The organism is Actinomadura sp. NBRC 104412 (assembly GCF_030269515.1).
Lineage (GTDB): Bacteria > Actinomycetota > Actinomycetes > Streptosporangiales > Streptosporangiaceae > Spirillospora.
In genome coordinates, this window is the sequence record NZ_BSTM01000004.1 from 173,014 (window position 1) to 230,684 (window position 57,671).

Annotated in this window: 49 protein-coding genes (2 of these 49 only partly in view); 19 read left to right on the plus strand and 30 right to left on the minus strand. The window is 71.8% G+C overall.

Translation table 11 applies throughout. The features are described 5' to 3' along the window. Together QSK21_RS06985 and QSK21_RS06990 are read right to left on the minus strand one after the other, a co-directional pair. A protein-coding gene (locus QSK21_RS06985) for an N-acetylmuramoyl-L-alanine amidase (RefSeq protein ID WP_285694475.1) crosses the window boundary here: on the minus strand, positions 1-816 show its start. It extends 975 nt beyond the left edge of the window; the window shows 816 of its 1,791 coding nt (coding positions 1-816); its start codon is at positions 814-816; the stop codon falls past the left edge of the window. Between the two features lie 238 nt (positions 817-1,054). Next, positions 1,055-2,224: an acyl-CoA dehydrogenase gene (locus tag QSK21_RS06990; RefSeq protein WP_285694477.1), complete on the minus strand. Its 1,170-nt coding sequence runs from the start codon at positions 2,222-2,224 to the stop codon at positions 1,055-1,057. Between the two features lie 199 nt (positions 2,225-2,423). Here QSK21_RS06990 and QSK21_RS06995 point away from each other — a divergent pair, with 199 nt between their 5' ends. After that, positions 2,424-3,758, plus strand: a complete 1,335-nt coding sequence (locus QSK21_RS06995; protein WP_285694478.1) for a UDP-glucose dehydrogenase family protein — start codon at positions 2,424-2,426, stop codon at positions 3,756-3,758. Between the two features lie 47 nt (positions 3,759-3,805). Continuing rightward, positions 3,806-4,228, plus strand: coding sequence for a CoA-binding protein (locus QSK21_RS07000; protein WP_285694479.1), 423 nt, complete (start codon positions 3,806-3,808; stop codon positions 4,226-4,228). Here QSK21_RS07000 and purE read toward each other — a convergent pair. Then, positions 4,225-4,716 (minus strand): 5-(carboxyamino)imidazole ribonucleotide mutase, encoded by a 492-nt coding sequence (purE, locus tag QSK21_RS07005; protein ID WP_285694480.1) that lies wholly within the window; start codon positions 4,714-4,716, stop codon positions 4,225-4,227. The two genes, QSK21_RS07000 and purE, sit on opposite strands and share 4 nt — an antisense overlap. Next, on the minus strand, positions 4,713-5,876 hold the full coding sequence (locus QSK21_RS07010) for a 5-(carboxyamino)imidazole ribonucleotide synthase (protein ID WP_285694695.1): 1,164 nt from the start codon (positions 5,874-5,876) through the stop codon (positions 4,713-4,715). Before QSK21_RS07010 ends, purE begins: the two co-directional genes overlap by 4 nt. A gap of 349 nt (positions 5,877-6,225) precedes the next feature. Here QSK21_RS07010 and QSK21_RS07015 point away from each other — a divergent pair, with 349 nt between their 5' ends. Next, positions 6,226-6,813 (plus strand): GtrA family protein, encoded by a 588-nt coding sequence (locus QSK21_RS07015; protein WP_285694481.1) that lies wholly within the window; start codon positions 6,226-6,228, stop codon positions 6,811-6,813. Between the two features lie 286 nt (positions 6,814-7,099). Here the strand turns inward: QSK21_RS07015 and QSK21_RS07020 are convergent, their stop codons facing one another. The 5 genes from QSK21_RS07020 to QSK21_RS07040 all read right to left on the minus strand — a co-directional run bounded on the left by QSK21_RS07020 (position 7,100) and on the right by QSK21_RS07040 (position 14,258). Next, the gene (locus tag QSK21_RS07020; RefSeq protein WP_285694482.1) at positions 7,100-8,377 is read right to left on the minus strand and encodes a sensor histidine kinase; all 1,278 of its coding nucleotides are present in this window, start codon (positions 8,375-8,377) and stop codon (positions 7,100-7,102) included. Between the two features lie 157 nt (positions 8,378-8,534). Beyond that, the gene (locus QSK21_RS07025; protein ID WP_285694483.1) at positions 8,535-9,206 is read right to left on the minus strand and encodes a response regulator transcription factor; all 672 of its coding nucleotides are present in this window, start codon (positions 9,204-9,206) and stop codon (positions 8,535-8,537) included. A gap of 321 nt (positions 9,207-9,527) precedes the next feature. Then, positions 9,528-11,324 carry a malto-oligosyltrehalose trehalohydrolase gene (gene treZ / locus QSK21_RS07030; protein WP_285694484.1) on the minus strand — a complete coding sequence of 599 codons (1,797 nt, stop codon included), beginning with the start codon at positions 11,322-11,324 and terminating at the stop codon, positions 9,528-9,530. After that, positions 11,321-13,609 (minus strand): malto-oligosyltrehalose synthase, encoded by a 2,289-nt coding sequence (treY, locus tag QSK21_RS07035; RefSeq protein ID WP_285694485.1) that lies wholly within the window; start codon positions 13,607-13,609, stop codon positions 11,321-11,323. Before treY ends, treZ begins: the two co-directional genes overlap by 4 nt. Next, entirely contained in the window at positions 13,602-14,258 is a 657-nt protein-coding gene (locus QSK21_RS07040) for a GlgX family protein (protein WP_285694486.1), read from the minus strand. Before QSK21_RS07040 ends, treY begins: the two co-directional genes overlap by 8 nt. A 207-nt stretch (positions 14,259-14,465) precedes the next feature. Between QSK21_RS07040 and QSK21_RS07045 the strand changes: the two genes are divergently transcribed. Both QSK21_RS07045 and bfr read left to right on the plus strand, forming a co-directional pair. After that, complete coding sequence (locus tag QSK21_RS07045) at positions 14,466-14,789, plus strand: (2Fe-2S)-binding protein (RefSeq protein ID WP_285694487.1); 324 nt, start codon at positions 14,466-14,468, stop codon at positions 14,787-14,789. Between the two features lie 87 nt (positions 14,790-14,876). Next, a complete protein-coding gene (gene bfr, locus QSK21_RS07050) occupies positions 14,877-15,389 on the plus strand; it encodes a bacterioferritin (protein ID WP_502871521.1) in 513 nt (170 codons plus the stop codon). Positions 15,390-15,399: 10 nt separating this feature from the next. On the opposite strand, the gene QSK21_RS07055 is transcribed toward bfr, so the two are convergent. Together QSK21_RS07055 and QSK21_RS07060 are read right to left on the minus strand one after the other, a co-directional pair. Next, the gene (locus QSK21_RS07055) at positions 15,400-16,461 is read right to left on the minus strand and encodes an adenylate/guanylate cyclase domain-containing protein (RefSeq protein ID WP_285694488.1); all 1,062 of its coding nucleotides are present in this window, start codon (positions 16,459-16,461) and stop codon (positions 15,400-15,402) included. Between the two features lie 482 nt (positions 16,462-16,943). After that, positions 16,944-17,822 carry a biotin--[acetyl-CoA-carboxylase] ligase gene (locus tag QSK21_RS07060; protein WP_285694489.1) on the minus strand — a complete coding sequence of 293 codons (879 nt, stop codon included), beginning with the start codon at positions 17,820-17,822 and terminating at the stop codon, positions 16,944-16,946. A 102-nt stretch (positions 17,823-17,924) separates the two neighbouring features. On the opposite strand from QSK21_RS07060, the gene QSK21_RS07065 reads away from it, so the two are divergent. Next, positions 17,925-18,710 (plus strand): enoyl-CoA hydratase/isomerase family protein, encoded by a 786-nt coding sequence (locus QSK21_RS07065; RefSeq protein WP_285694490.1) that lies wholly within the window; start codon positions 17,925-17,927, stop codon positions 18,708-18,710. A gap of 7 nt (positions 18,711-18,717) precedes the next feature. On the opposite strand, the gene QSK21_RS07070 is transcribed toward QSK21_RS07065, so the two are convergent. Beyond that, positions 18,718-21,387, minus strand: coding sequence for a phosphoenolpyruvate carboxylase (locus tag QSK21_RS07070; protein ID WP_502871526.1), 2,670 nt, complete (start codon positions 21,385-21,387; stop codon positions 18,718-18,720). Positions 21,388-21,412: 25 nt separating this feature from the next. Here QSK21_RS07070 and QSK21_RS07075 point away from each other — a divergent pair, with 25 nt between their 5' ends. After that, entirely contained in the window at positions 21,413-23,005 is a 1,593-nt protein-coding gene (locus tag QSK21_RS07075; protein ID WP_285694492.1) for an acyl-CoA carboxylase subunit beta, read from the plus strand. A gap of 21 nt (positions 23,006-23,026) precedes the next feature. On the opposite strand, the gene QSK21_RS07080 is transcribed toward QSK21_RS07075, so the two are convergent. Together QSK21_RS07080 and QSK21_RS07085 are read right to left on the minus strand one after the other, a co-directional pair. Continuing rightward, positions 23,027-23,230, minus strand: a complete 204-nt coding sequence (locus QSK21_RS07080; protein WP_285694493.1) for a DUF397 domain-containing protein — start codon at positions 23,228-23,230, stop codon at positions 23,027-23,029. A 23-nt stretch (positions 23,231-23,253) separates the two neighbouring features. After that, on the minus strand, positions 23,254-24,123 hold the full coding sequence (locus QSK21_RS07085) for a helix-turn-helix domain-containing protein (RefSeq protein ID WP_285694495.1): 870 nt from the start codon (positions 24,121-24,123) through the stop codon (positions 23,254-23,256). 266 nt (positions 24,124-24,389) lie between these two features. Here QSK21_RS07085 and QSK21_RS36070 point away from each other — a divergent pair, with 266 nt between their 5' ends. From QSK21_RS36070 to QSK21_RS07100, 4 genes are all read left to right on the plus strand, one after another. Further along, positions 24,390-24,803 carry an ATP-binding protein gene (locus QSK21_RS36070; protein WP_352231256.1) on the plus strand — a complete coding sequence of 138 codons (414 nt, stop codon included), beginning with the start codon at positions 24,390-24,392 and terminating at the stop codon, positions 24,801-24,803. 140 nt (positions 24,804-24,943) lie between these two features. Further along, positions 24,944-25,183: an acyl-CoA carboxylase epsilon subunit gene (locus tag QSK21_RS07090; protein ID WP_285694497.1), complete on the plus strand. Its 240-nt coding sequence runs from the start codon at positions 24,944-24,946 to the stop codon at positions 25,181-25,183. 149 nt (positions 25,184-25,332) lie between these two features. Continuing rightward, on the plus strand, positions 25,333-26,388 hold the full coding sequence (locus tag QSK21_RS07095; RefSeq protein ID WP_285694498.1) for an NYN domain-containing protein: 1,056 nt from the start codon (positions 25,333-25,335) through the stop codon (positions 26,386-26,388). 122 nt (positions 26,389-26,510) lie between these two features. After that, complete coding sequence (locus QSK21_RS07100; protein ID WP_285694499.1) at positions 26,511-27,671, plus strand: YncE family protein; 1,161 nt, start codon at positions 26,511-26,513, stop codon at positions 27,669-27,671. Here the strand turns inward: QSK21_RS07100 and QSK21_RS36075 are convergent. Further along, a complete protein-coding gene (locus tag QSK21_RS36075) occupies positions 27,662-29,425 on the minus strand; it encodes an AfsR/SARP family transcriptional regulator (RefSeq protein ID WP_352231260.1) in 1,764 nt (587 codons plus the stop codon). The two genes, QSK21_RS07100 and QSK21_RS36075, sit on opposite strands and share 10 nt — an antisense overlap. A 157-nt stretch (positions 29,426-29,582) precedes the next feature. Between QSK21_RS36075 and QSK21_RS36080 the strand changes: the two genes are divergently transcribed. Next, positions 29,583-30,026: a pentapeptide repeat-containing protein gene (locus tag QSK21_RS36080; protein WP_352231261.1), complete on the plus strand. Its 444-nt coding sequence runs from the start codon at positions 29,583-29,585 to the stop codon at positions 30,024-30,026. Positions 30,027-30,930: 904 nt separating this feature from the next. Here the strand turns inward: QSK21_RS36080 and QSK21_RS07110 are convergent. The 9 genes from QSK21_RS07110 to QSK21_RS07150 form a co-directional block, all read right to left on the minus strand. Beyond that, positions 30,931-31,359: a TadE/TadG family type IV pilus assembly protein gene (locus tag QSK21_RS07110; protein ID WP_285694501.1), complete on the minus strand. Its 429-nt coding sequence runs from the start codon at positions 31,357-31,359 to the stop codon at positions 30,931-30,933. Then, positions 31,359-31,799: a TadE/TadG family type IV pilus assembly protein gene (locus tag QSK21_RS07115; RefSeq protein ID WP_285694502.1), complete on the minus strand. Its 441-nt coding sequence runs from the start codon at positions 31,797-31,799 to the stop codon at positions 31,359-31,361. The genes QSK21_RS07110 and QSK21_RS07115 overlap by 1 nt, the downstream gene beginning before the upstream one ends. Continuing rightward, a complete protein-coding gene (locus QSK21_RS07120; RefSeq protein WP_285694503.1) occupies positions 31,796-32,215 on the minus strand; it encodes a TadE family protein in 420 nt (139 codons plus the stop codon). Before QSK21_RS07120 ends, QSK21_RS07115 begins: the two co-directional genes overlap by 4 nt. A gap of 23 nt (positions 32,216-32,238) precedes the next feature. Further along, on the minus strand, positions 32,239-32,460 hold the full coding sequence (locus QSK21_RS07125; protein ID WP_285694504.1) for a hypothetical protein: 222 nt from the start codon (positions 32,458-32,460) through the stop codon (positions 32,239-32,241). 336 nt (positions 32,461-32,796) lie between these two features. Next, entirely contained in the window at positions 32,797-33,714 is a 918-nt protein-coding gene (locus tag QSK21_RS07130) for a type II secretion system F family protein (RefSeq protein WP_285694505.1), read from the minus strand. Then, a complete protein-coding gene (locus QSK21_RS07135) occupies positions 33,711-34,673 on the minus strand; it encodes a type II secretion system F family protein (RefSeq protein WP_285694506.1) in 963 nt (320 codons plus the stop codon). The genes QSK21_RS07130 and QSK21_RS07135 overlap by 4 nt, the downstream gene beginning before the upstream one ends. A gap of 22 nt (positions 34,674-34,695) precedes the next feature. Further along, positions 34,696-35,994: a TadA family conjugal transfer-associated ATPase gene (locus QSK21_RS07140; protein WP_285694507.1), complete on the minus strand. Its 1,299-nt coding sequence runs from the start codon at positions 35,992-35,994 to the stop codon at positions 34,696-34,698. Then, a complete protein-coding gene (locus QSK21_RS07145; RefSeq protein WP_285694508.1) occupies positions 35,995-37,083 on the minus strand; it encodes a CpaE/TadZ family protein in 1,089 nt (362 codons plus the stop codon). It abuts the gene before it with no gap. Positions 37,084-37,085: 2 nt separating this feature from the next. Beyond that, on the minus strand, positions 37,086-38,036 hold the full coding sequence (locus QSK21_RS07150) for a hypothetical protein (RefSeq protein WP_285694509.1): 951 nt from the start codon (positions 38,034-38,036) through the stop codon (positions 37,086-37,088). Between the two features lie 378 nt (positions 38,037-38,414). Here QSK21_RS07150 and QSK21_RS07155 point away from each other — a divergent pair, with 378 nt between their 5' ends. Beyond that, entirely contained in the window at positions 38,415-42,956 is a 4,542-nt protein-coding gene (locus QSK21_RS07155; RefSeq protein WP_285694511.1) for an FtsK/SpoIIIE domain-containing protein, read from the plus strand. A gap of 429 nt (positions 42,957-43,385) precedes the next feature. Here QSK21_RS07155 and QSK21_RS07160 read toward each other — a convergent pair whose 3' ends face one another. From QSK21_RS07160 to QSK21_RS07175, 4 genes are all read right to left on the minus strand, one after another. Then, positions 43,386-43,946 (minus strand): exonuclease, encoded by a 561-nt coding sequence (locus QSK21_RS07160; RefSeq protein WP_285694512.1) that lies wholly within the window; start codon positions 43,944-43,946, stop codon positions 43,386-43,388. A 41-nt stretch (positions 43,947-43,987) separates the two neighbouring features. Beyond that, positions 43,988-47,512: a WD40 repeat domain-containing protein gene (locus QSK21_RS07165; protein WP_285694513.1), complete on the minus strand. Its 3,525-nt coding sequence runs from the start codon at positions 47,510-47,512 to the stop codon at positions 43,988-43,990. A 132-nt stretch (positions 47,513-47,644) separates the two neighbouring features. Further along, positions 47,645-47,863, minus strand: coding sequence for a WXG100 family type VII secretion target (locus QSK21_RS07170; protein WP_285694514.1), 219 nt, complete (start codon positions 47,861-47,863; stop codon positions 47,645-47,647). Positions 47,864-48,234: 371 nt separating this feature from the next. Further along, a complete protein-coding gene (locus QSK21_RS07175; protein WP_285694515.1) occupies positions 48,235-48,783 on the minus strand; it encodes a hypothetical protein in 549 nt (182 codons plus the stop codon). A 105-nt stretch (positions 48,784-48,888) separates the two neighbouring features. On the opposite strand from QSK21_RS07175, the gene QSK21_RS07180 reads away from it, so the two are divergent. The 3 genes from QSK21_RS07180 (at position 48,889) to QSK21_RS07190 (ending at position 52,482) form a co-directional block, all read left to right on the plus strand. Continuing rightward, positions 48,889-49,131 carry a type B 50S ribosomal protein L31 gene (locus QSK21_RS07180; RefSeq protein ID WP_285694516.1) on the plus strand — a complete coding sequence of 81 codons (243 nt, stop codon included), beginning with the start codon at positions 48,889-48,891 and terminating at the stop codon, positions 49,129-49,131. A 179-nt stretch (positions 49,132-49,310) separates the two neighbouring features. Next, the gene (locus QSK21_RS07185) at positions 49,311-51,074 is read left to right on the plus strand and encodes an acetyl/propionyl/methylcrotonyl-CoA carboxylase subunit alpha (protein WP_285694517.1); all 1,764 of its coding nucleotides are present in this window, start codon (positions 49,311-49,313) and stop codon (positions 51,072-51,074) included. A gap of 115 nt (positions 51,075-51,189) precedes the next feature. Next, positions 51,190-52,482 carry a hypothetical protein gene (locus QSK21_RS07190; protein WP_285694518.1) on the plus strand — a complete coding sequence of 431 codons (1,293 nt, stop codon included), beginning with the start codon at positions 51,190-51,192 and terminating at the stop codon, positions 52,480-52,482. Positions 52,483-53,232: 750 nt separating this feature from the next. On the opposite strand, the gene QSK21_RS07195 is transcribed toward QSK21_RS07190, so the two are convergent. After that, positions 53,233-54,618 (minus strand): NAD(P)H-quinone dehydrogenase, encoded by a 1,386-nt coding sequence (locus QSK21_RS07195; protein ID WP_285694519.1) that lies wholly within the window; start codon positions 54,616-54,618, stop codon positions 53,233-53,235. 76 nt (positions 54,619-54,694) lie between these two features. Here QSK21_RS07195 and QSK21_RS07200 point away from each other — a divergent pair, with 76 nt between their 5' ends. The 3 genes from QSK21_RS07200 to QSK21_RS07210 are packed head-to-tail and all read left to right on the plus strand — an operon-like array spanning position 54,695 to position 57,605. Further along, complete coding sequence (locus QSK21_RS07200) at positions 54,695-55,147, plus strand: gamma-glutamylcyclotransferase family protein (RefSeq protein WP_285694520.1); 453 nt, start codon at positions 54,695-54,697, stop codon at positions 55,145-55,147. Positions 55,148-55,171: 24 nt separating this feature from the next. Further along, positions 55,172-55,972, plus strand: a complete 801-nt coding sequence (locus QSK21_RS07205) for a purine-nucleoside phosphorylase (RefSeq protein ID WP_285694521.1) — start codon at positions 55,172-55,174, stop codon at positions 55,970-55,972. Positions 55,973-55,976: 4 nt separating this feature from the next. Then, positions 55,977-57,605 (plus strand): phospho-sugar mutase, encoded by a 1,629-nt coding sequence (locus QSK21_RS07210; protein WP_285694522.1) that lies wholly within the window; start codon positions 55,977-55,979, stop codon positions 57,603-57,605. Here QSK21_RS07210 and QSK21_RS07215 read toward each other — a convergent pair. Then, positions 57,602-57,671, minus strand: the 3' portion of a protein-coding gene (locus QSK21_RS07215) for a PH domain-containing protein (protein ID WP_285694523.1). It continues 554 nt past the right edge of the window; 70 of the gene's 624 nt are visible here — the last part of the coding sequence; its start codon lies beyond the right edge, outside the window — the gene reads right to left on this strand; its stop codon occupies positions 57,602-57,604. The genes QSK21_RS07210 and QSK21_RS07215 overlap by 4 nt on opposite strands.

The window sequence follows — 57,671 nt, forward strand, 5'->3', positions numbered from 1 at the left end:
ACCGTCGCCGGCGCTGAGCGTCTCACGCCATCGCGGGACGCCGTCCGTCCGACTGCCTGTGCGGGGGAACCGGTCCACGGGCGGCCCGAAGACGCCGGTGAGCGCAGCCCTGATGCGCGCCGCGTTCCGGCCCTCGTTCCGGTACAGGACGACGCCCGTGCTGGACAGGCCACTTCCGGACTGGGGCTTGATATGGCCTTCGGTCCAGAACCACGCGATCGTCTCGACCAGCGCGTCCGACCACTTCGGCTCGGAGGGGAGGTCCGCGCACTCGGCCGCGATGGGGATCCGATCCCAGTAGCCGATCGTCTCGCTGGTCACCCATCGGCGCTCGTGGCCCTGCTCCGTCCGTCGCCGTCCGTTCCTGTCCGGGCCACCCCGCCTGGAGAACCTCTCGACCGCCCACCGGTGCCCTGGCGTTGTGAGCGACGAGTGGCCACGTCCCTCCATGCGGATCATCTCGCGCGGCCGGGCGGGGAAGATGTAGACGTCGTCGAGCGGCTGCCACTCCGACATGCCCGTCTCGTGGTTCAGGGTCAGGACGACGTCTCCCGGCCGGACCTCACGGAACGTCTTCCATCCGCTCGCGGTCAGGATCTCGGTCTCTTCGTCCACGCAGTACCCGATGTCCGCCCAGCCCCGGGTGTTCATGTGGAAGCGGCGGGTGTTCCTCCAGTAGGTGCGGCACGCCTCGTGTGACTTCCCGGCCAGGCCCTGGTCGCTGCCGTCGTAGTGGATGACCAGGCCGTTCTTGCAGGCGGCGAACCCGGCGGCGGTCGGGCCCCAGCCGAAGGACGAGCGCCTTTCCAGCTTCATGAGCCGGCCCCCTCGGTGTAGGTGTCCTCGGGGTCGATGAAGCCCTCGTCCGGCTCGTCCGGCTCGGGGAGGTAAGGGACGTCGATCTCCTCGACGTCCCGCTCGGGTTCGGCCATGGCAGCCTCCGGGATGATCCTCGATGTGGTCGGCCGGCCCTGCGTCACAAGGCCAGCAGAATAGCCACTCGATCACCGCCGACAGGCGACTTCGTCCCCATACCGTGGGGAACGGGAGGTGCCTACTTCAGGAGCTGGCGGGCCATCACCATCCGCTGGATCTGGTTGGTGCCCTCGTAGATCTGGGTGATCTTGGCGTCGCGCATCATGCGCTCGACCGGGAACTCGCGGGTGTAGCCGTAGCCGCCGAGAAGCTGGACGGCGTCGGTGGTCACGTCCATCGCGACGTCGGAGGCCAGCGTCTTGCAGGCCGAGGAGACGAAGGTCAGGTCGGGCACCTTCGCGCCGCGCATCGCGCGCTCGGACTTGATCGCGGCGTGGTAGGTGAGCTGCCGGGCGCCCTCCAGCCGCATCGCCATGTCGGCCAGCATGAACTGGACGCCCTGGAAGTCGGCGATGGCCTTGCCGAACTGCCTGCGCTCCTTGACATAGCCGAGGGCGTGGTCGAGGGCGCCCTGGGCGATGCCGAGGGCCTGGGCGGCGATGGTGATGCGGGTGTGGTCGAGCGTGGCCAGGGCGGTCTTGAACCCGGTGCCCTCGGCGCCGATCATCCGCTCGGCCGGGATCCGCACGTCCTCCAGGATGACCTGGCGGGTCGGCGAGCCCTTGATCCCCAGCTTGCGCTCCTTGGGGCCGAACGACACGCCCGCGTCGGACTTCTCCACCACGAACGCCGAGATGCCGCGGGCGCCCGCCGACGGGTCGGTGACGGCCATCACGGTGTAGTACTCCGAGACGCCGGCATTTGTGATCCACATCTTGGCGCCGTTGAGCACCCAGTGGTCGCCGTCGCGCACCGCGCGGGTCTTCATGGACGCCGCGTCCGAGCCGGCCTCGGCCTCGGACAGGGCGTAGGAGAACATGGCCTCGCCCCGCGCCACCGGCGTCAGATACCGTTTCCTGAGCTCCTCGGAGCCCGCCAGCAACACCGGTACCGTGCCCAGCTTGTTGACCGCCGGGATCAGCGAGGAGGAGGCGCACGCGCGGGCGACCTCCTCGATCACGATCACGGTGGCCAGCGCGTCGGCCCCGGCGCCCCCGTACTCCTCGGGGATGTGCACCGCGTGCAGTTCGTTCTGCACCAGCGCGTCGAGGGCCTCCTGCGGAAAGCGCGACTCCTCGTCCACCGCGGACGCATAGGGCGCGATCTTGGCGTCGGCGAGCTCGCGGACCGTCGCCCGGAGCAGCTCGTGCTCCTCCGACGGGGCGTAACCGGGAAAGTCGGGGCTCATAGCGCGCAGACTACCCGCCGGTACACTGCGCCGGACGCGCGGGGGGCTCGCCACGGCGGATCCACCCGGCGTTCGCGGGAAGACCCGTCGATCCCTCGGGGCGGCAGGATGGGAATGACCGGCACGGCGGGGTAATACGTCCATCACCGGACGTGAACGGCCGACGGATCGGAATACGGATCGGGATGGAGGAACCGCCTTGACGCACCGGCTGACGGTGATCGGCACCGGCTACCTCGGCGCGACCCACGCCGCCTGCATGGCGGACCTGGGCTTCCAGGTCCTGGGGCTGGACGTCGACAAGACGAAGATCGCCAGACTGGCGGCCGGTGACCTGCCGTTCTACGAGCCGGGGCTGGAGGAGATCCTGGAGCGCAACCTGGCGAACGGGCGGCTGCGCTTCACCACCTCCTACGAGGAGGCCGCCGGGTTCGGCGACGTCCACTTCATCTGCGTGGGCACACCGCAGAAGGCGGGCGAGTACGCCGCCGACCTGACCTACGTGGAGGACGCGGTGTCCTCGCTGGCGCCGCTGCTGCACCGGTCCTGCCTGGTGGTGGGCAAGTCCACGGTGCCGGTCGGCACCGCGGAGCGGCTCGCCGAGCGGATCGCGCTGCTGGCCCCCGCGGACGGGGACGCGGTGCTGGCCTGGAACCCGGAGTTCCTCCGCGAGGGCTTCGCCGTCCAGGACACCCTGAAGCCGGACCGCATCGTCGCCGGAGTGCCCGCCGACCAGGGCGCGGCGGAGCGCGCGGAGAAGATCCTGCGCGAGATCTACGCCTCGATGCTGGCCGAGGGGACGCCGTTCGTCGTCGCCGACTACCCCACCTCCGAGCTGGTCAAGGTGGCGGCCAACGCGTTCCTCGCCACCAAGATCTCGTTCATCAACGCGATGGCGGAGGTGTGCGAGGCGGCGCACGCCGATGTCACCAAGCTGTCGGAGGCGCTCTCCTACGACGACCGCATCGGCGGCCGGTTCCTGGGCCCCGGCCTCGGGTTCGGCGGCGGCTGCCTGCCCAAGGACATCCGCGCGTTCATGGCCAGGGCCGGTGAGCTGGGCGTGGACCAGGCGCTGACGTTCCTGCGCGAGGTGGACGAGATCAACATCCGCCGCCGGATCCGGATGGTGGACCTGGCCAGGGCGCAGCTCGGCGGCTCGTTCGTCGGGCGCACGGTCGGCGTGCTGGGCGCCGCGTTCAAGCCCAACTCCGACGACGTCCGCGACTCTCCGGCGCTGGACGTGGCCGCCACGATCCGCGCGCAGGGCGGCAAGGTCACCGTGTACGACCCGCAGGCCATGGGCAACGCGCGCCGCGTCCATCCCACCCTCGACTTCGCCGACTCGGTCCTGGACGCCGTACGCGACGCCCATGCGGTGCTCCTCCTCACCGAATGGCAGGAGTTCAAGGACCTGGATCCCCACCACCTGGCCGACGCCGTGGCCGAACGCAACATCGTCGACGGCCGCAACGCCCTGGACCCCGAGCGGTGGCGCACCGCCGGCTGGACCTACCGCGCCCTCGGCCGGCCCTGACCGCCGGCCCTGGGAAGCTTCTTTACCGTGCCGTGGTTGTCACGGGCATGGCTGATGCTCTTGTGGATCCGTTCGCCGATCAGGATGTGATCCGGCGGTTGCTGAACGAGTCGCGGACGTGGGCGTTCGTGGGCCTGGGTGACAATCCCGAGCGGGAGGTCTACAACCAGGCCCGGTTGCTGCAGCAGCGCGGAAAAAAGATCTTCCCGGTGCATCCGTCCGGGGCGACGGTGCTGGGCGAGCCGGGGCACACCTCGCTGAAGGACGTCGGCCCGGTCGATGTGGTGGGCGTGTACCGGCGCGCGGAGTTCGCGGGCGAGGCCGTGGCCGAGGCGATCGCGGCCGGCGCGAAGGCGGTGTGGCTGCCGCTGGACGTGATCGACGAGGCGGCGGCACGGCGGGCCCAGGAGGCGGGCCTGGACGTGGTGATGAACCGCTGCCCCGCCGTGGAGTGGGCCCTGCGCCGCTAGCCGATGTTCTCCCGCAGGCGCTCGCCCTTGGCCTTGGCCTGGGCGTAGAGGTCCTGCTGGAAGTCCTTCATCTTCGCCTGGAGCGTCTCGTCGGACGCGGCCAGGATGCGCACCGCCAGCAGTCCCGCGTTGCGCGCCGCGCCGACGGCGACGGTCGCGACGGGGACCCCGGCGGGCATCTGGACGATCGACAGCAGCGAGTCCATGCCGTCCAGATGCCTGAGCGGCACCGGGACGCCGATGACCGGCAGCGGCGTGACCGAGGCCAGCATGCCGGGCAGGTGCGCGGCGCCGCCCGCCCCCGCGATGATCACGCGCAGGCCGCGGGACGCGGCGCCGGTCCCGTAGGCGATCATGTCGTGCGGCATGCGGTGCGCCGAGACGACGTCGGCCTCGTAGGGCACGCCGAACTCCTCCAGCGCCTCCGCCGCCGCCTTCATCACGGGCCAGTCGGAGTCACTGCCCATCACCACGCCGACGGTCGTCATGCCCTGTCCTTCATCTCGGGGCCCCATCGCAGGTACTCGGCGGCGTGCCGGGCACGCTCGCGGACCTCGTCCAGGTCGTCGCCCATCGCGGTGACGTGGCCGATCTTGCGGCCGGGACGGACGTCCTTGCCGTAGAAGTGGACCTTGACGCCCGGGTCGTGGGCCATCACGTGCGGGTACCGGCGGTAGACCGCCGGGTCGTCGCCGCCGAGCACGTTGGCCACCACGGTGTAGGCGGCGGTGGGCTCGGTGGACCCGAGCGGCAGGTCAAGGACGGCGCGCAGGTGCTGCTCGAACTGGGACGTGCGGGCGCCCTCGATCGTCCAGTGGCCGGAGTTGTGCGGGCGCATCGCCAGCTCGTTCACCACCAGGCCCCGGTCGGTCTCGAACAGCTCCACCGCCAGCAGCCCGGTGACGCCCAGCTTCTCGGCGATGTCGAGGGCGAGCCGCTGCGCCTCGACCGAGCGTTCCTCGTCCAGTCCGGGCGCCGGCGCGATCACCTCGACACAGATGCCGTCCCGCTGGACGGTCTCCACGACCGGGTACGCGGCGCCCTGCCCGTACGGGGAACGCGCGACGAGCGCGGCCAGCTCGCGGCGGAACGGGACGTGCTCCTCGACCATCAGGTCGACGCCCTCGGCGACCAGGCGGCTCAGCAGGTCCCGTGCCTCGCGGTCGAGCGACTCGACGACCCACACGCCCTTGCCGTCGTAGCCGCCGCGGGTGGCCTTCAGGACCAGCGGCCATCCGTGCCCGCGGGCGAACACCTCAAGGAACGCCATCGGGGCGCGTTCGGGCACATGGCTGTAGGCGGGGCACGGCGCGCCGATCTCGCTCAGGCGCCGCCGCATCGCCAGCTTGTCCTGGGCGTGCAGCAGCGCGTCCGCGCCGGGCCTGCAAGGGGTCCCGGACTCCTCGATCTCGCGGATGTGCGCCCCTGGGACGTGCTCGTGGTCGAAGGTCACCACGTCGCAGCCCTTCGCGAAGGCGCGCAGGTCGTCGAGGGAGGAGTCGTCGCCGACCCGCGTGTCGGCGCTGACGCGGGCCGCGGAGTCGGTGGCGGAGCCGGCGAGCACGCGCAGCGACACGCCGAGCCCGATCGCGGCCTGCTGCGTCATCCGCGCAAGCTGGCCGCCGCCCGCGATCCCCACCACGGGCATCTGTGCTGGGTCTGTCACGCCCAGCAGGTTATCCGCCGGGACGGCCTGCCCGGTCATCGGCGCCGTCCATCGTCCCTCGTCACGGCCGTGGCCGGGGGTCAGGGAGCTTTCCGGAGATTTCCGGCGGCCTCCAGGTGAACGAACGCGGCTTCGGGAGCGTCCGAAGAAGTGTGATCTCCCCGGTCACGGGCAGGAGGACCGGTGTTCCGCCCGGGGTCGCCCCGGATCGGTGGCTTCAGCGGAACAAGGACGTCCCATCCGTCCCATCCGTCTATCCTCGATGTGCCTTCGCAAGAGCCGAACCGCGCCGACGCCTCGGCGGCCGTACCCGGAAGGACGGTTCCCCTTCGTGAACCTGCTCTCCAGCCTCCACCGACGGTTCGCCTACCTGGTGCGCGAGCTGGCGAAGTTCGGCAGCGTCGGGGCGGTCGCCTTCGTGATCACGGTGGCGCTGAGCAACGCGCTGCACTCGGGTGTGGGCATGGGGCCGCTGTCGTCCAACGCCATCGCGACCGTGGTGGCGACCACGTTCGCCTACGTGGCCAACCGGTTCTGGACGTTCCGCCACCGCGACCGGACGGGGCTGGGCCGCGAGTACACGCTGTTCTTCGCCCTGAACGGCGTCGGGCTGGTGATCACCCAGATCTTCATCGGCTTCGTCCACTACGTGCTGCACCTGACCGGGCCCGTCGCCTACAACGTGTCCCTGATCGTCGGCACCGGGGTGGCGACGCTGTTCCGCTTCTGGTCGTACAAGAAGTGGGTCTTCCTGCCCGTCGAGGCCGCCTCCGGGCTTCCCGAGACCACCGCGCTCCCCGGGACCAAGGCGGCGCAGCGGGTCAACGGCCACGCGCACACGCCCCACGGCCTGGGCCGCCCGATCGGCCCGCGTCTGAGCAAGGCCGACGATCAAGCCGAGTTCAGCCGAACCCACTGAGCCGAAGCGATGCAGCGATCGCCGCAGGCGCAACAAGCGACGAGCCGCCAAGGCGAGGAGCGCAGCTCGCACCTGCAAATAAACACCCTCGCACCTACCCCAGCCCCTAACCCCAACCCCGAACGGCGCCCAACCCCCGCGATCGCGACCGAAGGCAGGGGCGAGCGCCAGCGAGACCCTGATCGCGTAGCGAGCCCCTAGGCGAGTCGAAGCGATGCAGCGATCGCACGCGGCGCCGCCGAAGGAAGGCCGTCAGGGCCTGACGCCAAGGCGCCGCAAATAAACACTACGCCGGGCCGATCACGACGCGCTCGGAGGCGAGGCGCGCCTCGGCGGCCTGGCGGAGGAAGACGCCGAAGACCGCGGGACGGGACTGGATCAGTTCCAGCCGCCCGCCGTCCACCACGGCCAGCGAGCGGGCCAGGTAGAGGCCGAGACCGGTGCCCTTGCCGCTGCTGACGCTGCGCTCGAAGATCCTGGCCTCCAGTTCCGGGGGGATGCCCGCGCCCTCGTCGCCGATCTCCACCACCACCGAGCTGGACCCGAGCTTGGTGGTGATGGTGACCGGACCGGCGCCGTGCACCAGGGAGTTGTCCAGCAGGGTGGCGATGATCTGGGAGAGCCCCTCGGGGCTGGTCACGCCGATGAGGCCGCGTTCCCCGGTCAGCCGGATGTCGCGGCCGTCCCTGCGGAAGATCGGCCGCCACTCCTCCATCTGCTGGGCCAGGATGTCGTCGATGGGGGCGGCGACGGCGGCGCCGGTGCGGTCGTGCCGGGACCGGGCCAGCAGTTGCTCCACCACCGCGACCAGGCGTTCGGCCTGGGCGACCGCGGCGGCGCCCTCCTCGCGTACCACGTCGGGGTAGTCGGCGGCCTCGATCATCTCCTCCAGCCGCATGGACAGCGCGGTGAGGGGGGTGCGGAGCTGGTGGCTGGCGTCGGAGGCGAACTCGCGGCTGGCGGCGAGCAGGTCGGCGATCCGCACGGCGCTGCGGTCCAGCACCTCGGCGACCCGGTCGACCTCGGCGATCCCGTACCGGCGGCGGCGGGGCCGGGCGTTGCCGGTGCCGAGCCGGTCGGCGGTCTCGGCCAGGTCGCTGAGCGGCAGGGTGAGCTTGCGCGCCTGGACCATGGCCAGGCCGACGGTGACGGCGACGCCGAGCGCGGCCAGGCTGCCGATCAGCACCATCAGCCGCAGCGCCTCGTCCTGGACGTCCTGGGCGGGACGGGACACCTGGACGCGCACACCGCCGCCGGTGCCGGTCGCGGTGAGCAGGGGGGTGCCCCTGGCCGGGCGGTCGCCCGCGGTGACCACCTGGTCGTTGGCCAGGGTTATGACGATGTAGCGACCCGGATACTCCTGGGAGATCTTCTGGTTGGTGATCGGCTGGCCGGACTCCAGGCTGAAGCCGACGCCGCCGAGGATCGAGGCGGCCTCGCGTTCCAGCGACTGCCGGGCCTCCTCGTAGATGAGCTTGTGCGTGGCATAGGCGAGGGGGATGCCGAGCAGCAGGATCGCGACGACCGCCACCGCGAGCGTCGACAGGAGCAGTCGGCGCCTCATCAGGGCTCCTTCGAGGGTGAAGCCACGACCACACGGCCAGCCGGCGCGCCGTCTCTGACCCGGCGCGCGGCGCGGCCGCGTGATCATGGCGGACGGGGCTGCGGGCGCGTCCGCCCCAGGGCGCGCCCCTAGCGTGCACGCCCTGGCCGGGCGCGCCCTAGTCGCCGCGTTCGAACCGGAAGCCGACACCGCGCACCGTCGTGATGTAGCGCGGGCTGCCGGCGTCGTCGCCGAGCTTGCGGCGCAGCCAGGAAATGTGCATGTCGAGGGTCTTGGTGGAACCCCACCAGTTGGTGTCCCACACCTCGCGCATGATCTGTTCGCGGGTGACGACCTTGCCGGCGTCGCGCACCAGCACGCGCAGCAGGTCGAACTCCTTCGTGGTGAGCTGGAGCTCCTGGTCGCCCAGCCAGGCCCGGCGCGACTCGGCGTCGATCCTGACGCCCTGCACGATCGGGGTCTCGGTGCTGCCGCGGCGCAGCAGCGCCCGGACCCTGGCCAGCAGCTCGGCCAGCCGGAACGGCTTGGTGACGTAGTCGTCGGCTCCGGCGTCCAGGCCCACGACGGTGTCGACCTCGTCGGCCCTCGCGGTCAGGATCAGTATCGGGACGCCGTGCCCCTCGGCGCGTACCCGGCGCGCCACCTCGAGCCCGTCCAGCTCGGGCAGTCCGAGATCGAGGACGATGAGATCCACGCCGCCCCCGAGCGCCCGCTCCAGGGCCTGCGGGCCGTCCGGGCTGACTTCAACGGTGTACCCCTCACGCCGCAGCGCGCGGGCGAGAGGCTCGGAGATCGAGGTGTCGTCCTCGGCGAGCAGTACTGAGGTCATGGGACCGATCGTATGACCATTCTTGACCGTTTCCCGGCAGCCTCCAGCCTCTTGACCTGCGGTTTGCCACTCGTAGTACATCAACGAACACGATGGTTCCCGGTCGCCGGGGGACGTGGCCTGGCGTAAGCCCGGCCAATCACGCCGTGGCGGGGCGTTTCCGGGTGTCCGGGACGTGGTTCCGCCCGATCCCTTTCAGGGGGAATCTCCCTGAACACCCGATCTAAGTGTGTCGCCCGCTGATGGGGTGACTTGACCCGGCTCATTCTCCGGATTGACCGGTTCGGCGGCGCTCCGGGCGCGGCGCCGGACGCGGCCGGATCAGGCCACGACGGCGACCGCCGCGCCGGGCAGCGTGACGAACGCGCCCGGCGTGCCGTTCTCCAGGCGTACCGCCGGGCCGGACGCCAGCAGCAGCCGCGCCGACGGATCGAGGCGCGGCAGCGGCACCCGGCAGGGACGCTCGTCGAAGCAGACGACCACCCGCAGCCCTCCCCTGCGCAGCACCAGCCAGCGGGCGGGCTCCTCGGCGCCGGCCGTGGCTTCGGCCGTGCCGGTGTCCACGGCGGTCCGTGTCAGCCGCGGATCGTTCAGCTCGGGCCGGGACCGCCGCAGCGCGATCAGGGCACGATGCCATTCCAGCAGCTCACGATGGGGTTCCTCGGCGAGCTCCGTCCAGTCGAGGATGGAGCGCCGCCAGGTTTCCACAGCCTGTGGATCGGGGACCTCCCCGGCCCAGCCGTGCCGGGCGAACTCGCGGCGGCGGCCCTCGGTCACGGCCCGTCCCAGCTCCGGCTCCCCATGGTCGGTGAAGTAGCACCACGGCGTGCTCGCGGCCCACTCCTCGCCCATGAACAGCATCGGCGTGAACGGCCCCAGCAGGAGCAGGGCGGCGCCCACCTTGAGCAGCCCCGGTGGCAGCGTGGCGCTGGCGCGGTCGCCGGACGCACGGTTGCCCACCTGGTCGTGGTTCTGGAGGAACGTCACGAAGCGGTGGGCCGGCGTGCGTTCCACGTCGACCGGGCGCCCGTGCCGCCGCCCCCGGTAGGCCGACCAGCCGCCATCGTGGACGTACGCCCTGGTCAGGGCCTTGGCCAGGGTGTCGAGGGAGCCGAAGTCGCAGTAGTAGCCCTGGCGTTCCCCGGTCAGCGTGGCGTGCAGGGCGTGGTGGACGTCGTCGTCCCAGTGGGCGTCCAGCCCGTACCCGCCCGCCTCCTGCGGAGTGATGATCCTCGGGTCGTTGAGGTCGGACTCGGCCACGAGGAACAGCGTGCGTCCCAGGTGGGCCGACAGGGCGCGTACATGGGTGGCGAGTTTCTCCAGGATGTGGACGGCGCTGTGGTCGTTGATGGCGTGGACGGCGTCCAGGCGCAGCCCGTCCACGTGGTAGTCGCGCAGCCACATGAGCGCGTTGCCTGTGACGAACGCGCGTACTTCGTCCGACCCGGCCTGGTCGAAGTTCACCGCATCGCCCCAGGGGGTGCTGTAGGTGGTGGTGAAGTACGGCCCGAACGAGCCGAGCCTGTTACCGCTGGGGCCGAGGTGGTTGTAGACCACGTCCAGGATGACCGCGAGCCCACGCGCATGGGCCGCGTCCACGAAACGCTTGAAGCCGTCCGGGCCGCCGTAGGGCTCGTGCGGGGCCCACAGGTGGACGCCGTCGTACCCCCAGCCGCGTTGCCCAGGGAAGGACGCGATGGGCAGCACCTCGACGGCGTCCACTCCCAGTGCTACGAGGTGATCGAGCCTCTGCACGGCAGCATCGAACGTCCCTTCCTGGGTGAACGTGCCCACGTGCATCTCGTACAGGACGCTGCCGGGCAGGGGACGCCCCCGCCACCCGTGGTCGGTCCAGCGGAACCGGCCGTGCTCGTAGACACGGCTGACACCATGCGCCCCGTGCGGTTGCCACGGCGAGCGGGGGTCGGGCAGCACCTCATCAGACTCGTCCAGGACGTAGCCGTAGTCGGTGCCATGCCCCGCAGCCGCGACATCGGCACCCCACCAGCCGGGACGCTCCTCCAGGCCACTCATCGCATGGCGCACCAGGGTCTCCCCTTGCCGGACGGCGACCTGCACCCGTTCGGCATTGGGCGCCCAAACCTCGAACCGCGTCAAGCAGAAGCCCCGTTCCCGTCGAAATCAAGGGCGTCCGGGACGAGCAACGCCACCGGGTACGTTCGCAGGACATCCGCCAAACCCAGCAGCGGCCCCTGGTGGACCTCACCAGTGAGAACGTCCCGCCACCGCGCCGCGGCGGCCTCAAGATAGGTGTCGGCCCACCCTCCGCCTTGCTCCAGTCCTCTGGGCAGCCTCGTCGCCACCGTCAGCGCCTCGCCCCGGAGAAAGGCCACGGCGTGTGATGCCGCCTGCCCTGACGTGGCGATGCGCTGGTGGGCGCTCCCGAACCAGTCCGGACGGTGCCGGCGCAACCGGAGCGCCCGGGACGTCACCAGCAGCTTCTCATCGTCCAGATCGCGGGGCGGCCGACCGTCGTCCAGCCGGGCGAGCCGGTCGCGGCGAGCGTCGTAGTCGATCGGGCGCCGGTTGTCAGGGTCCACCATCGCCAGCCCGGTCAGCTCGCAGCCCTGATAGACGTCCGGTACGCCCGGCATCGTCAACTGCACCAGCTTCTGCCCCAGCGCGTTGACGCGGGCGTACGGCTCCAGCAGCGACACGAACCCGCTCACCCGGGCGACCAGGCCCGCGTTGTTCAGGGCCCGCCGCGCGTGGCCGAGGACGGCGTTCTCGTAGTCGGAATCGGGCTCCAGCCAGGACGAACGGGTCTTGGCCTCCCGCATCGCCTTGGTCAGGAACTCCGCCAGCCTCTCCTCCGACACCGGCCACGATCCCACGAGCGTCTGCCACAGCAGGTACTCCAGCTCGGGCTCCATGGGCGAGCCCTTCGGATCCCACATCCGCCAGCTCTCGACGGCGGCGCGCCACTGCTCCGGCAGCTCCGCGAGGACGGCCAGGCGTGCGCGCGCGTCCTCCTGCCGCTTGGTGTCGTGCGTGGACAGGGTGGTCATGGTCCAGGGACGCTCGCGGGCGATCTCCGCGCAGTACTCGTGGAACTCCTCCGGGCTCACCGAGAACCGCTCCGGGTCGCCGCCGACCTCGTTCAGCGCGATCATCCGCGACCAGCGGTAGAACGCGGTGTCCTCGCCGCCCTTGGCCGCGACGGGCGCGCAGGTCTGCTGGAACCGGACGACGAACTCGGCGGCGGCGCCGTCACCCCCGCCCCGCGGATCGTGGCCCAGCGCCAGCCGGACGATCAGGTCCAGGTCCCGGCCCAGCCGTGACGGAAGCCGCTCGCGCGCCCTCCTCAGGGCCTCCTCCAGGACGTCCATGGCCTGCTGCGGCGGCGGCTCGCCCGGGACGACGTACGCCCGGTACACCGGCATGGCCGCCAGCAGCCCGACCAGCGCCTCACGGAGATCGTCGCGCCGCTCCACGTCCTCCTCGGGGACGTCGAGGACGCGGCACAGCACCCGGTGCAGCCGGGCGACCTCGGGCCGCAGCCCGTGCACGGCCGCGTACCGGCGGCACTCGTACTCCACGCCGGTGAAGCCGCGCGGACCCGAGGTGAACGCGGTATAGGCGTCGGTGAGGGGCTCCTCGCCCTCCGGGTCGATGAAGAGCCCGCCGACCACGCCGAGCGCGTCGTACCCGGTCGTCCCGGCGCAGCGCCAGTCGGACGGCAGCCGCTCCGCCCCCGTGGTGATCTTCTCGACCACCGTCCAGAGCGGCGGGCCCAGCTCGGACACCGCCGTGGACAGCCGCTCCAGGTAGGCGCGCGGGTCGGTGAGCCCGTCCGGATGGTCGATCCGCAACGCGTCGATCAGCCCCTCGGCGATCAGGATGAGGATCTGGCGGTGCGTCCTGGCGAAGACCACCGGGTCCTCCTGGCGCAAGGCGATCAGCCCCGAGATGTCGAAGAACCGCCGGTAGTTGGGCTCGCCCTCCCCCGGCAGGACGATCCGGCCGCCGCCGGCCTCCCAGTCCACGTCGAACCAGCGGGCGTACGGCGACTCGGGCCCCTCCTCGATCACCCCGGCCAGCGGGCCGTTCAGCTCCGGCGGGTCCGGGACGGCCATGTGGTTGGGCACCACGTCCACCATCACCTGGAGCCCGTGCTCGTGGAAGCGCCCCACCATCGCGCGATAGCCCTCCAGCCCGCCCAGCTCCTCGGACACCAGGCCGTGGTCGACCACGTCGTAGCCGTGCGTGGAGCCGGGCGCGGCTTGCAGGATCGGTGACAGGTAGGCATGCGACACGCCCAGGGCCTCCAGGTAGGGCGCCAGCTCCCCGGCCTCCTCGAACCCCAGGTAACGGCCGCCGTTCAGGCCGAACAGCTGGATCCGGTACGTGCCGGACGGGATGTCGGGGCCGGGCTCAGACACGGCGGAGCACCTGGACCGAACGGGACGCGACCGGCACGGCCTGGCCCGGCTTGACCCTCGGGGAGTCCTCCTCCGTGACCGCCGGAGCGGCCGTGTCCACCGTCACCGCCCACGCCGTCCCGTACCGAGCCGGGGGCACGGTGAACTCCAGGTCGCCATCGTGCGCGTTGAACAGCAGCAGGAACGAGTCGTCCTCGATGCGGCGGCCGCGCGGATCGGGCTCGGCGATCGCGTCCCCGTTCAGGAAGATCGCGAAGGACTTGTTGAAGCCGGCCGACCAGTCGGCGTCGGTCATCTCCGCTCCGCCGGGCGCCGGCCACACCAGATCGGGCAGCTCGGCACCGGCGCGGCGGGCGGTCCTCCCCACGAAGAAGCGCCGTCTCCGGAACACCGGATGCTCCCTGCGCAGCCGCGCCAACCGCTGGACGAAGCCCGACAGCGACGCCCCGTCGCCGGGCCCGAGCCGTTCCCAGTCGACCCAGGAGATCTCGTTGTCCTGGCAGTAGGCGTTGTTGTTGCCCCGCTGCGTACGGCCCAGCTCGTCGCCATGGCTCAGCATCGGCGCGTCCCCGGGCCAGACCCCGAACCGCCGTCCGGGCGAGGCCGCGGGGGTCTGGGGGCGGCCCGCCCCCGGCGCTGACTCTGCCACGTCCCGCCCTCCCGTCGAGTTCCGGACGGGATGCTTCCCCGAGGACGGGGCCTCACACCGGGACATTCCGCACGTTGCCGACCAGGGCGGCACAAGGATCACCGGGAGGAGGGTGGCCAGACCGGACGTCCGTGGGCTACCTTAGGGGAGCCTTACCTTAATGAGGGTCGCCTAACCGCCCGCGCCGGACGAGGGGTCAGCCGCAGGATGTACGTCTGCATCTGCAACGCCGTCACCGAAGACGACGTGCGCGGCTGCATGGCCACCGGGGTCTGCTCCCCCAAGGAGGTCAAGGCCGCCTGCGGGATGAAGCCGGGCTGCGGGGCCTGCACCCGGCGGTTGTACGCCCTCATCAGCGAGTACCGCACCGCCGGCGAGCCGGCCGACGCGATCACCGGCGGCCCCGCGTCCCCGGTGACGCCGGTCGAGACCGGCGCGCCGCCCTACCGGAGACCGGTGCCGGTCGCGGGAGCGCTGCCGGTACGCGCCGCCGACGATGGAAGGGAGTCCGCCTCGCCGACCGCCGCTTAGAAGACAGCCCGCCGTACCCCGTTCCGGCCCTCCGTACAAGATCCGAGGCCGAAGCGGGAGGCTGCTGATGTCTCCGAGCGTCCAGGCATGGAAGCATGGGGCGGTATGGAAAGCCACAACGAGATCCTCGCGCTGCTGAACGAACAGCTCACCGCCGAACTCACCGCGATCAACCAGTATTTCCTGCACTCCAAGATGCAGGAGAACTGGGGCTTCACCCGCATCGCCAAGCACACCCGCGAGGAGTCCATCGACGAGATGCGGCACGCGGAACGGCTGACCAACCGCATCCTCTTCCTCGAAGGTCTGCCCAACTACCAGAAGCTCGGCACCCTGCGCATCGGCCAGACCGTGGTCGAGCAGCTCAGGGCCGACCTCCAGATCGAGCTGGAGGCCGTGGCCAGGCTCCGCCCGGGGATCGAGCTGTTGCGCTCCCGCGGCGACATCACCTCGGCGCGCCTCTTCGAGGAGATCCTCGAGGACGAGGAGCAGCACATCGACTACCTGGAGACCGAGCTGAGCCTGGTCGAGTCGCTGGGCGAGCAGAACTACCTCCAGCGCCTCACCGGCCACCCCGGCGACTACGGCAGCGCCGACTAGCGGCCGGCCCTCACGTCGCCTCCCCGGGCCCCGGCTCGGAGGACGCGGTGGACGCCGTCCTCGTACCCGCGCGCCGCAGGACGTACGGCTGGATGATGCCCAGCCCGCGGACGGGACGGCGCACGAGCCGGGTGATGGCGAAGCCCGGCTCCCCCTCCAGCCGTCCCGCCAGCTCCTCGTCGATCACCACCGAGCCCGGCCTGGCCAGCGAGGTCAGTCGCGCCGCCAGGTTGACGGTCGTCCCGAACAGATCCCCCATCAGCGGCAGCACCGGGCCGTGCGCCACCCCCACCCGGACGTCGGGGACCTCGGTCTCGTCCTTGATCGCCGACGCGATCGACAGCGCGATCTCGCCGCCCACGGCGGGGCTGTCCGCGCAGAACAGCACCTCGTCGCCCAGCGTCTTGACCAGCCGCCCGCCGCACGTGGCCACGATGTCGGAGGCGGTCTCCTCGAACCGTTCCACCAGCCGGGCCAGCTCCAGCTCCTCCAGTTCCCGGCTCATCTGGGTGAAGGACACCATGTCCGCGAAGCCCACGGCGATCCGCGGGCGCGCCGCGGCCGACCCCGCCTCCCGGGTCGCCGACGCCGCGATCGCGCGGGTGCCCGCGGCGGCGAGCTGACGCCGCCAGGCGTGCACCACCAGCGGCTCGAACTCCCCCATGTGCTTCTCGGCGATCTTCTGGATGGTCCGGGCCGCCTCCGGATTCGGCGTCTCCTGGGAATCGGCCCCCGGAGTGCCGCTGAGCAGATTGACCTGCCATTCCGCCAGCCGCGTCATGGTCTGCCCGAAGGCGCGGACCAGCCGGATCACCCCGTCCTCGTCCAGCACGCCGTCGTCCATCAGCCGGCGGATCCGGTACAGCGCGGCGACGTCGTCGTCGGTGTAGGCGACCTCCGCGTCCGGCATCGACGGATACCCGAACGCCCGCCACACACGGCTGGAGAACTCCCTGGTCACCCCCGCGCGCTGGACGACGTCGACCCGGGTGTGGCGCAGCTTGCCGCCGAGAAGGAGCTCTTCGATCTCCTTCGGATCCGGTGGTGCTCCCGGCCCGGGCTCTGCTGGCATCTCCCCTGCCCCTCAGCCCACCGGCGGCGCACCCGGCACCGGCGGCGACGTGGTCAAGTCTCACGACATATCGTTGCAGACACCCCGACTCCACAGCGACGCCCCCACCAATTCCCAGCAGGCTGCCCCCCGCACGTCCGGTCAAATCTCACCCGAGCACCCCATTGCAGACACCCCGACTCCACAGCGACGCCCCCACCAATTCCCAGCAGGCTGCCCCCCGCACGTCCGGTCAAATCTCACCCGAGCACCCCATTGCAGACACCCCGGCTCCGCAGCGATGCCCCCACCAATCTGCTCGCCACCCTCCCCCCGCACGTCCGGTCAAGTCTCACCCGAGCACCCCGTTGCAGACACCCCGGCTCCACAGCAATGCCCCCACCAATTCCCAGCAGGCTGCCCCCCGCACGTCCGGTCAAATCTCACCCGAGCACCCCGTTGCAGACACCCCGGCTCCACAGCGACGCCCCACCGATTCGCCATCACCGTACGTGGACCACGTCGCCGGCGCCGACGGCGCGTTCCCGGCCCTGGTCGGTGGTGATCAGCAGGCGGCCGTCCTGGTCGATGTCGCCCGCCGTGCCCTCCACCGTCTCGCCGCCGGGCAGCTCCACCCGGACGCGGCGGCCCAGGGTGGCGCACAGGTCCTTGTACGCCGGGCGCAGGCCGCTGGTCTCCGGGTCGCCGTCCAGGGAGGTCCACTCCCGGTACCAGGTCTCCAGTTCCCGCAGGATCGCGCGGAGCAGCGGGGCGCGGTCGCTGAGCGGCGCGCCCTCGATGGCCAGGGACGTGGCGGTCGGCACGGGCAGCTCGTCCGCGCGCAGTCCCACGTTCAGGCCGATCCCGACGACCAGCGCCCCGCCGATCCGCTCGACCAGGATCCCGGCCAGCTTCCGCTCGCCGACCAGCAGGTCGTTGGGCCATTTCAGGCGGGCGTCCACGGCCACGTCCGCGCGCGGCCGGTCGCCCGGTTCGGGGAAGAACCGGTCACCCTCCTCCGACCAGGCGGTCATCCTGCGGACGGCGTTGGCCGTGGACACCCCGGCCAGCAGCGGCACCCAGCCCAGCCGCTCGACCGGGACGGCGGGCCGCAGCAGCACCGAGAACATCAGCCCGGACCGCGGCGGCGCCGTCCAGGCGCGCCCGAGCCGTCCGCGTCCCGCGTGCTGGTGCTCGGTGGTCAGGACCGTCCCTTCGGGCGCCCCTTCCTGGGCCGCGGCGGCCAGGTCGACGTTGGTGGACCCTGTCTCCCGCACGACCCGGACGTCCCGCCACAGCCCGCCGGGACGCACCAGCGCGCCGCGCAGCGCCGCCTCGTGCAGCGGCGGGCGGTCAAGGTCGGCGTACGGTGAGTCGCTCACCCCTCCATCCAACCTCACGACCCCCGCCGAGCCCCATCAGCCTTTGGTCGTACGCGCGCCGCCGCTCTGGACGGGCGGTGGCGCCTCACTAGAGTGCTCGGCGTGAGTGGAGTGACGCTGCGGCGCGGCGAGCCGAACGAACATGTCGCCGAGATCGTGCTGGACCGGCCGGAGGCCCTCAACGCCCTGTCCACCGCCATGGCGCGGGAGCTGGCCGCCGTGTGCGCGCGGGTGGCCGGTGATCCCGGCATCCGCGCGGTGGTGCTGTCCGCGGAGGGCGAGCGGGCCTTCTGCGTGGGCGCCGACCTGAAGGAACGCAACGCCATGAGCGACGAGGAGATCATGGCGCAGCGGCCGGTGCTCAGGGCCGCGTTCGGCGGGGTGCTGAACCTGCCGCAGCCGGTGATCGCCGCCGTGCACGGGTACGCGCTGGGCGGCGGCTGCGAGCTGGCGCTGAGCTGCGACCTGATCGTGGCGGACGGGTCGGCCGTGTTCGGCCTGCCCGAGGTCACCGTGGGGCTGGTCCCGGGCGGCGGCGGCACCCAGCTCGCCACGCGCCGGCTCGGAGCGGGCCGGGCGGCCGACCTGGTGCTGACCGGCCGCCGCCTCGGCATCGAGGAGGCCGAGGCGTACGGCCTGGTGGACCGGAAGGTCCCGGCAGGGTCGGCCCGCGCGGAGGCGCTGACGATCGCCGCGACCATCGCCGGGAACTCCCCGGTCGCGGTCCGGGCCGCCAAGCGCGCCATGCGCCTCGGCGCCGGGACGGGCAGCCTGGACGCCGCCCTGGACATCGAGGAGAACGCCTGGCGCACCGCCGTCCTCTCGCCCGACCGGCGCGAGGGCATCGCGGCCTTCAACGAGAAGCGCACGCCGGACTGGCCGGGCTGAGCGCGGCTCAGCCGGTGTTCTGGAGGCCGGCCGCCACGCCGTTGACCGACAGCAGGAGCAGGTCGTCCAGGTGGGCGCGTTCGCTGTCGTCCACCTTTCCGGAGCGCAACGCGGCGAGGGCGCGAAGCTGAAGGTGAGACAGGGCGTCGACGTACGGGTTGCGCAGTTCGACGGCCCGGGACAGGACCCTGCGGTTCTCCAAGAGGCGTTCGTGCCCGGTCACGGCCAGGACGAGCGTGCGGGTGCGGTCGTACTCGGCGAGGACGGTCTCGGTGAGCTCGGGACGTCCGCCCAGGGCCAGGTACCGCTCGGCGATGTCACGGTCGGTCTTGGCCAGGCTCATCTCGGCGTTGTCCAGCAGCGAGGCGAACAGCGGCCAGGATTCGTAGGCTTCGCGCAGCTCGCCCAGGTCGTAGGCGCTCCCGGCGACGGCGGCCAGCCCGGAGCCCAGGCCGTACCAGCCGGGCAGGTTGACGCGCGTCTGCGTCCAGGCGAACACCCAGGGGATGGCGCGCAGGTCCTCCAGGCCGCGGGCGGCCTTGCGCCGCGCGGGACGGGAGCCGATGCGCAGGTCGGAGATCTCCTCCAGCGGGCTGACCCGGGCGAACCAGGACGCGAAGCCCTCGGTCTCGATCAGCGCGCGGAACGCGGCCTGCGCCGCCTCGCCGATCGTGTCGGCCAGCGGGCGGAATCGGGCGGCGGCCTCGCGCGCCCGCTCCTGCACGGCGTCGGTGGACGCCAGCAGCACCGCGTGGGTGACCTGCTCGACATGGCGGCGGGCGATCCGCGGGTGACCGTACCGGGCGAAGATCACCTCGCCCTGTTCGGTGACCTTGAACCCCCCGGCGACCGAGCCGGGCGCCTGGGCGAGGATCGCCCGCCCCGCCGGGCCGCCGCCGCGTCCCAGCGAGCCGCCGCGGCCGTGGAAGAGGGTGAGCTTGACGTCGTTGCGGGCCGCCCACGCGGTCAGGGCCTGCTGGGTGTCGTACAGCCGCAGGGTGGCGGCGGCCGGGCCGAGCTGCTTGGCGGAGTCGGAGTAGCCGAGCATGACCTCCATGCGGCGCCCGGTGTCGGCGAGCCGGCGCTGGACGGCGGGGATCTCCAGCATCCCGTCCAGGACGGACGGCGCCCGCTCCAGGTCCTCGCCGGTCTCGAACAGCGGGATCACGTCCAGGACGGGCGCGTGCTCGCCGAGCGAGGCCGCCAGCTCGTGCACGGCGGCGACGTCGTCGGCGGACCGGGTGAACGAGACGATGTAGCGCCGGCACGCCTCCACCCCGAACCGCCGCTGGATCCAGGCAACGACGCGCAGGGTTTCCAGGACCTCCTCGGACATCTCCGAGAGCGCCCCTTGCGCACGCACCTCCGCCAGGGCCTTCTCGTGCACCTCGGAGTGCTGGCGGATCTCCAGCTCGGCCAGGTGGAAGCCGAACGTCTCGACCTGCCAGATCAGGTTCTGGACGCGCCCGTACGCCAGCCGTACCGCGCCCGCCGCCGCGAGCGAGTCCCGCACCATCAGCAGGTCGTCCAGCAGCTCGCCCGGCGAGGAGTAGGCCAGGTCGGCGTTGCGCTCACGGGTGGCGGCGATGCGCGCCGCCGCGTACAGCAGGAACTGGCGGTGCGGCTCGTCCGGTGAACGGGTGGCGATCTCGCCGATCAGCGCGGGCTGCGCGGTGCGGGCGGCGGCCAGCGCGTTCCGCAACGCGGGCGAGGGCGGGGTGGTGGACGCGTGGACGGTCAGCTCGCGGCCGATCCGCGCGCAGACGGCCTCAAGGGCGCGCAGCACGTGCTCGGCCTGGATCATCACGGCGTCCCGGGTGACCCGTGCCGTCACGTACGGGTTGCCGTCCCGGTCGCCGCCGATCCAGCTTCCCAGCCGGACATAGGCGCGGGCCCGCGGCGGGCGGGTGCCGGTGCCCTCGGGGTCCAGGGCCGCGTCCAGCGTCCGGTAGATCTCCGGGACCACCCGGAAGATCGTCTCGTCGAACGCGGCCATCGCGGTGCGGACCTCGTCCAGCGGGTCGAGCTGCGTGTGGCGGCGCAGCGCGGTCCGCCAGAGCAGGTCGATCTCCTCGCGCAGCCGCCGCCTCAGCTCGTCGGCCTCGCCGGCGCCGGGGGACGCGTCGAGCCTGCCCAGCAGGTCGCTGATCCGCTGGATGGACGTGACCACGGCACGGCGGCGGGCCTCGGTGGGGTGGGCGGTGAAGACCGGGTGGAACTCCAGCTCCTCGACGGCCTCGGCCGGCCACTCCCCGCCGTTGGCGCCGCGGATCTCGGCGACCGCCGCGGCCACGGAACCGGGCACGGTCTCGTCCCGGACGTCGCGCTCGCGCAGCGTCCGCATCCGGTGGTGCTCCTCGGCCAGGTTGACCAGGTGGAAGTACACGGTGAACGCCCGCGCGACCAGCCCGGCCCGCTCCAGCGTCCAGCCGTCCACCAGCTTCGCGACCTCGGAGCCGTCGATCTCCCCCCGGCGCGCCGCGATCACGGCGTGCCGGAGCCGCTCGACGTCGTCCAGCAGCTCCCGGCCGCCGTACTCCACCAGCCCGTCGCCCAGCATCGCGCCGAGCATCCGCACGTCGCGGCGCAGCTGGTCGGGCAGGTCCTGGCGGAGGATGTCGCGTGTCTTCGTAGCCACGGCACAAGGGTAGGGGCCACCCCCGTACCGGCCGCCCATCCCACCCCCGGCTACCCTGACCGGCATGGCGACGCAAGCCCCCGAACCGCAGGCCGAGATCGACGTCCACACCACCGCCGGCAAGATCGCGGAACTGGAGCGGCGCCGGTACGAGGCGGTGCACGCCGGCTCGGCGCGCGCGGTCGAAAAGCAGCACGCCAAGGGCAAGATGACCGCCAGGGAGCGGATCGACGCCCTGCTCGACCCCGGCTCGTTCGTGGAGTTCGACGAGCTGGCGCGGCACCGTTCCACCGCCTTCGGCATGGAGCGGAACCGGCCGTACGGCGACGGCGTCGTCACCGGGTACGGCACGGTCGACGGCCGCCACGTCGCCGTGTTCAGCCAGGACTTCACCGTCTCCGGCGGCTCGCTGGGCGAGGTGTTCGGCGAGAAGATCTGCAAGGTCATGGACCACGCGCTCAAGACCGGCTGCCCGGTGATCGGGATCAACGACTCCGGCGGGGCGCGCATCCAGGAGGGCGTCGTCGCCCTCGGCCTCTACGCCGAGATCTTCAAGCGGAACGTGCACGCGTCCGGCGTCATCCCGCAGATCTCGCTGGTCATGGGGCCCTGCGCGGGCGGCGCCGTGTACTCGCCGGCGATCACCGACTTCGTCGTGATGGTCGACCGGACCTCGCACATGTTCATCACCGGACCCGACGTGATCAAGACGGTCACCGGCGAGAGCGTGACGATGGAGGACCTCGGCGGCGCCCTCTCGCACGCCTCCCGCTCCGGCGTCGCGCACTACCAGGGCGCGGACGAGGACGACGCGATGGAGTACGTCAAGGCGCTGCTGTCCTACCTGCCGTCCAACAACCTCGCCGACCCGCCCGCCTTCGACGTCGCGGTCGACCCGGACGCCGAGGACGAGGAGCTGAACACCCTCATCCCCGACTCCCCCAACCAGCCGTACGACATGCACGTCGCCATCGAGCACGTCCTGGACGACGGGGAGTTCCTGGAGGTCCACGAGCTGTACGCGCCCAACATCATCGTGGGCTTCGGCCGGGTCGAGGGCCGCTCGGTCGGCGTGGTCGCCAACCAGCCGATGCAGTTCGCCGGGACCCTCGACATCGGCGCGTCCGAGAAGGCCGCCCGCTTCGTCCGCACCTGCGACGCGTTCAACATCCCCGTCCTCACGTTCGTGGACGTCCCCGGCTTCCTGCCCGGCACCGACCAGGAGTGGAACGGCATCATCCGGCGCGGCGCCAAGCTCCTGTACGCCTACGCGGAGGCCACCGTCCCCCTGGTCACCGTGATCACCCGCAAGGCGTACGGCGGCGCGTACGACGTCATGGGCTCCAAGCACCTCGGCGCCGACATCAACCTGGCCTGGCCCACCGCGCAGATCGCCGTGATGGGCGCGCAGGGCGCGGTGAACATCCTGTACCGCCGCGAGCTCGCCGCCGCCGACGACCCCGACGCGCGCCGCGCCGAGCTGATCACCGAGTACGAGGACACGCTGGCCAACCCGTACATCGCGGCCGAACGCGGCTATGTGGACGCCGTCATCAAGCCGTCCGAGACCCGCGGCCAGGTCATCCGGGCCCTCCGCGCCCTTCGCGACAAGCGCAGGACCCTTCCCCCGAAGAAGCACGGCAACATTCCCCTGTGACGGGGTTGCCGCTCGCTGGGTTCAGAGGGACAGTTCGTCCCGCTTAATGCGGACGACCAGGGCGGCGAAACGCTGGACGCCGACGTCGAGCCGCCCGCCATCCGGGTTCTTGCTGTCACGAACGGCGACAAGCTCATCGACGCGCGCGACCTCCACGCAGTTGCCGTTCTGGCCGCTTCGCGAGCTCTTGCGCCACCTGGCACGGGTCGAGTCGAACTTGCGCATTTCGCACCTCCCTCAAACCGCGCTCAGCCCATTGCATCTGCCAGCCGCCGGATCAGCGCGATCGAGTCGTCCGGATGGAGGGCGGCCGCAAGCAGTCGGTCGAATGCAAGCATAAACGCCTCGACATCCCTGGCCCCTTCCAGGTAGACGCCGTCCGGAATGGTCTCCAGGTACACCACGTCCGGAACGGCCGGTTCGGCGAAGCCGAGAAGGACGAAGGGCCCGCTCGTCCCAGCATGGGCCCCGGCCGTGAACGGCACGACCTGGATGGTCGTCTTGCCTTGTTCCGAGGCTCCGACGAGGTGGTCCAGTTGGTCTCGCATGATCGTTCGGCCGCCCACCATGTGATGCAGAACGGCCTCGTCCACAACCGCCCAGAGCCGCGGACGGTCCGGCCGAGTGAGGATTTGCTGGCGGGCCACGCGCACCTGCACCCGGCGTTCGATCTCTTCCGGCTCCAGTTCCTGCCGTCCGCTCCGGATCACGGCACGCGCGTAGTCCGGCGTCTGGAGCAGGCCGGGAATCACGAGTGCCTCGAAGGTACGAATCGTGGTGGCTCCGGCCTCCAGACCGATGAACACCTCGTAGGGGTTGGGAAGCACGCCCCGGAAGGAGTGCCACCACCCAGGCTTGCGGGCGTCGCGCGCGAGCTGGATCAACCCTTCCTTTTCCGCCGTCGGCACGCCGTAAAGATCAAGCAGCTCGCGCACACTGCGTGGCTGCGGCTTGGTGCGTCCGGTTTCGATGCGGAAGAGCGTGGACCCCGCCCAGTGAAGGCGGCGCGTCACCTCTTCACGTGTCAGCCCCGCCGCCTCCCGCCGTGCCGTCAACTCCACGGCGAGCCGTCGAGCAAGGAGCGTCGGACTGTTCCCCTGATCTTGTTGGCGCGCCACGTTCCAGCTCCATCCGCAGAATTTCAGATGCAATATTGCGTCTGCTCGTAGAGTAGTGCATTCTGACGGGGACAGCCTGCCATCGGTCGACCGGTGATGCGGGGAAGTGAGGGCGGCCCCGGTCCGATGCGCACACATCGGACCGGGACCTTGATCCGACGTGGGAGGTCGGACCCATGCCCGATGCTAGGGCCAGAACGCCGTCCGGACGGACGGCCAAGCTCACGGAACAATCACACTGGGCGGGCACGTCAGGAGAACTGGACATGACGTGCCTTGCCGCCTGGACGGCACCCGGCCAAGTGCGCACTCACATCCGGTTCCGGCTCATCGAGTGGGGACATCCGGAGATCGCCGACGACATGTACCTGATAGCCGGAGAACTGGTCGCCAACGCCGTGGAGGCCACACCGGACGGCGAGATCCGGGTGCGGTTCACACGCGAACCGGACGCAGTCCTGCTAGGAGTGTGGGATTCCGCCGACTCCATGCCAACGGTCAGGCCGGCCGTGGAATTGTCGCTGCTGGACGTACAACCCGACCCTCTCGCGCTCACGCCTGGTCATGAGGACGGAGCTGGGGGCTGGGGCTTGCCGCTCATCGAGGCGCTGTCGTCCGAGTGCGGAGTCCACCGGACATCTCCACACGGAAAATGGGTGTGGTCACGAGTCCATACCTAGAGCGTCGTCAACGCGCTCGGGGCCTGCTGTCCTCGCCTGAGGAGCCCCACGGCCAGAGGCCGACGGCAGGCCCTGTATATCCTGGCCGTCTCCCCACATCAGCGAGCTTGCCAGCGATGCGGGCTTGGTTAGGAGATCACGTGAGCACTAGTGACAAGCCGCTCTTGCAGGTGGTTCGGGGGGACGCGACGGCTGAGGAGATCGCCGCCGTGGTGGCGGTGCTGGCGGCGCGGACCAGGGCCGCGCGGGCGCGGGACGGTGCCGGTCCCCGGCCGGTGTCGCGGTGGGCGGACCGGGAGCGGTTGCTCCGGGGCTCGGTCTCGGAGGTGGTCCGGCCTCGGGGGGACGGGGCGTGGCGGGCCAGTGCCTACCCGCGGTGAGGACCCCCTTACCGCCTGACAGGGCTCGGGTGAATACCGCGCGCAACGTGGAATAACCACACACAGCGGGTGTGTGCGGTCGCGCGGCCAGGACATGGAACCGTGGTTCGTACACAGGAAAGGCGCGTGCACGAATAAGGTGAAAGGCCATGGCCACCTCGGAGTTCGTTCCACAGCCCGCTCGATACGCCGTGTTCGTCGACGCGGGATACCTCTACGCGGCCTCCGGTGCGCTGCTTCTCGACTGTGGCTCCCGGCGCGAGTACCGCGTCGCGGCCGAGAAACTGATCAAGGCGTTGACCGGCCATGCCGACTCACGGCTCGTAGGTGAGCTGCTGCGGGTCTACTGGTTCGACGCCGCGCCCAAGAAGCAGCCCACCGTCGACCAGCGGGTGATCGCCAACCTGCCGCTGGTGAAGCTGCGGCTGGGCAACCTGAACGCGCAGGGCCAGCAGAAGGGGGTCGACGCGCAGCTCCGTGAGGACCTGGAGGCGCTGGCCCGGCACCGGGCGATCACCGACGCGGTGCTGCTCGCCGGTGACGAGGACATGCTGCCCGCGGTCGAGGCGGCCCAGGCGTACGGGGTCCGGGTGCACCTGTGGGGCGTCGAGCCCACGCACGGCTCCAACCAGGCCGAATGGCTCGTGTGGGAGTCCGACACGGTCGAGGTGCTGTCCGCCGACTTCCTCCGCCCCTACTTCACCAAGGCCAAGGTGCTGCCCGTCCCGGCGGCCCCCTCGGCTCCCGCCACACCGGGGCGTGCGGCCGTTCCGTCCCCGTCCCAGGTGTTCGCCGGACGCACCCCGGCGGTCAAGCCGCCCCCGGTTCCGGCGGGCGCCCGCGCGGGCCAGGTCGCCGCGAACGCCGGGACGCAGGTCACGCCCGGCACCGTGGCCGCCGCGATGACCTCCACGGCCGGCGCGCCCATCAGCGACGGCAAGCTGGGGCCCGACCGCGACCACATGCTGGAGATCGGCGAGCATGTCGCGCAGAAGTGGCTGTTCGAGCGGGGACGGGACAACATCCGCGACCTGCTGCCCGGCCCGATCCTGCCCCCGGTGATCGACAAGGAGCTGCTGATCGAGGCCGAGAAGGAGCTGGGCTCCTCGCTGCGCCCCTACCAGGAGGCCCGCACCTTTCTCCGGGACGGGTTCTGGGAGCGGGTCTACCGCGAGTTCGGCATCGGGATCGGCAAGTCAGGCTGACGGACATCGCGACCCTGCGCGTTTGGTGATTGCCCGCACACACTGTGTGGCCACCGCGATACAGTTCCGCCGTTATGGGGGGACGGCGAAGCACGTGCGGCACGCGACACGCCACTTGCGGCGTGGTCGCGGTCGCCCTGCTGGCCGTGTCCGGGTGCGACTCGCCGGTCCCGTTCTACAGGCCGGGCGAGGGTTCGCCGCACGCCCCGAGGATCGCGCTGGGCGGCCCCGCCCCGTACGCCCCGCCGCATCCCACGTCCCCGGCGCCCGCACCCGTTCCGCAGCGGCCCGGTGGCAACGTCTACGCCGCGGCCGGGCCGGGCATGCTCGCGCCCACGGCCCGTGGCCTGCCGCCCCGCGTGTACGTGCCGAACGCCGCCACCGGCACGGTCGACGTGATCGACCAGCGGACGGGACGGCTCGCGGGCCGCATCCGGGTCGGCGGCACCCCTGACCTGATCGTCCCTGCCGGTGACCTGCGCCGCCTCTGGGTGACCGACCTGGACGGCGGCGTGTTCCGCCCCGTCGCCCCGAACCCGGCCCGGCGCGGGGAGCCGCTGCGGATCTCACGTCCCGGCGTGCCCTACTTCAGCCCGGACGGCCGCACGGCCATCGTCCCTGCGGCGAGACCGGGACGCATCGACTTCCGCCACCCCCACACCATGGAGCCACTGGGCACGCTGAGGCTGCCCTGCACGGGCGCCTACCGCGCGGGCTTCTCCGCCGACGGCTCGTCCCTGGTGGCGACATGCCCCGCGTCCAGGAAGCTGGTCCGGGTGGACCTGGCCCGCCGGGCCGTCACCGCGGAACTGAAGCTGCCGCGCGGCGCGCGTCCCGGCGACCTGCGGCTCTCCCCGGACGGCCGGACGTTCCTCGTCGCCGACCCCGCCAAGGGCGGCCTGTGGACGGTCGACGCCGCCCGGCTGCGCGCCACCGGATTCGTCCGAACCGGGCCGGGCGCGCACGGCCTCGTCTTCGACCGCTCCTACCGCCGCCTGTTCGTCGTCGGCCGCGACGGCACGGTCTCGGCGTACGACCTGGCCGGCGGCACGGTGTCACGGCTGTTCCGGCTCCCCGGCGGGCGTCCCCTGCTGGCGGGCGGCGTCTCACCGGACGGCGGCGCGCTGTGGCTGTCCGACCCGCTGGACGGCACGGTGTACGCGCTGTCCACCCAGACAGGGCGTCCCTTCCACAAGGTCCGGGTCGGCGGGCACCCGGGCAGCCCATGCGTCCACCCTCAACCGGGCCGTGTCTCGCTGGGCGGCACCGGCCTCTACCGTTGAGGCACCCATTGCGGGACGAGTTCCTCCACGAGCGCCTCCGTCTCGGGCTGGAGCTGGTCCATCAGAGGGTCACGTCCGACACGGGTCCGCAGCTCGTCCACCACGACCTGGACCTGCGCCACGTCCCCTGTCGCGTGGGTCGCGCGGAGCAGGTCGCGCCACAGCCCCTCGTCGTCGGGCGCGAGGCGCAGGCCGGCGCGGGCCGCGCTGATCGCGCCGTGCGGGTCGCCCTCGTCCAGCCGCAGCAGGACCAGCCGGTGCGCGACGTCGATGACGCGGGCGGTCGCCTCGTACTCCAGGTCGTCGGTCACCAGCCAGCCGTAACGGCCGCGCGGGCGGTCCGCCAGCACCGGTCCGCGCACCAGATCCAGCGCGTACGCCATGTAGGCGGTCTCGGACGCGGGCTCGGCCGCCGACCGCCACACCAGCCAGCGGAACACGGCCCAGTCGACCCGCACCTCGGAGCCCAGCTTGATCCGGCCGCGGTCGTCGTAGTACAGGTTCGGGCGTCCGCGCGCGTCCCGTCCCAGCCAGTCCGACACCCGCGCCACGCAGGCGTCCCGCACCCCGGCGCTGACCCCGCGAGGCCAGATCGCCCCGCTCAGCACCGTGGGATGCACCCCGCCCGGATGGGTCGCCAGGTAGATCAGCACCTCCGTGCACAGCGCCCGGCGGCTGTCGTCCATCGGCCCCGGCGCGTCGATCTCGATGGGACCGAGCAGGCGGATGTCCACCGACGGCCGCTGCGTGCCCGACGCCCCGGGCGGCTCGCTCGGCTCGCCACCGGCCCCCGGCTCCGGCAGCGGCACCGACTCCAGCCGTGACGCGCTGCGGAACAGGTCACCGAGTGCACGGTAGTGCTCCTCGGGGATCAGCTGGGCGTCCACCTCGAAACCCAGCACGCCCGCCTGCAACCGCCCGTCCGCGTCGACCTCCCACGTCCAGGTGGCGCCCTGGACCTCGCCGGGCACGAGATAGCCCGCCGCCATCCGGGTGCCGGTGCGGGCCAGCGCGACCAGCCGGTCCGCCTCCTGCGGGGTGGGCTCGTCCGCCATGATCAGGTAGTGCGGCATCCACGCCTCGCCGAACACGCCGCGGCAGCGTCCCGTCAGCACCGAGTCCACCCCTGAGGCCGCCAGCGCCTGCCGCACCTCCTCGCCGCGTCCCTCCAGCTCCGGCAGCGCCTCGTGGAGCGTGGGGACGGCGCGGACCCGGTCCGGTGCGATCTCCGCGAGGTTCTCGGCCAGCTCGCCGCCGAACCCGACCAGCGTGATGCGCATATGGTCCGACCAGCGGTTGGTCGCCAGCTCCAGCGCCAGCGCCGCCAGCACCGACCGCCGCGTCTCCTCCGGGCCGCGCAGCGCGATGAGCCCGTGCGCCGCCTCCAGATCGACCAGGATCCGCCCGCCCTCGTTGGTGCCGATGGAGACCAGCCCGGGGTACGGGGCGAGCACGTCGGCGAGGTCCGCGCCTTCGAGGACGTCGAGCGCGTCCGCGTACAGGCGCCACACCTGGCCGTCGTCGAAGGACTGCCACGGCGCCGGCGGGTTACGGTCGGCGGGCGCGATCCACAGGTCGAGGCTCTCCTGGCCCAGATGCACCCCGTACACGGTGGGCAGCGTCCGCCCGCCCGCCGCCATCGACTTCGACAACTGCCGCAGCCCCAGGTCGAGCAGCCGCACCGCGCCGTCGTCCGCGCCGATCCGCAGCGCCCGCTCGGTCTCCGCCGCCGCCCCCTCCGGACGGACGATCATGTGCCCGAACGCGCGATGCCACAACTGCGCGCGGCGCCGCCGTCCCAGCGCGCTGAGCACGCCCGCCGCCAGCAGTGACGCCCCGGCCAGCCCGTGCTCCCATCCGAGCTCGAACGGAAGGAAGGTCTCCTCGGCGCTCACGTTGTCCCGCCCGGGAATGGACGCGCCGCCCGTCCCGGCCTCCCCGCCCAGCTCATCACCGGGCCGCGGCGCCTTGCTCTCCGGCGCCTTGCTCTCGGGCGCCTTGCTCTCGGGCGCCTTGCTCTCGGGCGCCTTGGTCTCGGGCGCCTTGGTCTCCGGGGCTTGCGTCTCGGGGGCTTGTGTCTCCGGGGCTTGTGACTCCGGGGCCTTGCTCTCGGGGGCCTTCGTTTCCGGCGCCCTGGTCTCAGGAGCCCTGCTCTCAGGGGCCTTGGTCTCGGGGGCGCTTGGCCGGGGCGCGGGTGCGGGCGCGACGGGAGCCTGGTCGCGTCCGGACTCGGGTCGACGGTCGGGCTCCGGGCTGGGCTGCGCCTCCGGTGTCCTGTCGGGCTGCGGGCTCGGCGCCGGCGCGCGCTCCCGCTCGGGCTGGCGGTCCGGGACGGCATGCCCGTGCCGGAAGTAGTCGCCCAGATCCTTGGACGGGATGACCTGCACGTTCTTGGCGTCCGCCGGCATCTCGAGTATCCAGCCGGGACGGATCAGGCTCGCGATGGTGAGCCGGCTGCCGTCCGGCTGCACATGGCCCTTGTTGAGCGCGAAGATCTCCTTGTAGCGGCGCCCCTCCCCCAGGCACTTCTCCGCGATCTCCCAGAGGCTCTCGTGGTGACGGCCCTCCGGAGGCTGCACCCGGTAGATCTTGGTGGTGGCCTCCCTCTCCAGGTCCACCGGCTGCGCCGCCGTGGCCGTCCGGGTGGTGTACGTGGCGGCGACCGGCCGCACGGGCTGCTCGGCCGGGACTTCAGGGGAGGCGGCGATCGGGTGCAGGCTCTGCGCCTGCGTCATCACCGGCCGCTGCTGGTGCAGCTCACGTCCGCCGAACGCGGGCATGATCGTGGTGGTGGCGGTGAACAGCAGCAGCGCGGCCACGACCAGGCGGTGGACGAGCGACTGGGTGGCGCCCGCCAGCGGCACCCGGGCGGGCACGCCCACCCCGCGGATGCCCGCGTACACCTCGACGATCACGCACAACGCGAGTTGCAGCCAGGCCAGCCACACCAGCGCGACCAGGATCGGGATCAGCGACCCATCCCCGATCGGCCGAGTGAGGTCCGACAGCCCCGGCATCGTGTCCGGGATCGGCGGCTCGAACAGCGTCAGCAGCGCGAACGGCACCCCCACCAGCAGCGCGACCAACGCCAACAGCGCGCCCAGCCCGGCGAGCACGTCCCCCGCGCCGCGCCGTGCGCGCACCCGTACGGGCGCGGCGGCGCCCTGCCCCAGCCGCCGCCCGGACGCGTCGCGCACGTTCTCCGGCCGTACGCTCCCTGGCCGCCTGTCGCCTGCGTGCCGTGCCGTCATCGGTTCCCCTACTGATCCTCGTCGGTGACCGGCTGGGCGGACGCCGTCGACGTCATCGTAAACTCGCTCATCCCGGGGACGATGCCCAGCAACTGGAGCCGCACGGTCAACTGGACGGTCACCTCGACCCGCTCCTCGTCCGCCGAGCACTGGGACGCGGTGATCTCCGCGTCGTACCCGGCCAGCAGGTCGCAGGCCGCCACCCGGGCGCGGTCCGGGTCGATCACCGGCTCGCCGGTGCGCCGCAGCGTCTCGGTGTCGATCTCGTTCGCGCCGGCGCGCGCCGCCTGCTCCGCCATGTCCGCCGCCCGCTGCCGCGCGTGGATCGCCAGCCCGCCGTCCACCAGCAGCCCGGCCAGCAGGAACACCGCCGGGGTGAACAGGACGACGTACATCCCGGCCGTCCCCCGGTCATCGCCCCCCGTCCGCTTCCACATCACTGCGCGTCCTCGCCCGTGTCGCCGCCGCGGTAGCTGAACGTGTCGATCGGCGCCAGCGCCCTGCCGCGCAGCGTCTTGGTGGCGGGCAGTCCGATGAACGCCAGATCGCCCAGGTCCACGTCACAGCTGATGGTCACCGAGACCCGTCCGCCCGGCCCCCACTGGCTGGTGTCGGTGACGACCACGGGGCCGCCCGCGCACCAGTCCCGTCCGTTGAGGTTGGCGTCAGCGGCCTGCTGCGCCAGTCGCACGGCGCCTTCGGGACTGCGCGCTATGGACGCCGAACGGACGGCGTCACGGGCGGCGCCGTCCACCTGGCTCTGCGCGTCCACCAGCCGGCCCGCACCGGCCAGCAGCATGAGGAACACCACGAACAGAGGGGTGACCAGGGCCATCTCCATCGACATCGACCCGCGGTCGGGCGCGCGCCGCATCATGGCGCACCTCCCTCGCAAGCGATGCCCTCACCCACGTCGGGACGGAAGCACTCGATCGGCCCCTGGGAACGCTGCCGCACCCGGAACGTCATGAACGGCACGACCCGCACCGCCTCGCCGCTCACCTCGACCCAGCGCTGATCGCCGACCTCGCCGGTCTCCACCCGCAACCCGCTGATCAGATCGCGGCCGATCTTCTGGACGTCGCCGGCGGCCTTCTCCCGGGCGGCGCCCTCCCAGCCCCCTCCCACCGGCTGGGTACGGGCCACCCGCGCACCCGACTGGGCCGCCGCGAGCGCGACGTGACGCGCGTGGTAGACCATCGCGAACTGCACCACGACCAGCATCACCAGGATCAGGATGGGCGTCAGCAGGGCCCACTCAAGCGAGGACGCGCCCCGGTCCCCCCGGGGCACGCGACCGTCCCGGCGGGCCACCGCTACTCCGTCCGGATGCTGTTGGCCTTGTTGACGATCAGGTTCCGGATCGTCGCGCCGATCGTGAGCGCGATGACCGCCAGGATCGCGGTGATGATCGCCCATTCGATCGCCGAGGCCCCCGCGCTGCGGTTGGTCTCGTTGCGGAACCTGTGCCAGCGGCAGCCGAGCAGGGCCCGCAGGTAGACCACGACCGGGTCGTTCCAGGGGTTCATCGAACCCATCCATCCTCCTTCTCAGACATGTCTCTCACGCTGCACCCCCCGTTGGGGGACGACCCCCCACACCCCCCGACAACAACAGGCACCACGACCCCGCTCCGCTCGCTCACGCCGTATCCCCCATGGGGGGACGACCCCCCACACCCCCGACAACAACAGGCACCACGACCCCGCTCCGCTCGCTCACGCCGTATCCCCCGTGGGGGGACGACCCCCCACACCCCCCGACAACAACAGGCACCACGACCCCGCTCCGCTCGCTCACGCCGTATCCCCCATGGGGGGACGACCCCCCACACCCCCCGACAACAACAGGCATCGTGACCTCGCTTCGCTCGTTCACGCTGCCATGACCCTCATCAGCGCCGGATACGCCAGGAAGACCAGGAAGGCGGCGCAGAGCAAGAGCTGGGCGACGAGCATCGACTGCGAGCGCTCACCCGCCTTGCCTTCCAGTTCGGACAGCTCGCGGCTGCGCATGGACGCGGCGCGGGCGGACAGCGACTTGCGGACCTGGGCGCCGTCGTCGGCCACCAGCGCCAGCGCACCGGCCAGGTCTCGCAGCTCGGCGATGTCCAGTTCGTCGCCGAGGTTGCCCAGCGCCTGCCAGGGCGTCTGGCCGGTGATGCGGGCGTTGGCGAGGGCGTCCCTGATGCGGTGCATGGCCCAGCCCTCGCCGACGGTGGACGCGGTCATCAGGGCCTCCGGCACGCCGCGTCCCCCCGACAGGTTCATCGACACCAGGTCCAGGAACGCGCCGACCACGTGCCGGAAGTCCTGGCGGCGCCCGGCCGCCTCCTGCCGCAACTGCATGTCGGGAAAGAAGAAGAACAGCACCGCGAAGAACATGCAGATCCACATCGGGACCTGGAACGAGACGCCCAGGCCCAGCAGCGCGAAGTACGCCACCACGACCGGGATGAACAACAGCGCGGCGGCGGGCAGCAGGAACTTGGTCGCCAGGAAGCCCTCCAGCGACCGTTCGGTGATGGCCAGGTCGGCACGGATCGAGTGCAGCTTCCAGCCCCGGTACTCGCAGTACCGGGCCAGTTCCCTGCCGACCCTGGAGCGCAGCGTCCCGACCCGCTCGAAGGTGGGCGACGTGCGTTCGGCGCGCGCGTCCTCAAGGTCGCGGCGGCGGGCGGCGTCGAACGCGGCCAGCCGCCTGGCCAGCCCGGGACGGGACGGGAAGAACGCCCGGACGAACAGGTACAGCCCGGCGCCGAAAAGGGCGCCCGCGAGCAACGGCCCGGTCATCTCACGCCGCCCTTCTCCGCTCCGCCCTTGCCCTGCCAGGCCGCGACGGTCGTGGGCACCTCGCCGGGCACGCCCGGACGCGCTGTACGGGACGCCGTGCCGGATGCGGTGCCGGCCGAGGTCAGAAACCGGCTCGGCATCTCGTACCTGGCGAGCCGCCGCAGCCACAGGAACCCGGCCCCGTACAGGGCGATGACCAGGCACAGCACGAGCTGGCCGAGGAAGTCGTCGTACGGCTCGACATAGCTGTGGTTGAAGACGGCCAGCCCGATCGCCGTTCCCACAGAGACGCCCACGACGATGCGGACGCTGCGGCGGGTGGCGCGGCGGTCGGCCTCGACGCGGCGGCGCATGTCCAGTTCGGCACGCGCGGACGTGGCCAGCGCACCCAGCATGTCGCGCAGGCCGGGGCCGCGCAGCCTCGCGTTCAGGATCAGCGCGGCGACCACCAGGTCGGCGGACGGGTCGTTCAGATCGTCGGCGAAACGGCGCAGCGCGTCCGGCAGCGGGACGCGGGTGTGCATCCGGTCGACGAGGGTGCGCAGAGGTTGCTGCAAGACGGGCGAGGAGGCGCGCAGGGACGCGGGGATCGCCTGTTCCAGCCCGACGGCGCCCGCGATCGTGTCGCGCAGCGACTCGGTCCACGCGGCGAGTGCCTCCAGGCGGGCCATGCTGCGGCGTTCCTCGGCGGCGCCGCCCGCCAGCCCGTTCCAGGCCAGCACGAGCACGCCGGTGCCGATCGCGGCGATCGGCCAGCGCGTCACCACCAGCACCGCGAGCCCGACCATCACGGCCAGCGCGGTACGGGTGGACAGCGTCCTGACGATCTCCTCGCGGCTGCGGCGCGGGGGCGGCCCGGACCGGGCGGGCAGCCCGCGCACCGCCAGGACCAGCAGGATCACCCCGCCACCGCAGAGCCCGCCCGCGATGACCGCGAGCATGACGTCGGGCGCGTACATCAGCGGCCCCCCACCCCGGTGGTCACCAGTCACCCCCGGCGCCGTCGTAGCCGAACTCGGCCAGGTCGGCCGCGCACGCGATCGGGGCCGCGGGCACGGCGTGACCGTCCGGTCCGGGCGCGAACACCTCCGACGACAGGACCCGCCCGTCGGCGCCGGTCACCTCGCGGATGCTGGAGACGAACCGGCGCAGCCGCCCGCCGCGCGCGTAGTCGTTGCGCTTCTCGATGAAGACCACGAAGTCGATGGCCCCCGCGATCAGCATGTGCGTGGCCTCGACCGGCAGCCGCTCCTCCGACTGGATCGCGTAGGTGGCAATGCGGTTGAACACCTCCACCGACGAGTTGGCGTGGATGGTGGACAGCGAGCCGTCGTTGCCCTGCGTCATCGCGTTCAGCATGGTGACGATCTCGTCGCCCAGCACCTCGCCGACGATCACCCGGGACGGGTTCATCCGCAGCGACCTGCGGACCAGCTCGGCCATCGAGATCTCGCCCTGGCCCTCGGAGTTGGGCAGCCGCTGCTCCATCGCCACCACGTTGGGATGCAGCTCGGGAAAGGCGTCCAAGCCCAGCTCCAGCGCCCGCTCCACGGTGATCAGCCGTTCGTTCGGGGGGATCTCGTTGGCCACGGCGCGCAGCAGCGTGGTCTTCCCCGCGTTGGTGGCACCGGCGATCATGATGTTCTTGCGGGCGTGCACGGCGGCGCGGAAGAACTGCCCCACCTCCGGGCTGAACGTGCCGTTGCCGACCAGGTCGGACAGGAACACCTTGCCGAGCCTGGCACGCCGGATCGACAGCGCGGGACGCACCGTCACGTCCATCACCGCCGACAGCCGGGACCCGTCCGGCAGCCGCAGGTCGAGCTGCGGGTTCGCGCTGTCGAACGGGCGGGACGACAGGCCGCTGTAGGCGGCGAGGATCTGGATGAGCTCGACCAGCTCCTCGTCGCTCTCCGCCACCGGCTCGGCCATGACCTCGCGGCCGTCCGCGTACCCGATGAACACCCGGTCACAGCCGTTGATGTCGATGTTCTCGATCTCGGGGTCCTCCAGCAGCGGCTGGAGGCGGCCCACCCCGAACAGCGCGGCGTGCACGCCGGCGGCCAGCGCCTCCTCCTCTTCGGCGTTGGGCGGACGCCGGCCCGCGGTGATCTCGCCGCGCGCGTACTCCTCCAGTACCTGACCGATCAGGGCGCGGGCGAACTGCCGCTCGTCCTCCGGGGTCATCGGGGGCAGCCCGGAGGCGGCGTCCAGCCGACGCTGCTGGGCGAGGCGGTCGCCGACCTCCTGCCGCAGCCGCTTGACCAGGCCGTGATCCACCTAGCGCCTCCCCTCCTGGTACTGGGGTCCCTGCTCCTGGTACGGCCGCGCGGGCGCGTGGTGTTTACCGCTCGGACCGTTCACCTGCGCGGGCGGCTGCGACTGCTGGTCGGGCGCTTGCGCTTGCTGCGGTTGCGCGGCCTGCGCGTACCAGAGGGACGGGTCATGCACGGTTTGCGGGACTTGTGTCGGCGGAGCCTGCACTTGCGAGGCTTGGCCTGGTGGGGCTTGGACTGGCGGGACTTGTGCCGGCAAGGCTTGGGCTTGCGGGACGGGCTGCACGGGCTGCTGGACGGGCTGGAGTTCCTGGACGGGGGTGAGCCCGCTGACGAGCGTGGCGGCGACCTCGCGGGCCGAGCGGATGAGAAGCGAACGGTCGAGGCGTCCGCCCCAGCGTCCCGACAGCAGTTCGGCGCCCTTGGGGTCGAGCGCCAGCCCGCCCAGCACCCGGGCGCCGGTGATGATCCGGCCGACCTCGGCGATGGAGGAGCGGAAGTCGCGCGGGTCGGCCAGCACGACGATCCCGATCGGCGGGCCCCCGTTCAGCTCCGACGACAGCGCCGCCACCCGTTCCCGCAGGTGCGCGACCTGCTCCAGGGTGGCGCGGGTGAACAGGACGATCAGGTCGGCCTCGCGCAGCAGATCGTTCAGCGGGGTGCCGGCGCCGAGGCGCCCGCAGTCGGCGAGCACGTCCACCGGCGCGAGCGAGGCGAACGCCCGGCCGAGCGGCCCCCACAGCCAGGTCATGCCCTGCGCCTGCTCCGCGTTGGTGATGCCGACCAGCACGTCCAGCCCGCCGACCAGCCGCTGGCAGTGCTCGGCGATCTGCTCGGGGCGCAGCCCCCGGCGGGCGGTCGCGGCCAGGCTGAGCAGGCCGCGGGACGGGTTGAGCATGCCGCCTTCACGGGACGCGTCCTGGGCCGTGCCGGGCGCGGCGGACGCGGCGGCGGGCAGCCGGTAGACCAGGTCGCCGCCCGCCTGGTCGCATTCGGCCACCAGGACCGGGCGCGGCCAGACCGCACCGAGCGCGACGGCGGCCGTCGTGACGCCCGGCGCTCCCTTGTCGGCCGCGAGCGCGATGAGTGCCACGGTCAGTTACCACCCGTACCGGAGGTCGGGTTGCGGTTGTCCGGCTGGAGACCGGCGCCGGGACCACCCTGGTCGCCGCCCTGACCACCTTGCCCGTTCTGCCCGGTCTGCCCGGTGCCCGGAGGCGGGCTCTGCGATCCGGCGTCCGGTGTCGGCGAGTCCTCCGGCGGCGGAGGCGGGGACCGGCCGCCGGCGGGCGGGAGCCTGGTGCCCTCGGGGATCAGCGCGACCGCGATCGCCCCGGCCGAGGCGGCCTGGGCCACCTGCGGCGCCTCGGCGGGCGCCACCGCCACGTCCACGCTCGTCTGGTCGCCGCGCAGCCGGTTGGAGTCGACGGCGCCCTGCGACATCCCGACGACGATCGCGTCCGCCGACAGCAGCGTGCCCGCGCGGGGCCCGCCGCCGGTGCCGCCGCCGACCGCGTACAGGCTGACGCGCTTGCCGGTCTGGAGGCCGCGCGCGGGGAACTGGCCGGGTTTGAGCGCGAGCCCGACCACGACCCGTCCCTTGGCGGCGTCGTTGGTACGGCTCACCATCGCGTTGGTGAGCAGCGCGCCCGGCACCAGCGGGACGGCGGCGTAGGTGCGGATGACGTCGCCGCGCTCCGACCAGTTGATGTAGTAGTCGGCACCGGTATCGCTGACCTGCACCTCTTCGAGGGCGCTGAGCGGGATCGGCTGCCCGGCCGCGACCGGCTGCGCGATCCGGATCGCCGACACCCGCTGGCCGCTGGCCATCACCAGGTACGCGCTGGTCAGCGCGCCGCCGAGGATGAGCAGCACGGCGAGCGCGGCCAGGGCCGGCTTGCGCTCGCGCGGCGCCACCGGAAGCCGTTGCCCGCCCGAGGCGCCCAGCCCGGACCGGCCGAGCCCGTCCGTGCCGCCCTGGCCGGGCGGGGTGGTCGCCACGCCGCCCGAGACGGCCGACTGGTTGGACTTCATCGCACTGCCCACGAACTCCCTTCCGCCCCCGCAGGCACTCGCCTCTGCGCGATCCCCGCTGTATCGGGCGATCCATGCTTGCGGTGCGGGAGAGGCCGCGTCAATGGATTCGCGAAGGTCCGCCTCGACCGTCACCCCGTGCACGCCGTTGACCAGGGGGTACGGCGACCACTTCCGTTCTTACGGAACGTCACGGAAATCACTGACAGGGTTGGTGAATTCTTCGTTGTCACGGTCGTTCCGTCACAGGAGTGCGCTCTCGTCACATCGGTTCGGAACCGGCCTCCCGGCGCGGCGGCGCGGCACGGCGGAAAACGGCGATGCCGCCCGCCGCCGGGGCCCGGTCCGCATAATGAGCCGTGACCCGGGCGGGGCGACAGGAGGGCATGCATGCGGATCTCGTTCACGGCGCTGACCGGCCGCGGGCCCAGGGATGTCGTGATCGACGTCGATTCCGAGGCGACCGTCGGCGGCGTCGCCCGGTCCCTTTTCACCGCTTTGGACGGCAAGGGTGGAAACTCGTCACCGAACCCGCGGTCAGAACCCTTGAAGCCACGCTTTTCGAAGGACGGCCTTTCCCGGCTCGCGGCGGAGCGCGCCATCGCGAGCGGCGCCGAGCAGCGGCCGCTCTGGGTGGAAGGCCGGATGCTGGACCCGCAGGCGAGGGCCGTACGGGAACTGCGGGACGGCGCGGTCGTCGCCGTGGAGCAGCGCGCCGCCGCGGCGACCGTCCTCGCCGAGCCGACCGGCCTGGTGGAGGTACGGGTGGTGTCGGGTCCCGCGGCGGGATCGGTGCACCGGCTCGGCCTGGGCACCGCCACGCTCGGCTCGGGTGACGGGGTGGACATCATGGTCGCCGACCCCGGTGTCCCCGCCCGCTCGCTGCGCATCACGGTGGGACGCGAGACGGTGGAGGTCGAGCCGTCCGCGCGTACGGCCGGTTCCGGCGCGCTGCTGGACGGGCGGCCGCTCACGTCCATCACTCCCTGGCCTGTCGGCGGCATGCTGGCGGTCGGGTCGAGCATCCTCACGCTCGCGCCGAGCGCCGCCGCCGACACGCATCTGGAGCCGCTGCCCGAGGGCGGTCTGGCGTTCAACCGCCCGCCCCGCCTGAACCCCGCCGGGCGGGCGCGCCGCCTGGAGGTGCCCGAGCGTCCCGAACGCAATCCGCGTGAGCGGCTGCGCCTGTTCGGAGCACTGCTCTTCTCCGCGTTCGGGCTGGTCATGGCGTTCGGTATGGGGCAGTGGTGGTGGGCGCTGTTCGCGCTGGCCTGGCCGGTGATGACGGTCGGCGAGTGGGTCGCCGACCGGATGCACGGCCGCAAGTCGTACAAGAAGGCGCTCAAGGAGTACCGGCGCAAGGCGGCGGAGTTCGGCGGCCGGCTGGAGCGGCTGCGCCAGGAGGATCAGGCCGAACGCCGCGCCGCGCACCCCGACCCGGCCGAGGTCCTGCTCACCGCGACCGGGCCGCGGCGGCGCCTATGGGAACGTCGCATGGGAGACGGCGACACACTGCACCTGCGCCTCGGCCTTACCGACATGCCCTCGCGCATAGAACTCGTGGGCGGCGGCAATGGCCCCACGGGCGAATCCGAGCATGACGAGGTTCAGGTCCCCACGGCGCATCTCGTGCCGGTCGCGCTGCCTCTTCCAGAGCTGGGCGTCATCGGCCTCACGGGACCGCGGCATGCCTCGCGCGCGCTTGCGCGATGGCTGGTCGCCCAGGCCGCCGTACTGCACAGCCCGCGCGACCTGGCCATCGTCGTCCTCAGCTCGGGCGCGGAGGCGGGGGACGAGTGGAACTGGGTGCGCTGGCTGCCGCACTGTGCGCCACGCGAGGGTGAAGAGTGCATGGCCCTGGTCGGCACCGACCCCGAGTCCGTCGCGCACCGCATCACCGAACTCGCCATGCGGGTGACGGAACGCCGCCGGACCGCCAACGCCGCGTCCGGTTTCCTGGGGCAGGGCAAGCCCGCCGAGGCGGTGCCGTACAACGTCCTGGTCGTCCTGGACGGGGCTCGCGCGCTGCGCCGCATGCCGGGCATGCCCATGCTGCTCTCGCGCGGCCCCGAGTACGGGGTGTACGCGATCTGCGTGGACGACGAAGAGCGCCTCCTGCCCGAGGAGTGCACCGCCGTCGCCGCCTGGGAACCCGGCAGCGACGTCGCGCTGCGCCTGCGCGGGCAGGGACTCGACGTGCTGGGATCCGTCCTGGCCGACCAGGTGTCCCCCGCGTGGACCGACCGCGTCGCACGCGCTCTCGCCCCCGTCCGGGACGTGTCGCGTGAGGACGCCGCAGAGGCCGTCCCATCCCATGTCCGGCTCCTGGACCTGCTGAACATGCCCGAACCCACCGCGGAGCACGTGCTGGGCTCCTGGGCCCGTACGGGGGGACGCACCACGCATGTGCCCGTCGGCGTGAGCACTGACGGCGTCCACTTCATCGACCTGCGCGCCGATGGCCCCCACGGGCTCGTAGCGGGGACCACCGGCGCGGGCAAGTCCGAGCTGTTGCAGACCCTTATCGCGTCCCTCGCCGTGGCCAACCGCCCGGACGAGATGACGTTCGTCCTCATCGACTACAAGGGCGGCGCCGCGTTCAAGGACTGCGCCCGGCTGCCCCACACCGTCGGCATGGTGACCGACCTGGACGGCCACGCCACCGAGAGGGCCCTTGAGTCGCTGTCGGCCGAGCTGCGACGCCGCGAGGAGACGCTGCTGGAGGCCGGTGCCAAGGACATCGACGACTACAACGACCTGCGCGCCTCCGACGAGACCCTGGGGTCGATGCCGCGTCTCGTCCTGGTCATCGACGAGTTCGCCGCCATGGTGGCGGAGCTGCCCGACTTCGTCGCGGGCCTGGTCGACATCGGGCGGCGAGGACGTTCGCTAGGGGTGCACCTCATCCTGGCCACGCAACGCCCTGCCGGGGTCGTCACCGCGGACATACGGGCCAACACCAACCTGCGCATCGCGCTGCGCGTCACCGACCCTGACGAGTCCACGGACGTTGTGGACTCCCCTGAGGCCGCGCAGATCTCCAAGGCGATCCCGGGGCGGTGCTACGTGCGTTCGGGTGCCTCCGAGCTGCACGCCATGCAGTCGGCCCGCGTAGGGGGGCGCCGTCCCGGCACGGTAGTGGAAGAGCGCCCTACCGTCCTGCCCATGCCGTGGCAGGGCCTGGGGCACCCGCTGCCTTCGCCGCGCGAACCCGCCGACGACACGATGGTCACGGACCTGGCCGTCCTCGTCCAGGCGGTCGATGAAGCCGCACGGCGTGCCGGTATAGGACGCCAGCCGTCCCCTTGGCTCACCCCACTGCCCGAGCAGGTGCGGCTAGAGCCGCGCACGGCCGCAGGCGGATCAGTCGTGGACGTACCGGCCATCACCTTCGGCATAACCGACCTTCCCGCCGCGCAAAGCCGCGAACCCCTGACCCTCGACATCGCCAACGGCGGCCACCTCTACGTGGCGGGCTCGGCCCAATCGGGCCGTTCCACCGCGCTGCGCACCATCGCCGGTTCCTTGGCGGGAGCGTGCTCGCCGTACGACGTCCACCTGTACGCCATCGACTGCGGCGCCAACGCGCTCGTCCCCCTGGTGGCGCTCCCGCACTGCGGTGCGGTGGTGACGCGCGACCAGATCGACCGCTGCGAACGCCTGCTGACCGCGCTGTCCACCGAGGTCGCTCGCCGCCAGCAGCTCCTGGCCGAGGCGGGCTTCGCGTCCCTCAACGAGCAGCGCGCCGCCGTGGCCGCCACCGACCGGCTCCCCTGGATGGTCCTGCTGCTCGACCGCTGGGAGGGCTTCCTGGGCGCCTTCGAGCACTACGACTACGGCCGCCTTGTCGACGCCGTCCTGCGCCTGCTGCGGGAGGGAGCGTCCGTGGGCCTGCGCGCCGTCTTCACCGGCGACCGTTCCGGGCTCACCGGCCAGGTCTCCACCGTCTTCGACCGCCGTCTCATCCTGCGCATGTCCGACCCCAACGACTACGGGTACGCGGGCGTACAGGAAAAGCAGATCCCGGCAGCGATGCCGCCGGGCCGTGCCTTGGAAATCTCGTCCCCAGGACAACCCCTGCGCGAATCGCAGATCGGCCTGCTCAGCGACGACCCGTCCGGCACGTCCCAGATATCGGCCCTCCAGGAGATAGCTCGCACCTGCGTCACCCGCTACGGACGCCTCCCACGCAGGCAACGTCCCATCCGCGTAGACGAACTGCCGGTCCGCGTCACCTATCGCGAGGCGATGGCGCTGGACCCCGACTTCCTCGCCCCCTCCGCCCTCTGGGCCCTGGTAGGCGTAGGCGGAGACACCCTGACCCCCATCGGGATCGACCTTCTCAACGAGGGCCCAGGCTTCGTGGTCGCCGGCCCACCCCGTTCCGGACGCTCCACCACACTCCGCACGATCGTGCACTCACTCCTGGATCCGGCCGTCGCCGGTGGCCTCGTCCCCGTAGTCCTCATCACGCCACGCCGCTCCCCCTTGCGCACCCTCGCGGGACGCCCGGGCGTTCTCGGCGTTCTCACGTCCGACTCCACGCCCGACGACCTCCTCGACACCCTCGGCGGCGAACACCGCTACGCGGTGATCGTCGACGACGCCGAACTCCTGGACGAGACCGACCTGGACGACGCCCTGTGCGACATCCTCCGCAGCGCCCGCGACGGCGAGCACGCGGTCGTCATCGGCGGTACCACACAGGACCTGGGACGCGGCTACCGTGGCTTCCTCTCCGACACCCGCCGCTCCCGTTCCGGCGTCCTGCTGTCCGTCGACTCCCCGGACGACGGCGACCTCTTCGGCCTCCGCCTCCCCCGCAACGCGTCCCTGGCGGGCCCCACCGGCCGCGGCCTCTTCGTCGCCACAGGCACCACCACCGGAATCCAGGTAGCCCTCCCACCCACCGAAACCCATAATGATCAATGATCTCCCCTGATTTGCATTTTTGTCGGCAACCAGTCAACACCCGCCGACACCTGGTCGGATCCGGCCAGTACGCACCATGACCGACAAGAGGGGCACCAGCATGCGAGTCGCGCAACAGCGATCCGGCGAAATCCACAAGTGCACACCGAAGCCGGAATGAGCGAGAGAGTCGGGGATGAGGCGACGCTCAGTGTTCTGTGGGGCTTTGATGGCGGCGCGGGTGTGCTCACCGATCACGAAGAGGTGACCTGGGGCGAGGGTGGTTGATCATTGGCCGTGCTTGCCCTCGTACCATCCACGTCGTCGTTCTTTTCCGCTGTGGCAAGGAGCGGTCGGATGGAGGTTGATTGTGTCGGTGGGATGTGGTGAAGGTGTTTGCGTTTAGGCGGATCGCCAGTGGCGGTTCGGGGGGCACGCCGGTGTGAGTGGTTACTTGTTGTCTTCTCTGGAGGCCAAAATGGCTTCGAAGACGGCGGCCAGTTCTGCGGCGTCCTCACCGGCGTGGTGGGTGTGGGGGTAGCCTTCGACGCCCAGTTTTTGTTTGATGATGCTCTTCCGGGTGCTGACCCATTCGCAGCCTTGCAGGCCCATCCAGTAGCTGCGCAGGTCGATTCCCGCGCCGCTGGCGGAGAACGGGCTTTTGCCTAGGAAGCGCATGAAGTACCAGTGGACGAACATCCCGTCGAAGACGGCGGGGCCGGCCAGGAAGACCGGGCGGCCTTCGCTGCGCAGGCCGTTGATCCACTTTGCGGCGGCCGCCATCGCCTCTTCGGCCGGGGGGGCTTCGCGGAGCAGCCGGTCACGGTCGAGTCCTGAGACCGCCAGCGCTTTCGGCACGAAGTCGTCCGAGATCGGGCGCAGTTCGCTGTAGAAGCGCAGGTCCGGGCGGCCCACCACGGCCATGCCCAGCGAGATCATGCTGTACGGCCCGGGGATCGGCCCGTCGGCCTCGACATCCACGGCGATGTAGAACTCCGGAAGCCCGCTCATGCCCTGGGACGGTACCCACCCGGTGATGGCGGGTCGAGCGATTATCTCGGGTCGGGGAGCATGAGGGAGCGGCGTTCGGACTCCGTGAGAAGGCGGAAGACCCTGGCGCGGGCTCGGGCGGCCAGGGTTTCGCCGTCGGTGATGGCCTCCCAGACGCGCACGGTGCGGTCGCTGGACGCGGTCGCCAGGTGCCGGCCGTCGGGGGACCAGGACACGTCCCAGACGTCGTCGTCGTGCATGGCGGCCACGGCGAGTTCGTGGGCGGCCTCGGGATCCCAGAGGCGCGCGGTGCCGTCCGCGGACGCCGTCGCCAGGACGCGGGAGTCGGGTGACCAGGCCATCGACCAGATCCAGCCGTCGTGGCCCGACAGCACCCCCGTCCGCGTGCCCTGGGCGGCGTCCCAGATCACGACCTGGGTGTTGTCGGAGACGGCGGCGATAAGGCGGCCGTCCGGGGACCATGAGAGGGCCCGTACGGGGCTGCCCTGCATGTTCAGCGTCATGAGGTGCCGGCCCGTGCGGGCCTCCCAGATCCGTACGGTGCCGTCGTGCGAGCCGGAGGCGAGGCGTTCGTCATCGGGTGACCAGCTCACGCCGCGGACGGTGTCCTTGTGGCCGTCGAGGACCAAGGGGGCGGCGTCCTGGGCCGGTTCCCACAGTCTGACGGTGCGGTCGTCGGAGGCCGTCGCGAGTCGTGAGCCCGCGTGGGACCAGGCCACATCGCGGACCCAGTCGTCGTGGAGGCGCACGACGGATACCTCGGCGCCGTCGGCCGTCCAGATGCGGGCGGTGCCGTCGTGGGAGGCGGTGGCGACGCGCTCTCCGTCGGGTGACCACGCCACGGACCAGATTTCGTCGGTGTGGCCGCGCAGGACTTTGGACGTGCCGTCGTCCGCCCAGACGCGCGCGGTGTGGTCCTTGCACGCGGAGACGATCCGCCCTGTGGACGACCAGTCGACCGCGACCGCCGCCCGTTCGTGGCCGCGGAACACCGTGACCTCGGCCGCGCGCTCGGCGTCCCACAGCCGGATCGTGCGGTCGCCGGAGCAACTCGCCAGCCACGTGCCGTCCGGTGACCAGGCCACGGCGCGCAGGACCTCGGCGTGTCCGCGCAGGACGACCAGCTCAGCCCCGTCCTCGGCCGACCACAGCCGGAGCGTACGGTCGAAGGACGTGGTGGCGAGGCGTTCGCCGTCCGGTGACCAGGCCAGCTCCCAGACCAGGTCGGCGTGTCCCCGCAGCGTCCGGGTGGTGGCGCCGGACTCGGGATCCCACAGGCGCACGGTGCGGTCGTAGGAGGAACTGGCCAGGCGGGTGCCGTCGGGTGACCAGGCGGCCCGGGTGACGGTCTCCTCGTGGCCGCGCAGGGCGGCCAGTTCCCCGCCGGTCCGCGCGTCCCAGATCCGGACGGTACGGTCGTCGGAGGCGCTGGCCAGGCGGGTGCCGTCCGGCGACCAGCTCACGGTCCTGACCCATCCTCCGTGGCCGCGCAGCACCATCAGGGACGTTCCCGCGGACGGGTCCCAGATGCGGATCTCCCGGTCACGGGACGCGGAGGCGAGCCGGGAGCCGTCGGGCGACCAGGCGACCCCCCAGACCATGGAGGTGTGCCCGCGCAGCACGGCCACCCTGACGTGGTCGGCGGCGTCCCACACCCGGATCGTGCCGTCATCGGACGCGCTCGCCAGCAGGCGGCCGTCGGGTGACCACGCCACGGCGCACACCGGGCCCTCGTGCCCGTCGAGTGCCGCGAGCTGGGTCCTGGTACGGACGTCCCAGATGCGGACGGTGCCTTCCGCGCCGGAGGACACCAGCCGGGAGCCGTCGGGCGACCAGTCCACCGACCAGACCGTTCCCTCGTGGCCGTGCAGGACGCCGCGTACCCGGGAGACGGCGAGCGCGGACGACAGCGCGCGCCGCGCGAGCACGGTCGGCGCGCAGTCCTCGTACGCGGCCAGCGCCAGCAGCAGGGCGTTCTCGGGATCGGACTCGTAGCCGTTGAGCACCTGCCTGGCGATCGTGTCCGACAGCCGTTCCATCGCGTCGCCGTCGGAGACGCGTGAGCACTCCACGAACTGCGCCACCAGGGGTTCGACGGCACCGGGCCCGCCGGCTTCGGCCAGCCACTCCTGGGCGGCGGTCAGCCGTTCGGCTCGCAGCAGGTAGGCGTCCTGGCGGCCGTAACGGTCCCATTCCCGCGCCCATTGTTCGAGGTCGGCGATCCGGCGCAGCGTTTCGGCGTGCAGGGCGATGGTCTGCCGGAGCGGCGCCCACGCGGAGAACAGCGCCTCGTGCGAGACCTCGACCACCGCGTCGTCGCCGTCCTGCCCGCTGGTGCACAGGCGTTCCCGGACGAACGCGTCGATGACGAGGCGTTCGGCATCGTTCAGGGCGCTTCTCCGCACGCGCCTGCGGGTCGGCCGGTTCTCCGCGAACCGGACGAGCTTCAGCAGCGTGGGCAGGACGGGCGGCGCCGGGTCGAGCGCTTCCAGCTCGGCCAGCACGAGGTCGGCGCGGTGTGTCAGGGCTCCGTAGACCCCGCCGTTGCGCTGGTAGCCGGCGGCTGTGATGGTGAGGTCGCGTCCCGCGCCCAGGTACAGCTCGTGCATGAGGTAGGCCAGCAGCGGCAGCGCGGTGCCGTCCCCGGTGTCCTCCGCGATGCGGTCGACCAGGTCGGGCGGGTCGAAGGTGAGGCCCGCGCGCCGCGCCGGCTCCCGGATCACCGTCCGCAGCGCGGCGCGGTCGAGCGGTGTGACCGTGAACGGGTGCCGGAACAGGTCGGCGCAGCTCCCGCTGAGGAACGTGGTCAGGAACTCCGACCGGAGCACGAACAGGACGTGCAGCCTCGGATCGGCGTCCAGGGCGTCCCGCAGCAGTGCGAGGAAGGCGGACGGGTCGTCGGCGGAGAGCAGTTCCTCGGCCTGGTCGATGACGATCAGCACCGACCGGGTGCGGTGGCCGCGGTGCAGCGCGGCGAGGCGGCGCCCGGCCTCGGCCGGGTCGGAGCGGAGGCGCGCGGCCAGCTCGCCGACGTCGTCGCCCGGGTCATCGGACGCGTCGGCCAGCGCGACGGCCAGGCTCTGGACGGGGTCGCCCTCCGGGATGACCGGCGGCACGACCAGCCATCGCCGCTGCTGCCTGAGGCGGGGCAGCAGACCGGCGTACACCAGGGAGGACTTGCCGACCCCGGACGGGCCGATCACGGCGATCGACCGGTGCCCGGGCCGCTCGCGGGCGCCGGATCCGCCGTGCAGCCGTTCCCTCAGCTCGCGGATCTCATCGTCGCGGCCGAAGAAGACCCCGTCGTCGTCCTCGGTGAACGCGTCCAGCCCGGGGTAGGGCGCGCGGTCGCGGCGCCATGCCGGCAGGGCGCGCCAGCGCCGGTCCTGCGCCTTCTCCCAGGCCAGCACGCACGGGATCAGCAGCAGGCAGACGACGATGACCGGCAGCGCCCATTGCTGCACGATCCGGGTGGTCTGCGGGGAGAGCTGCAACGCCAGTCCGAGGACCGCGACCAGCAGAATGCTCAGGTATCCGGGGAACACCGGCCCCCGTCGACCTGACATGCGGTCACCTCCGGGACGCCGGGGAACGCGACGGCGAGGCGCTGACTGGGACCATGGTAAGTCAGTAAAGGGGGGCGGGTCCCGGCCTCGGGGGGTTTGGCCGGGACCCGCTGTCCAAAAGGGATCGTGGGGTCAGCGCGTGGCGGCCTCGATGTTCTGCTGCGAGCGTTTGATGTCCTGGCTGCCCTGTTCCAGGGCGACGGCCATCTTGTCGAAGGCTCCCTTGGCCTCCGCCCAGGCACTGCGGAAACGGTCGGCCTGCGGCCCCCACCAGATCTCCGTGCTGCCGACCGTCCGTCCGTTCAGATCCTTGATCAGCGCGTCCAGGTTCCGGGAGTGCTTGGCGAACATGCGGGACAGCTCTTCCAGCGCGCGATGCTGGCGCCCCTCTTGTCGGTCATGCTCGGCCCTTTCGTCGCCGGAACGTCCCAGGCCCTGCCGAACCTTTGCGCAATGCCGACAGCCTACGACTAGGGGATCACGATAATCCACCCGTACCTTGAAGGTCGAATGAGAATTTTTGCCCTAATGCGAGGAACACGCCTGGCCGAAGGCGGCCAGGCGCCGGGCTTGACCTCGTAAGACCGTTGCACTCCGACCCCGCGTCCGCGCGGGCTGACGGCCATCATTACGCCGCGTCAAGAAATTCGCAGGTCAGGCGGGCAACTATGGCGGCATGGCGGCATTGACCATTTCATTCGAGCGGAAAGCGGTGCGGTCCGTCAGCGGGAGCCGGCCGGGATGGGACCCGGGTCGTTGATGGGGTGGGCGCCGCGGTCGACGACCTGCTCGTCGAGCAGGGTGATGCGGTCGCCCCTGGTCATGAACTCGAAGCGGCGACGGATCGACTGGGTCACCTTGCCGCCGCCGTAGCGGACCTCGGTGTGCTCTATGGCCTCAAGCGTGATGCGGTCGCCGGTGCGGATGGTACGGGCGGGTTCGAGCCGGGTACGGGCACCCGTAAAGGCGGGCCCGCCCTCGACCGGGGCGCGGTTGCGGTTCTCCAACTCGCGCAGGGCGCGTTCCTGTGCACGGGCCAGGCTCGGGGAGATGGCGACCCCGAGGACTTCGCGCGGCATACGGCGCCGGCGCTCGTTCCTGGACTTGGGGACGAGGGCCTGGGAGCGGAGCCGCACGAGGGTGGACGCGGCCACGGTCAGCTGGCGCTCGGTCTCCCGGTCCACGGTGGACGCCCGCAACGGCTGCGTGGACGGGCACAGCCCGGCGAGGGCCGCGAGGGCCAGCATCAGGCCCAGTCGCTTGACGTCCATCGGGCTCCCGGTCGTCGGCGAGATCCACCCGGAAGATACACCGGGCGGGGCGGGGCGCCGGAATGGAAATGATTATCACCGTGTTGCACGCGAGTGGGAGGTCCCATGAAGAAGAACATCCACCCGGAGTACCGGGCCGTCGTCTTCCGTGACCGGAGCGCCGACTACGCGTTCCTGACCCGGTCGACGGCTTCCAGCGACCAGACCATCGAGTGGGAGGACGGCCAGACCTATCCCGTCATCGACGTGGACGTGTCGTCGGCCAGCCACCCGTTCTACACCGGCAGGGGCCGCGTCCTGGACACGACCGGAGCGGTCGAGAAGTTCAAGAAGCGCTACGGCCGCTGACCGGCGGACGACATCCAAGCCACACGCGAAGGCAGGTCCCGAGGGGCCTGCCTTCGTGCTGTCCTGGCCCCTCCCCCCAGGCGCCGCACCTGCGGACGCGTCCGCGGAAGCGCCCCCTTACGAATTCGGGAGAAGGCGGTTATCTAGACTGCGCGTGCAAGGTTGAAGGAGGAGACCACGTGCGCAAGGTCCTGATCGCCAACCGCGGTGAGATCGCGGTCCGCATAGCCCGTGCCTGCCGCGACGCGGGGATCGCCAGCGTCGCGGTGTACGCCGAGCCCGATCTGGACGCGCCGCACGTTCGGGTTGCCGACGAGGCCCACGCCCTGGGCGGCCAGACCGCCGCCGACAGCTATCTGAACATCGACAAGATCGTGAAGGTGGCGGTGGCGGCGGGAGCGGACGCCGTCCACCCCGGGTACGGCTTCCTCGCCGAGAACGCGGCCTTCGCCGAGGCCGTCGAGGCCGCCGGGCTGACCTGGATCGGCCCGCCGGCCGCCGCGATCACCGCGCTGGGCGACAAGGTACAGGCCAGGCATATCGCGCAGAAGGTGGGCGCGCCGCTGGTGGCCGGCACCAAGGACCCGGTGTCCGGCGCGGCCGAGGTCGTGGCGTTCGCCGAGGAGCACGGGCTGCCGATCGCGATCAAGGCGGCGTTCGGCGGCGGCGGGCGCGGGCTGAAGGTCGCGCGCAGCCTGGACGAGGTCGAGGACCTGTACGAGTCGGCGGTACGTGAGGCCGTGGCGGCGTTCGGGCGCGGGGAGTGCTTCGTCGAGCGCTACCTCGACCGTCCACGGCACGTGGAGACCCAGTGCCTGGCCGACAGGCACGGCAATGTGGTCGTCGTCTCCACCCGCGACTGCTCCCTCCAGCGCAGGCACCAGAAGCTGATCGAGGAGGCCCCCGCGCCGTTCCTGTCCGACGAGCAGGTGGCGCTGCTCTACGACTCGTCCAAGGCCATCCTCAGGGAGGCCGGGTACGTGGGCGCCGGGACGTGCGAGTTCCTGGTGGGCCAGGACGGGACGATCTCGTTCCTGGAGGTCAACACCCGGTTGCAGGTCGAGCACCCGGTCACCGAGGAGGTCACGGGCATCGACCTGGTGCGGGAGATGTTCCGGATCGCCGACGGCGAGGAACTGGGCTACGACGACCCGCCGCTGCGCGGCCACTCGATCGAGTTCCGGATCAACGCCGAGGACGCCGGGCGCGGCTTCCTGCCGTCCGTGGGCACGCTGACCGCCTGGCGGCCGCCGTCCGGTCCGGGCGTGCGCCTGGACGCGGGCTGCGAGGAGGGCCAGACCATCCCGCAGCAGTTCGACTCGATGATCGCCAAGCTGATCGTGACCGGCGCGACACGCCGGCAGGCGGTGGAGCGCTCCCGCCGCGCCCTGGCCGAGTTCCTGGTCGAGGGGATGCCGACGGTGCTGCCGTTCCACCGGGCCGTGCTGGACGACCCGGCGTTCGTCCCGGCGGACGAGTCGGAGCCGTTCACCGTGCACACCCGGTGGATCGAAACCGAGTTCGACAACACGATCCCCCCGTACGAGGGACCCGTGGCCGAGCCGGACGAGGACGCGGGAGGGCGCGAGCGGGTGACCGTGGAGGTCGGCGGCAAGCGCATCGAGGTCGTGCTGCCCTCAGGGCTCGGCGCCGCGCCGTCCGGCGGCTCCGGATCCGCACCGGCCAGGCGGCGCACGGGCAAAAAGGGCGCCAAGAGCCAGGCGTCCGGGGACGCCCTGGTCAGCCCCATGCAGGGCACGATCGTCAAGCTGGTGGCCGAGGAGGGCGCACGGGTGTCGGCGGGCGACCCCATCGTGGTCCTGGAGGCCATGAAGATGGAGCAGCCGCTGAACGCGCACAAGGACGGCACGGTGACCGGCCTGGCCGCCGAGGTGGGCCAGACCGTCTCCAACGGCGCGGTGATCTGCAAGATCAAGGACTGACCGGGCTGTTTTTCCAAGATTGAGCGGCTTCTGCCCTTTTCATCGGGTATACCCGGGACGACGGAACGTACCGTCGCGCCTGCTCGTCTACCTGGTGAGGAGGCAGACTTCAACCATGAGCACCGAAACCCGGCCGCGACGGATCCTGCGCCGTGGCGCGATGGCGCTGGCCGCTGCCGCCGCCATGCTCGCGCTGTTCGGCTTCGCCGCCCCCGCGCGGGCGGACGACGTCTCCGTCATCGCCAACGGCCTCACCACCTCCCGGCTGTACGTCACACAGGAAGCACGCCAGCAGACGTCCTTCGACCAGAACGCCGTACGGTCCGCCCTCGACCGGCAGGACGAGGCCGACATCCGCGCCGTCGTGGTCCGCAACGGCGTCACCCGGCAACAGGTCGGCCCCATGCTGGAATCCGTCAAGGAACGCGTCGGCAAGGGCGACACCTACGTCGCCATCACCGCGGACGGCACCAAGATGGCCGCGATCTCCGACGACCTCGACAGCCGCGAGATCAACCAAGTGATCGCCAGGTCCGCCCCGGGCAGCGGCGACGTCCAGGCCAGGCTGACCGCCTTCGCCGACCAGGCCGAACGCCAGGCCGAGGCCAACGCCAGAACCAGCATGATCGGCGGCTTCGTCACCGTCGGCGTGCTCGTCCTGATCGCCGCGGGCGTGTTCGGTGTCTTCCTGGTCGCCGGACACCGCCGCCGCGAACGCGAGGCACAGCGCATGGCCGAGCTGAAGAAGGGCGTCGAAGAGGACGTGACCCTGCTCGGCGAGGACATCGCCGCGCTCGACCTCAACGTCATGGACCCCGACCTCGACCCCGACGCCCGCCGCGACTACGAGCGGGCGATGAACTCCTACGACGAGGCCAAGGCCGCCACCGAAAAGGCCACCAAGCCCGCCGACATGGAGAAGGTCACCACCGCCCTGGAAGACGGCCGCTACCACATGACCGCCACCCGCGCACGCCTGGCGGGCGAACCCGTCCCCGAACGGCGCGCACCGTGCTTCTTCAACCCACAGCACGGCCCGTCCGTCCAGGACGTCTCCTGGGCACCCCCAGGCGGCACCGTACGCTCCGTCCCAGCCTGCGCAATGGACGCCCAAGCCATCCTCAAGGGCCAGAATCCCGACATCCGCATGGTCCCGTACGGCGACGGACGCCGCCCCTACTACGACGCAGGCCCGGCGTACGCGCCCTACGCGGGCGGCTACTACAACTCCTACGGAGGCATGGACCTCATCAGCGGCCTGTTCATCGGCACCTGGATCGGCTCCATGCTGGGCGGCGGCCTAGGCGGCGGCTACGGCGCCGGCGACATGAGCGGCTTCACCGGCGACGGCGGCGACATAGGCGGCGGCTGGGACTTCGGAGGCGGCGACTTCGGCGGCAGTTTCTAGTGTGGGGGGGCGACCCCCCACACCCCCCGCTGCGGGGCCAGCGACCCCCGCCACTCGCCTTGACGGCTCGCGACGGTGGCGACTCATTGTGGGGGGGCGACCCCCCACACCCCCCGCTGCGGGGCCAGCGACCCCCGCCGCTCGCCTTGACGGCTCGCGACGGCGGCCACTGACCCCGGGTAGGGGCTCCGCCCCTACGACCCCGGCAGGGGGCTCCGCCCCCTGCACCCCCGTTGGGGCTGTGACATATGTGGGGGGGGGCAACCCCCACACCCCCCGATGCCGGGGCCAGCGACCACCGCCACTCGCCTTGACGGCTCGCGACGGCGGCCACTGACCCCGGGTAGGGGCTCCGCCCCTACGACCCCGGCAGGGGGCTCCGCCCCCTGCACCCCCGTTGGGGCTTCGCCCCTTGCCCCCACATGGGCTGGGTGCGCATCTGGCTAAGCCGCGCTACCTCAAGCCCGACGACCCAATCGGTGTGATCGCGACCTAAGACAGAGGCAAGCGCAGCGAGCCGCCAGGCAAACTCGCACCCCGAGATAAACACCTTTCGCAATCGCCTCAGCCGACACCCCAGCCACGAACGGCGCCCAGGCGTTGCGATCGCGACCGAAGGCAGGGGCGAGCGCCAGCGAGACCCTGATCGCGCAGCGAGCCCCTGGGCGAGTCGAAGCGATGCAGCGATCGCCGCAAGCACGACAAGCGAGGAGCGCCAGCGACGAGCGCAGCTCGTGCTTGCCAAAAAAGCTAGTACTGGTGTTCGGTCATTAGGCGGCGGGAGGCTTCGGTGATGCTGCCGGTGAGGGAGGGGTAGACGGCGAAGGTTTGGGCTAGTTGTTCGACTGTCAGGTGTTGTTGGACGGCCACGGAGACGCCGAGGATCAGTTCGCTGGCGCGGGGGGCGACGATGACGCCGCCCAGGAGGATGCCGGTGGAGGGGCGGCAGAAGAGTTTGACGAAGCCGTCCTCGAAGCCCTGCATTTTGGCGCGGGCGTTGCTGAACAGGGGCAGCATCACGGTGCGGGCGTTGACGTCGCCGGAGTCGACCATTTTCTGGGTGACGCCGACCGAGGCGACTTCGGGGTCGGTGAAGATGTTGGATGCGACCCAGCCCAGTTTGAGTGGTTGGACGGCTTCGCCCAGGGCGTGCCACATGGCGATGCGTCCCTGCATGCCCGCTACTGAGGCCAGCATGAGGATGCCGGTGCAGTCGCCGGAGGCGTAGATGTGCGGGACGTTGGTGCGGGAGACCTTGTCGACCTGCACGAATCCTTGGGGGCTCAGCGCGATTCCGGCTTTTTCCAGGCCGATGCCGCGGGTGTTGGGTTCCATGCCGACGGTCATGAGGCAGTGCGAGCCTTCGACCTTGCGGCCGTCCTCCAGGGTGACGATCACGCTGTCGCCGGAGCGTTCCACTCCGGCGGCCCGGGAGCGGGACATCACGTTCATGCCGCGGCGCAGGAAGACGTCCTGGAGCACGGCGGCGGCGTCGGCGTCCTCGGTGGGGAGGATCCGGTCGCGGGAGGACACGAGGGTGACCTTGGAGCCCAGTGACAGGTAGGCCCCGGCCAGTTCGGCGCCGGTGACGCCGGAGCCGACGACGATCAGCTCTTCGGGGAGTTCGGGGAGGTCGTAGAGCTGGCGCCAGTTGAGGATGCGTTCGCCGTCGGGTTCGGCGCCGGGCAGGACGCGGGGGGTGGCGCCGGTGGCGATGAGGATCACGTCGGCCCGGAGGTGGCGGTCGCCGACGGCGACGACGTGCGGCTCGACCAGCCGCGCCTCGCCTCGGACGATCTTGACCTCTTCGTAGGCGAGCCGTTCGGCGACGTCGAACGACTGGGCCCTGGCCAGGTCCTTCACCCGCTTGTTGACGGTGGCCAGGTCCACTTCGAGGCCGCCGACCTCGCCGTCGGGGCCGCCGTTGAAGCGCAGCCCCAGCCCTTCGGACTCCGACATCACGGCCATCCGGGTGGAGGTGGCGATGAGCGTCTTGGAGGGGACGCAGTCGGTGAGGACGCAGGCTCCTCCGGGGCCGTCGCGTTCGACGACGGTCACGTCGGCGCCGAGCTGTGCGGCGACGAGTGCGGCCTCGTAACCGCCCGGTCCCCCTCCTATGATCACGATGCGGGTCACGTCTCCATTGTTTCTTACCGATGGGAGTGGCCCGACCAGGCCCCGCGCCCGGCCCGCTGACGTACGCTTGGCGACCGTGGCACTGTACGCGGCGTACGCCTCCAACATGGATCCCGAGCAGATGGCGGCACGGGCCCCGCATTCGCCGATGCGCGGTACCGGCTGGCTGGCGGGCTGGCGCCTCACCTTCGGCGGGCAGGACGTGGGCTGGGACGGGGCGCTGGCCACGGTGGTCGAGGACGAGGACGAGCAGGTCTTCGTGGTGCTTTACGACGTCCCGGCCTGGGACGAGAGCGAGCTGGACGAGTGGGAGGGCGCGGCCCTCGGCGTCTACCGCAAGATCAGGGTGCGGGTGTCGACGCTGGAGGGGGACGTCCTGTGCTGGCTGTACGTCCTGGACGACTATGAGGGCGGCCTGCCCTCGGCCCGTTACCTGGGCATCCTGGCGGACGCGGCGGAGGCCGCGGGGGCTCCGGACGACTATGTGAAGGACCTGCGGTCCCGTCCGTGCAAGTCGATCGGCGACTGAGGTCGCGCCGGTAATGTCGGCAGGGTGAGCAACGACGCCTATGCACTGGCCGAGGACGCGGCGGAGCGGCTGCGCGCCCGGACGGCCATCGAGTCCTTCGACGTGGCCCTGGTGATGGGGTCCGGCTGGGTGCCCGCGGCCGACGCGCTGGGCACGCCCGTGGCCGAGTTCCCGGTCACCGACCTGCCCGGTTTCGCCCCGCCCGCGGTCGATGGCCATGCGGGACGGCTGCGCGCCGTGAGAGTGGGTGGCCGGAACGCCCTGGTGTTCCTGGGGCGCACCCACCTGTACGAGGGCCTCGGGGTGGACGCGGTGGTGCACGGCGTCCGGACGGCCCTGGCGGCGGGGGTACGGACCGTGATCCTGACCAACGCGGCGGGCGGGCTGCGCCCGGAGACGCAGAAGGTCGGCGACCCGGTCCTGATCTCGGACCAGCTCAACCTGACCGGGGCGAACCCGCTGACCGGGCCGAGGTTCCTCGATCTGACGGAGGTGTACTCGCGGCGGCTGCGGGCGCTGGCGCGCGAGGTGGATCCGTCGCTGGCGGAGGGCGTGTACGCGGCGCAGCGGGGCCCGACGTACGAGACGCCCGCGGAGATCCGGATGATGCGGACGCTGGGCGCGGACGTGGTGGGCATGTCGACCGTCCTGGAGGCGATCGCGGCCCGTGAGGGCGGCGCGGAGGTGCTGGGGATCTCGCTGGTGACCAATATCGCGTCCGGGCTGGCCGAGGGAACGCTGGATCATGAGGAGGTGCTGGCGGCGGGCCGTGCCGCGGCCTCCCGGATGGGCTCCCTGCTGGCCACGCTCGTCCCGAAGATCTAGTCGGATGGACGCGGAGTTGCGGCGCCGGGCGGAGGAATGGCTGGCGCAGGACCCGGATCCGGAGACCTCCGGGGAGTTGCGCAAGCTGCTGGACGCCGGTGATGAGGCGGCGCTGGCCGACCGGTTCGGGGCCAGGCTGGAGTTCGGCACGGCCGGGCTGCGGGGCGAGCTGGGCGCAGGTCCGAACCGGATGAACCGGGTCACGGTGATGCGCGCCGCCGCCGGGCTGGCGGCTCGTGTGCGGAGGGGCGGCGTGGTCATCGGCTACGACGCCCGGTACGGGTCGGAGCGGTTCGCGCTGGACACGGCGGCGGTCGTGACGGGGGCCGGGTTGCGGGCGTGGCTGCTTCCCCGTCCGCTGGCCACGCCCGTGCTGGCGTTCGCCGTACGGCATCTGGGCGCGTCGGCGGGGGTGATGGTGACCGCGTCCCACAACCCGCCCCGCGACAACGGCTACAAGGTCTACTGGGGCGACGGGGCGCAGATCGTCCCGCCGCTGGACGCGGAGATCTCCGCCGGGATCGACGCGGTGGGCCGGGTGGACGAGCTGCCTCTCGGAGACGGCTGGACGGTGCTGGGCGAGGAGATCGTCGAGGCGTACCTCCAGGCGCTGGAGGCCCTTCCGCTCGGGGACGCCCGGGACGTGGCGACGGTCTACACGCCCCTGCACGGCGTCGGCCGCGACGTGCTGCTGCGGGCCTTCGAGCGGGCCGGGTTCCCGCGTCCGACGGTGGTGCCCGAGCAGGGCGATCCGGACCCGCGCTTCCCGACCGTCGCGTTCCCGAACCCGGAGGAGCCGGGCGCGATGGACCTCGCGATCGGGCTGGCCGAGAGGTCCGGCGCCGATCTGGTGATCGCCAACGATCCGGACGCGGACCGCTGCGCCGTCGCCGTTCCCACGCCGCGCGGCTGGCGGAGGCTTACCGGGGACGAGGTGGGCGGCCTGCTGGCCGAGCACGTGCTGCGGCACACCACCGGCGATCGGCTGCTGGCCACGACGATCGTGTCCTCGTCCCTACTGGCGGCGCTCGCCGACGCGCACGGCGCGAGATCGGCCCGCACCCTCACCGGCTTCAAATGGATCATGAGGGCGGGCGAGGGGCTCGTCTACGGCTACGAGGAGGCCCTGGGCTACAGCGTCGGCGGTCCGGACGGAGTGATCGTCCGGGACAAGGACGGCATCGGGGCCGCGCTGACCGTGGCCGCGCTCGCCGCCGCGGCCAAGCGGGACGGGCGCACGCTCACCGACCTCCTGGACGACCAGGCGCGCCGCTACGGGCTGCACGCGACCGCGCAGTTGTCGATCAGGGTCGGCGATCCGTCCCTGATCTCCGGGGCGGTCGGCCGGCTGCGCGCCGCTCCCCCGTCCGAGCTGGCGGGACGTGCCGTCGAGTGCGTCGAGGACCTCGCCCGCGGCGTGGACGGGCTGCCGCCCACCGACGGCCTGCGGCTGCGGCTGGCGGGCTCGGCGCGCGTCGTGGTCCGCCCGTCCGGGACGGAGCCGAAGCTGAAGTGCTATCTGGAGGTGGTCCGTCCGGTGCGGCCGGAGGAGGACGTGGCCGCCGTCCGCGAGGAGGCGCGGCGCGATCTGGACGCCCTCCGCGACGCCCTCGCGGGGCTGCTCCCGTCCTAGGCCAGCACGGCCGGCACCGCGGCGGCGATCACCAGCGCGGCGGGGACGGCCAGCGCCGCGACCGCG

What these genes read in the sequence shown, in the direction of transcription:
- QSK21_RS07070 (WP_502871526.1), bottom strand. Translation starts at nt 21,387, where the DNA reads ATGGGCGGCCGGTACGGGGGTGGCCCCTACCCTTGTGCCGTGGCTACG.
- QSK21_RS07190 (WP_285694518.1), top strand. Translation starts at nt 51,190, where the DNA reads ATGAGCACCGAAACCCGGCCGCGACGGATCCTGCGCCGTGGCGCGATG.
- QSK21_RS07125 (WP_285694504.1), bottom strand. Translation starts at nt 32,460, where the DNA reads ATGGGTTCGATGAACCCCTGGAACGACCCGGTCGTGGTCTACCTGCGG.
- QSK21_RS07000 (WP_285694479.1), top strand. Translation starts at nt 3,806, where the DNA reads ATGGCTGATGCTCTTGTGGATCCGTTCGCCGATCAGGATGTGATCCGG.
- QSK21_RS07130 (WP_285694505.1), bottom strand. Translation starts at nt 33,714, where the DNA reads ATGACCGGGCCGTTGCTCGCGGGCGCCCTTTTCGGCGCCGGGCTGTAC.
- QSK21_RS07155 (WP_285694511.1), top strand. Translation starts at nt 38,415, where the DNA reads ATGCGGATCTCGTTCACGGCGCTGACCGGCCGCGGGCCCAGGGATGTC.
- bfr (WP_502871521.1), top strand. Translation starts at nt 14,877, where the DNA reads ATGGAAGCATGGGGCGGTATGGAAAGCCACAACGAGATCCTCGCGCTG.
- QSK21_RS07095 (WP_285694498.1), top strand. Translation starts at nt 25,333, where the DNA reads ATGGCCACCTCGGAGTTCGTTCCACAGCCCGCTCGATACGCCGTGTTC.
- QSK21_RS07025 (WP_285694483.1), bottom strand. Translation starts at nt 9,206, where the DNA reads ATGACCTCAGTACTGCTCGCCGAGGACGACACCTCGATCTCCGAGCCT.
- purE (WP_285694480.1), bottom strand. Translation starts at nt 4,716, where the DNA reads ATGACGACCGTCGGCGTGGTGATGGGCAGTGACTCCGACTGGCCCGTG.
- QSK21_RS36070 (WP_352231256.1), top strand. Translation starts at nt 24,390, where the DNA reads ATGACGTGCCTTGCCGCCTGGACGGCACCCGGCCAAGTGCGCACTCAC.
- QSK21_RS07160 (WP_285694512.1), bottom strand. Translation starts at nt 43,946, where the DNA reads ATGAGCGGGCTTCCGGAGTTCTACATCGCCGTGGATGTCGAGGCCGAC.
- QSK21_RS07175 (WP_285694515.1), bottom strand. Translation starts at nt 48,783, where the DNA reads ATGGACGTCAAGCGACTGGGCCTGATGCTGGCCCTCGCGGCCCTCGCC.
- QSK21_RS36080 (WP_352231261.1), top strand. Translation starts at nt 29,583, where the DNA reads ATGGACGCGCCGCCCGTCCCGGCCTCCCCGCCCAGCTCATCACCGGGC.
- QSK21_RS07075 (WP_285694492.1), top strand. Translation starts at nt 21,413, where the DNA reads ATGGCGACGCAAGCCCCCGAACCGCAGGCCGAGATCGACGTCCACACC.
- QSK21_RS07110 (WP_285694501.1), bottom strand. Translation starts at nt 31,359, where the DNA reads ATGTGGAAGCGGACGGGGGGCGATGACCGGGGGACGGCCGGGATGTAC.
- QSK21_RS07135 (WP_285694506.1), bottom strand. Translation starts at nt 34,673, where the DNA reads ATGTACGCGCCCGACGTCATGCTCGCGGTCATCGCGGGCGGGCTCTGC.
- QSK21_RS06990 (WP_285694477.1), bottom strand. Translation starts at nt 2,224, where the DNA reads ATGAGCCCCGACTTTCCCGGTTACGCCCCGTCGGAGGAGCACGAGCTG.
- QSK21_RS07180 (WP_285694516.1), top strand. Translation starts at nt 48,889, where the DNA reads ATGAAGAAGAACATCCACCCGGAGTACCGGGCCGTCGTCTTCCGTGAC.
- QSK21_RS07020 (WP_285694482.1), bottom strand. Translation starts at nt 8,377, where the DNA reads ATGAGGCGCCGACTGCTCCTGTCGACGCTCGCGGTGGCGGTCGTCGCG.
- QSK21_RS07165 (WP_285694513.1), bottom strand. Translation starts at nt 47,512, where the DNA reads ATGTCAGGTCGACGGGGGCCGGTGTTCCCCGGATACCTGAGCATTCTG.
- QSK21_RS07080 (WP_285694493.1), bottom strand. Translation starts at nt 23,230, where the DNA reads ATGCGCAAGTTCGACTCGACCCGTGCCAGGTGGCGCAAGAGCTCGCGA.
- QSK21_RS07210 (WP_285694522.1), top strand. Translation starts at nt 55,977, where the DNA reads ATGGACGCGGAGTTGCGGCGCCGGGCGGAGGAATGGCTGGCGCAGGAC.
- QSK21_RS07010 (WP_285694695.1), bottom strand. Translation starts at nt 5,876, where the DNA reads ATGCCCGTGGTGGGGATCGCGGGCGGCGGCCAGCTTGCGCGGATGACG.
- QSK21_RS07115 (WP_285694502.1), bottom strand. Translation starts at nt 31,799, where the DNA reads ATGATGCGGCGCGCGCCCGACCGCGGGTCGATGTCGATGGAGATGGCC.
- QSK21_RS07170 (WP_285694514.1), bottom strand. Translation starts at nt 47,863, where the DNA reads ATGTTCGCCAAGCACTCCCGGAACCTGGACGCGCTGATCAAGGATCTG.
- QSK21_RS07045 (WP_285694487.1), top strand. Translation starts at nt 14,466, where the DNA reads ATGTACGTCTGCATCTGCAACGCCGTCACCGAAGACGACGTGCGCGGC.
- QSK21_RS07055 (WP_285694488.1), bottom strand. Translation starts at nt 16,461, where the DNA reads ATGCCAGCAGAGCCCGGGCCGGGAGCACCACCGGATCCGAAGGAGATC.
- QSK21_RS36075 (WP_352231260.1), bottom strand. Translation starts at nt 29,425, where the DNA reads ATGATCGTCCGTCCGGAGGGGGCGGCGGCGGAGACCGAGCGGGCGCTG.